The organism is Pontibacter burrus, assembly GCF_010686685.1.
Lineage (GTDB): Bacteria > Bacteroidota > Bacteroidia > Cytophagales > Hymenobacteraceae > Pontibacter > Pontibacter burrus.
The window spans coordinates 1-57,671 of sequence record NZ_JAAGWD010000009.1 but is presented as its reverse complement, the minus strand read 5'-3'; the positions used below and the strand labels follow the sequence as shown (position 1 = coordinate 57,671).

Genomic DNA, 57,671 nt, shown 5'->3' with positions numbered 1-57,671 from the left:
GGTCTGTTATAGTTGCTCAGGTGCATCGGATTTACCTTTTCGTCTGGGTTGGCGTTCACTACTTCTGTGGACGTGCCTCTGTCTTCGCTGCAGGCCGTGAATAAAATGGCAGTTGCCATAGCCAGTGGATATAATATCTTTTTCATAGTTTGATTTCCTGTGTTATGTATAGGCAACTATAGTTTAAGGAAGCTATAGTTGCCTGATTTTTTACGTGCGCTACCCGGTAAGGTTAAAAGCTCAACTATAACACTAAGCGCTAGGTTTGGGACAAAAGAAAAAGCCGGCTCTTATGAACCGGCTTCTAAACTATAGGCTTTAGACTGATGCTTTCTTGAGCTCAAAAACCGTGATTTCAGGCAGGAAGCCTACCCGCCCCGGATAGCCCAGAAAACCAAGCCCAGTATTAACATAAAGATACTGGCGCCCCTTCTGGTACAGGCCTGCCCATTGTTTGTATACATATTGTACCGGACTCCATTTCAGGCCGGGTATATTTACGCCAAACTGCATACCGTGCGTGTGTCCCGATAGGGTTAAGTCGATGTCCGGGTATTGCTGGTTAATTTCGCCATCCCAATGCGACGGGTCGTGCGAGAGGAGTACTTTAAACGGGATATGCTCTGTACCGGCATAGGTCTTTCTGAGGTCGCCGTATTTCGGGAAGTTGGCGCGGTTGCCCCAGTTTTCAACACCCAGTATAGCTATCTGCTGTCCGTTCTTCTCTATAATGCGATGTTCGTTAATCAACAGTTTCCAGCCCATTTTTCCCTGTGCATCAATCAGGTTACTCAGGTTGCTCTTTTTAGCCTCAGGGCTGCTCCAGTTCACATAGTCGCCGTAGTCGTGGTTGCCAAGCACAGAGTATACTCCTGTTTTAGCCTTAATCTGCTTCAGCGTTTCAAGGTGCGGATATAGTTCTGTGGCCACGTTATTTACCAGGTCGCCGGTAAAAAATACAACATCTGCTTCCTGTTTGTTTATCAGGCGAACCGCTTCTTTCAGCGGCTCAGTTGAATGGAAACTGCCGGTGTGCAAATCAGTTATCTGCAACATCTTAAAACCATTAAAAGCCTCTGGTAAATTCGGGAATTTAAGCGTTACGCGCTTCACTCTATAGTCATAAGCGCCCTTCACCATGCCGTAAATAAAGGCAGAAAAAGGGACTGCTGCTACGAGTAAGCCCATTTGGCTCAGGAACTTGCTGCGCGAAGGATTAAACACAACTTTATCATTCACCTGGTTCAAGGCCATTTTTCCGATCCGGATAATGTCATCTATAAACAGGAAAGCAATCACCAGCAGCTTACTGGCATAAAGTATGAAAAAGATGTTAGTGAGGTATATTTTAAGCGGAGACGATGGGTGCCGCGGTGTATTGGCGAAAATGGCAAACACGGCCAGCGCTGCCGCAAATAATACCCAGTAACTGATCATGATGATCCGCTGGGTACCAGGTGCGAGACCTTGAATAACAGTTTTAAGTGCCTGGAAAACATACAGATCGACCAGGAAAAGTATAAAAGCAAGAATTGCAAATGAGAGCATGCGTTGCGTCATATATTGTTGGGCTACCAGCTGATAGAGCTGGTAGAAAGGAATAACAAATTAAAAGTTTTTATAGTGCATCTGAACTAAAATTTAAACTATAAACTTTCAGTTGCACTGCCTTTTTTATTACAAATACTGTACCGACATGAAACACACTGACACGCTGGCTGCTTACAACACTTCGCTAAACATAAAGACTTGGGCGGAAGAGGACAGACCCCGTGAAAAACTGCTCCTGAAGGGCAAGGCCGCGCTTAGCGATGCTGAACTGATTGCCATACTAATTGGCTCCGGCACACCTAAACTAACGGCTGTAGATGTGGCCAAGCTAATACTTTCCGCTGTAGGTAACGACCTGAACGAGCTGGCCCGGCTGTCGGTAAAGGACCTGATGAAGCACAAAGGGATTGGTGAGGCAAAGGCTATAACTATAGTTAGTGCCCTGGAACTGGGCCGCAGGAGAAAAGAAACTGCCGCTGCAGCACGTACGCAGATCACCTGCTCCACCGATATTTACAATTACATAAAGCCGCAACTCCTGGACCTGCCACATGAGGAGTTCTGGGTTATTTTGCTGAACCGGGCAAACGTTGTCATGAAAAAGGAAAGTATCAGTGCAGGCGGTGTTGCCGGCACCGTAGCCGACCCAAAGATCATTTTCAAAAAAGCGCTGGAACAACTGGCAAGTTCGGTTATCTTAGTTCACAACCACCCTAGCGGCAACATCAAGCCCAGCGCCGCCGACATCTCACTCACCAAAAAAATGAAAGAAGCCGGCCAGTTTCTCGATCTCCCTATTCTCGATCATATCATCTTTACTAACAACGACTACTATAGCTTCGCCGATGAAGGGCTGTTGTAAGTTAGAAAGTTTGGAAATTAGAAAGTTAGAAAGGTATGGAAGAGTATAGATTAAGTAATTATGCATTTTCTGAGCAGTTTAAGCTGAGAACAAAGGCTTTTTCAGTTCGGATTATTAAACTGTTTCAGGCGTTGCCTAAAGATGCAGAAGCCTATATTCTAGGTAAGCAACTTCTGCGATCTGCAACATCAGTAGGAGCTAACTACAGAGCAGCTTGTAGGGCAAGATCAAAAGCCGAGTTCGTTGCAAAAGTAGGCGTATCTCTTGAAGAAGCCGACGAAAGCCAGTTTTGGTTGGAATTATTAGTCGAATCTAATATTGTGCGGTCCCACAGGTTGCAGGATATCATGAAGGAAGCTTCCGAAATCATAGCTATACTCACAACTATAAGAAAGAATGCATCAAAGAAGTAGCTCCATTAACTTTCTAACTTCCAAACTCTCTAACTCCCAAACTCAGGAAGTACTTCCTTCACTCTCCCTACTTCGCCGGTTTCGAGTCTTACTTTGATGCCGTGTGGGTGGTTAGGGGAATTGGTGAGGATGTCCTGCACGTAACCTTCGGTGAGGTAGCCGGTGCGCTGGTCTTCCTTCATAACAATGTTTACCCGCATGCCGGGCTTTATGTTTGCGCGTTTTCTTGGGTCCATTGTGTAGCTATAGTTTAGGCAAAGGTACGGTTTATAGTTTAATCGGCAGGTAACTGGCTCATATCTGAGATTTCCAGGCTGCGTAGCATCGATGTTTTCTTGAACTGGTGGTCCTGCATGCGGCGCACAATGTCGTGGAGCATCGTAATGGCATCTATAATATGTGGCCCTTTATTCAGCATAATACAGTCGGCGCGCTGTGCCATGGCGGCATCCGTAATTTCGGCCCGCGACGGTCTGCCTTTTTTTGCCAGTGTTTCAAGCACCTGCGTAGCCCACACAACCGGAATATGCGCGGCTTCGCAGAGCCATAGTATCTCCTCCTGCACTTCGGCCAGTCGTTGCCAGCCACATTCTACAGCCAGGTCGCCGCGTGCAATCATAATGCCTGCCGGGTAGGATTGCATGACAGCGAGCAGCAGGTGTGGCAGGTTCTTGAATCCCTCTTTGGTCTCAATTTTCAGCATAACGGCCAGCTTGTTCGCTTTCAGTTTCCGCATTTCGCTGAACAGGGCATGAACCATAGCCGGGTGATTTGCAAACGACAGGTTTACAATATCTGCATGCTTTGCGATAAACCTCAGGTCTTCTTTGTCCTTCTCTGTCATATCGTGCAGGTGCAGTTTGGTTTCAGGCAGGTTAATGCCTTTATCGGCCCGAAGCAGGCTACCTTTTTCCTTGGCGAAGGTTATTTTTATAAGCAGCTTGTCGTCTTCCACTTCTTCCACAATGCCTTCAATCGCACCATCATTAAACAGGATAGTCTCGCCTTTCTGTACCTGGTCAAATACCTCAGGCAAGGTACAGGAGATGTGTGCCGGTTTCAGAATATGCCCGTTCGGGTCGAATTGTGCAGGCTCACCTGGTACGGGATCACGGTGCAGCACAAGCAAATGGTCCTTTTTAAGCAAGATCGGAATTTCGATTGAAGGCAGGTCGCCGACAGTGGTTTCCTGACTGGTCACAGTCTTGGTTTCTACTGTTAGCTTAGTGCCTGTAGCAATGTAAGAGGTTTTGAGCAGATGCGCTATTACACCTTTTTTTTCCTTTCGAACTACAGAAAGTGAACGCTTGCGTCCGCGTGTGTCGGTAAACTTAATCCGATCACCTTCCTGTAGTTGTGTTACCCAGCTTGTGTCTACAGGTAGGCTGGCATCTACTTTAGTGGGCGGCGGCGTATTGCTGCTTGCAATCCAAACTATAGCCGGAGATGCGACCAATCCCATTTCGTTATTTACCGGGCGGATGGCTAATACTTTAGGTCCGGTTTTAAGTTCGCCGGTTCGTAACTTGGGCCCCATCAGGTCGAACAGCACAGAACAGGGTAGGCCGGTTGCTTTTTCAGCTTTCCGGATGTTATGGATCATAGCCAGCCAGGTTTCAGGGGAATCGTGAGCACAGTTGATGCGGGCGCAATCCATGCCAGCCTTCAGCATACGCTCCACCAGATCATAATCTTTGGCCAGATCTGATGAAAAAGTAACCATGATACGCGTAGTGCGGTGAGGAGGAAGTTCGCCCAATAAGCTTTCGGTATGTTTCGTTAGCAATTTCTGATTTTCGAAATATCGAACAGGCAGGCTTTGTTTGTTTGGTTTGCATTGGGCCAGGTAGCAAAGCTGGTTACGGACAGCCTGCAGGCTTGCCAGAACATGGCCTTCCAGTCTGCCCAACGATGATAGTCCCAATTGTGCGAGCTCACGCTGCAGCTCTCTGATATCATGGTGGCGCAAGGCCAGGTAATGCAGCAGGTTACGCACACTCTTTCTGAAATTAGGGTGTACCTGCTTTATTTCATTCGAGAATCTCTTTTCCAGTGCCAGCGCATCGTTATACAACGCATCCAGCTGTGTTATCAGGGCCTGATAATCTGTTTTTTGTTCCGCCATATCTTCTAATACTGTTTATATGAGGGCAGGTTTTTATAGTTGCTCCTGATTGGAGCGCCACGTTCGGTAGGCTATAGTGACTATATAACTATAAACTAAACGAAATCAAAATCTCCCTTTTGTAGCCAGGTCTGGCCAACCACACCAAAACAAAATCATGGCAAAAATGCATTACGGATGAGTTACGAATGATTTTGGTTATTTTTTTATAGTTTCATTTGCTTTTATATTGGTTTTATTTTTACTTTTAAACGAAATACAAAGAAAAATATAACAATAATTTAATAATGTATTCGAAAGCAGCAGAAGCGGGAGGTAGTATCTTTAACCGGGGTAAGTTTGTAGAGCGCATTCAGCAGGACACAGCCGGCTGGGATGTTATAGTTGTTGGAGGTGGAGCAACCGGTTTAGGTGTGGCGGTAGATGCGGCGGCAAGAGGCTATAAGACGCTGTTGCTGGAGCAGGCTGATTTTGCTAAAGGTACATCAAGCCGCAGTACCAAACTGGTACATGGTGGTGTACGCTACCTTGCACAAGGCGATGTAAGCCTTGTTTATGAAGCATTGCGCGAACGTGGTCTGCTGTTGCAGAATGCTCCGCATCTGGTGCGTGTGCAGCCATTTGTTATCCCAAGCTATAGTTTGTTTAACCAGGGCTTTTATGGCATCGGTTTAAAAGTGTATGACTGGATGGCCGGCAAATACAGGTTTAAAAAGACAGAATTATTAGGCAGAAAAACGATAAATAAGTTGTTGCCAACAGTAGAGCCCAATGGTTTGAAAGGTGGTATCATATACTATGATGGTCAGTTTGATGATGCCCGCCTGGCTATAAACCTGGCACAGACCTGTGCCGAGAAGGGCGGAGTGCTCCTGAACTACTTTAAGGTTAATGGGCTGCTTAAAGGCGAAAATGGTAAGATAAGTGGTGTAAAAGCCAAGGACCTGGAAACAGGCTCTGAGTATGAACTGAGTGCCAAAGTGGTGATAAACGCAACCGGGGTTTTTGTCAACGATCTGCTTCAGATGGATAAACCTGCGCAGGATCCGCTGGTACGACCAAGCCAGGGAGTGCACGTGGTGCTGGATAAGTCTTTCCTGCAGAGCGACGCTGCCCTGATGATACCTAAAACGCCGGACGGGCGTGTGTTATTCGCCGTTCCGTGGCACGACCATGTGCTGGTTGGCACAACCGATACCCCGCTTGAAAGCAGCAGCCTGGAGCCTACTGCACTGGAAGATGAGATTAGTTTTATTTTAAATACCGCTGGGCAGTACCTGGTGCGCAAACCGGTTCGGGAAGATGTATTGAGTGTTTTCGCTGGTTTGCGCCCACTGGCTGCACCAGCCAAAGGCACAAACAGCACCAAAGAAATCTCGCGCAGCCATAAACTGATTGTAGCAGATTCGGGATTGGTAACTATAACAGGTGGTAAGTGGACGACTTACCGCAAAATGGCTGAGGACACGATAGATGAGGCCATTAAAGTTGGACAGCTGCCACTTAAGGCTTGTGCAACCGCCAACCTGCACGTGCATGGTTTTGCTAAGCCGCAGCCGGAGCACTTGAGTGTGTATGGCAGCGATGCGCAGGGTATCCGAAACCTGATGAACCAACGCCCTGAACTGCAGCAGAAACTGCATGCTTTGTTCCCGAATACAGCAGCTGAAGTGGTATGGGCTGTGCAGCACGAAATGGCAAGAACTATAGAAGATGTGCTGGCCCGTAGAATGCGCATTTTGTTCCTGAACGCGAAAGCTGCAATAGATATGGCTCCGGCAGTGGCAAGCATTATGGCGGCTAACCTGGGCTTAAGTGAGGCATGGCAGCAAAACCAGGTAAAAAGCTTCACGGAGCTTGCTAACCAGTACCTGCTAACGCCTTATGCACCAGTTGATAATAAAGATATCAGAGCAAGCAAAGTAGCTTGACTTATAGGATAAATTATATTTTACAAATTGGCTTTAGAAGAAAGCTATAGTTGTGCAGAAGGACAAGGTAAAGTTTTAGGATAGAGAAAAGGAATTAGAACTATAGAACGGTAATATACCTTTTTTACTATACTATAAAACGATTCAGTTGTACTATAATTTTGTGCCAGCTATGGTTGAATTGCATAAAAAAGATGAAATTAGCGTTGTATAACAACAGATATAGCATCTAAATAATTAAATAAATAAATAATTGCACTCACTAAAGAATCCAATTATGGTTTCTGAAATAGAGCTGAGTGTAATCAAACTATAGAATAGTAGCTTAAACTTTTACTAATAACATATGCGTCTTATTTCACCGGCCCCTCATGCTGATCGGTTGCCCTTGGAAAGAATAGATCCGGAATATAAGCGCCTGCGTCTTCAGGTTTTTCTCGGAATATTTATTGGTTACGCCGGGTACTACCTGGTTCGCAAAAACTTTTCGCTGGTAATGCCAGACCTGATCGCTCAGGGCTATTCCAAAGCCGATCTGGGTTTCGCGCTGTCAGGTGTTTCTATTGCTTACGGTTTAAGTAAGTTTTTAATGGGTAACGTTTCCGACAGGAGCAATGCCCGTAACTTCTTAACTATAGGCCTGGTGCTGTCAGCAATCACTATGATCTTTATGGGCCTGTCGCCGTTTGCCACCAGCTCCATCATGATCATGTTTGTGTTGCTGTTCCTGAATGGCTGGTTCCAGGGAATGGGTTGGCCTCCGTGTGGTCGTGTGATGGTGCATTGGTTCTCCACAAAGGAGCGTGGCACTAAAATGTCTATCTGGAACGTGGCGCATAACGTTGGCGGTGGTCTTGTTGGTCCGCTGGCAATTGCGGCTGTCGCTATTTTTGGTACCTGGGAGAGCAAGCTCTACTTCCCGGGTATTATTGCTTTATTATCAGCGCTAATCATCTATATGCTTGTGCGCGATACCCCTCAGTCCTGCGGCCTGCCAACTATAGAAGAGTATAAAAACGACTATCCTAAGAACTATTCCAGCGACCACGAAAAAGAGCTTAGTGCGAAAGAGATCTTCTTTAAATACGTGTTCAACAACCGCCTGCTGTGGTACATCGCTTTTGCCAATGCCTTTGTTTACTTAGTGCGCTATGGCATCCTGGACTGGGCTCCAACCTATCTGGAAGAAGCAAAAGGTTTTTCAGTGAAAGAAACAGGCTGGGCTTACTTTGCTTATGAATATGCCGGTATACCGGGTACCCTACTTTGCGGCTGGATCAGCGACAAGGTCTTTAAAGGACGTCGTGCTCCGGCCACTATTATTTATATGGTACTGGTAATGGTAGCAGTTATAGTTTATTGGAAAAACCCTGCCGGTAATATCTGGGTGGATAACCTTGCATTGGTTGCTATCGGCTTCCTGATCTATGGCCCTGTTATGCTGATTGGTGTGCAGGCGCTGGACCTGGTAGCTAAAAAAGCAGCAGGAACAGCTGCAGGCCTCACCGGATTATTCGGTTACATGGGCGGTGCGCTGTTTGCCAATATTGCCATGGGCTTTGTAGTGGATGCCTGGGGCTGGGATGGTGGTTTTATCGTGATGGTAGCTGCCTGTGTGCTCTCTATATTCTTCACAGCCCTTACCTGGAACAAGGAGAAGGAAAACCTTCAATTATCAAAATCAATCTAATCAATAACACTTTTATAACTCACTCAAGATAAACGCTCAATACCAGTTTTAAACCAAAACAGATGGAAAAACTTTTACTTCCGCCCAAAAAGAGCAGGAAGAGCTTTAAAAAAACGCTCTGGCTTTGCTCGTGCCTGCTGTTAGCAGGAAATGGACTGGCGGCAGATGCGGTCGCGTCTCCCGTGTATGTGCAGACTCCCCAGACACAGAAAGTTACTGTAAAAGGTAAAGTTATTGCCGGCGACGATGGAAGCACGCTGCCAGGTGTAACTATATTAGCGAACCAGCAGCCTGTTGGGGTAACTAATGTAGAAGGTGCTTTTACTGTAAATGTGGAAGTAGGAACAGTGCTTTCTTTCCGCTTTGTAGGCTACCAGCAGCAGAATGTAACTATCACTAAAGCTGAAGAAAACCTGGCGGTAACCCTGTCGTTGGACAGCAAGCAGCTTTCTGAAGTTGTTGTAACAGCACTGGGTATCAAGCGTGAAGAAAAAGCGCTCGGTTACTCGGTTACACAAGTTAAAGGCGAGGAGCTTACCAAAGCCATTTCAAATAACTGGACTGATGCCCTTTCAGGTAAAGTAGCCGGTGTAAACATGGTAAAGTCTGGCGGTGGTCCTGCTGGTTCCAATAAGATCATCCTTCGTGGTGAAAACAGCCTTGGCAGTAGCAGCGAAGCCCTGATTGTGGTGGATGGTGTGATCATGAACAAGCCAGCTGTTAGTACAGGTAGCGGTTCTTACCTATCTAGCGACAACCCGGTTGACTTTGGTAACGGCCTGAACGACATCAACCCGGATGATATTGAGAGTGTATCGGTACTGAAAGGCCCTGGTGCGGCTGCTCTTTACGGTGCACGTGGTGCAAACGGTGCCATCATTATCACTACCAAATCTGGTAAAGCAAACAAAAAAGGAATTGGGGTAACTATAAACTCTAATACCACTGTAAGTACCGTATCACGCTGGCCGGATTATCAGTATGAGTACGGTCAGGGTACAGGCGGTCAGGACCTGTGGTATTCTTACCTGAACACGGAAGATGGGGCAAGTACAAGAAGCACCAGCTCTGCCTGGGGACCGCGCTTTAACGGACAAAGCTACTATCAGTACGACCCTGTAACAGGCACTACCGGCGCAACCCGTACTCCATGGGTACCTTACAAAAACAACCGAAAAGACTACTTTGAGGCGGCATCTACTTTCACAAACAGTGTAAGTATTGAGGGCGGTTCTGATAAGACTTCAACTCGTTTGTCTTACACAAACCTTCAGAACAATTGGATTGTGCCAAATACAGGTTATAGCCGTAACACTGTAGCACTATCAGTGAACCATAAGGTAACCGACAAGCTGGAAATCGCTTCCAAGATTAACTATACAAACAACAAGAGCGACAACCTGCCATCTACCGGTTATAACAACCACACCATCATGTACTTTATCAGGGGGCTTTCCCCTAACCTGGACCTGAATTGGTTTAAACCTTACTGGTTACCAGGACGTGAGGGTGTAGAGCAGAATACACCATTCAGTAGCATTCTGGATAACCCATACCTGCAGGCATATGAAATGCTGAATAAATCCAGCAGAAATGGCCTGGTTGGTAATATTTCAGCTACTTACAACTTTACAAACGACCTTAGCCTGATGGTGAGATCGTCGCTGGATCTTTCGCAGGATTCCCGTTCGCAGCAGCGCCCTTGGGACACGCAGAAGTTCCCGGAAGGTATGTACAGAACACAGAACATCTACGGCCGCGAAGTTACTAATGACTTCCTGGTGCGTTACAACCGCGAGATCAGCAGCAAATTTGAGGCAGGTCTTTCAGTTGGTGGTAGCCGCATGGCAAACATCTACAACAGAGATGAGCTGAGAGCTGACAAACTGACTTACCCAGGTATCTACAGCTTTGCAAACAGCAAGGAAAGCCCGGTTGCTTATCCGCGCCGTATGGAGTATGCGGTAAACAGCTTATACGGTTTAGCACAGCTTAGCTACGACAACGTTTTGTTCTTAGATTTTACGGCCCGTAACGACTGGACCAGTACACTTGCTACACCTGAAACTGCTAAGAACACTTCTTTCTTCTACCCATCTGTTAACGTGAGTGCGGTTATTTCGGACATGTTCCAGATGCCAAACTCAATATCTTTCATCAAGGCGAGAGGTTCATGGTCGCAGGTAGGTAGTGGTGGTACAGACCCTTACCTGACAAGCTACACTTACACCGTGCAGGAAGGATTCCCTTCAGGTTTGGGTAACCCAAGAGCAATTGCCAACTCAGAACTGAAGCCACTTTTAACAACCAGTGTTGAGTTTGGTTTAGATCTGCGCCTGCTTAAAAACAGACTGGGTTTAGACATTGCTGTTTACCAGAACGATACCCGCGACCAGATCCTGAGAGCGCCGGTAGATAAATCTACTGGTTATTCGGAGGTTGTAATTAACGCCGGTAAAGTTCGTAACCAGGGTCTCGAGATACAGGCAAACGCTAAGGTGCTGGAGAACAAGGATGGTCTGAATATTAACCTGTTCGGTACTTACGCTAAAAACAAGAACGAAGTAATCGAGCTTGTTGACAGCCTGAGCACAATGATTCTGGCATCAGGTCCACGCGGAACAATTGAAGCAAGACCAGGTGGTCCGATGGGTGCCCTGTATGGCCTTGGCTATGAGCGTGCTCCTGACGGACAGATCATTTATGATGAAAACGGTTTGCCTCTGCTTGGCAGCGAAATCAAATACATAGGTAATGCTACTCCTGACTGGAGAGGTAGTATTGGTACTAACTTCAGATACAAGAATTTTGGTCTGAATATCCTGTTCGACGGACAGTTTGGTGGCGTAGCTTACTCACTGACACACGCTGTTCTGATGGAAGAAGGTAAACTGACTAAAACGCTGCCTGGTCGTTACAACGGTATCATTGGTGATGGTGTGATTAAAGGTGCAGATGGTACTTTCCGTCCTAACGATGTGCTGGTAACTAACATGCAGACCTACTACAACCGTCACTTCAACCGCGATAACGTGGAAGCGAACACCTTCAGCACAGACTACATTAAACTACGCGAAGTACGTTTTGACTATACAGTTCCTGCTTCAATTCTTGAGAAGCTTAAGTTACAGCGTGCAAGTATAGGTGTGTTTGGCCGTGACCTGTTCATGATCACAGAGTGGCCTGCTTTCGATCCGGAAGTTGGTACGCTGGATGGCACTAGCATAGTAGGTGGCTTTGAAGTAGGCCAGTTCCCGCCAACCAGAACACTTGGTCTGAACCTGACTATAGGCATTTAATTTGAGGATGAATCTATCATGAAAAAGATAAAAATATTCACGCTTACGGCACTGGCAGCATCCTGCCTTGCCACTACATCCTGCACCAAGGATTTTGAGGAGCTAAATACAAACCCTAACGAAACGGCAGCCGCCAGGCCAGCATCTTTGCTGGCACCGGCACTGCACGATGTAGTTACCCGTAACAACAACCGCGCACTACGCCTGAACAATGAGCTGATGCAGGTGCACGTAACCATCCTGGATTCAGATGAGATCCACCGCTATGTGGTAAGACCAGGCGAGTCGGATTACATGTGGAACAACTGGTACCTGCAGCGCACTAACTTTGTAGATATCTATAACAACGCGCTGATAACACAGCAGAAGAGTTTTATGGGTATCGGCCTGATCCTGGATGTGTGGGTAACTTCACAAATCACGGACATGTTTGGCGATGTACCTTATTCACAAGCCAACAAAGGCCGTGAGGGTAACCTGCAGCCTAAGTTTGATTCACAGGAGCTGATCTACAGAGACCTGTTTGCCAAGCTGGAAGAAGCGAATGCTCTTCTGGCTGCAAACGAGGCAATGAAGAATGATGAGAAAGCGCTCGACCCACTTTATGCTGGAGATATTGCCAAGTGGAGAAAGTTTGGTAACTCACTTTACCTACGTTTGCTGATGCGTGTGTCAGGAAAAGCTGAGATGAATGCAGCAGCTAAGATCAAAGAGATTGTAGAGACAAATGCTTCTTTCTACCCGATCTTTGCTAACAACGAGGAGTCAGCGATCCTGAAGTATACAACTACACTTCCGCTGGTATCGGCTTTCACCAACATGCGTGACTATGACTTTAACGGTTCGCATGGCTTGTCTGATTTCTTTGTGAATAACCTGAACAACATGGGTGATCCACGCATTACGCGCTGGGCAACGCTTCATGGTGCCAGTTATCTAGGAATTCCGAGCGGCTATGTACCTGGTAACGTTCCTGAGCGACAGTCTTCTTACCACCTGGATCTGAAAAACGAGCCATTGCTGGGTAACATCATTAACTATGCTGAAGTGCAGTTCATACTTGCTGAAGCAGCATTAAGAGGATACATCTCAGGCACACCATCAACCTACTATAACAGAGGTGTCAACGCAGCCATTACCATGTGGGGACTTGAAGTACCAGCCGGACATTTGGCGAAACCAGAGGTAGCGCTGAATGAAGGGGGCGACTTTGAGGCTCAGCTGGGACAGATCATGCTGCAGAAATATTACACGCTGTTCTTCACCGACTTCCAACAGTGGCATGAATTCAGAAGAACCGGACACCCTGTGCTGCCAATCGGAGCAGGCGTAAGAAACGACGGTAAAATGCCGGCTCGTTTCCGCTACCCAGTTTATGTGCAGTCGCTTAATGGTACAAACTATAGCGCAGCTGTAGCAGCTATGGGCGGCGACGATATCAATACCAAAGTTTGGTGGAATAAATAACGCCGGAGTTTAAAAGAGAAAGATAAAAGACATAGTCATGAAAAATAGATATTTATCATTTCTGGCCATTTGCTTAAGCATTATAGGGTTTACTTCGTGTGTGGAAGAAAACCCGAATCCGGCCGAAGGTACGCCAAACCCGCAGGCTTCTATTTATGTGGTGCGCGAGGCGTATCATGAGAAGGATTTGGATTTAGGACCAGGCCCGCTATTTGGTGCACACCAGATTCAGGGGGTTGTGGTATCGAACACGGGAGGCAACAACTGGCCTGCAGGCCAAGTGGCCATTCAGGATACCTGGAGAGGGATGAAGCGTGGCATTATCCTGGACCTGGGTGAGCAAGCAGCTAACTATGCTGTGGGCGATCAGCTAATGATCGATGTGAGAGGTTCTAAAGTGACCCGTAAAGACGGCGTGTTGCACATTGTAGGCCTTAAGTCACAGAACATTGAGAAGCAGCAAACCGGCTTGCCTGTTGTACCTACAACAGTTGCGATCGGCGAGCTGATAAACAACTTCAGCAAGTACGAGAGCACACTTGTAATGGTAACCGGCGATATGGACCCACTACCAGCTACAGGCGAAACGTATGCAGGCAGCAAGCAAATTGGTGATGGTTCCGGAACTACGGTTACGCTTTTCACTGATGCCAATGCTTCTTTTGCTAGCCGCAGACTACCTGCCAGTGCAAGCTTTATTGGTGTACCAACTATAGTTGATGGAAAACCGGTGCTGAGAATGCGAAATGTTGCTGATGCTGTTAATGCCAGCGGACCTATCTATGCAGGCTTCCCGGAGACTTTTGAACAACCTTACTGGGAAGATAAGAAGAGCTATAACATGGCTGATAACAACCGTAACCTCGCAACAGGTAACTGGACACTGTACCAGTCTATCCTGGAGCAGACCGCCGGTCGTGACGTAATTGTATCAGGCAAGCAGGCAGTGCGATTCCAGCGAAATATCAAAGATTCGGCGCTGCTGCAGATGAACTTCGACTTGCCAAATGGTGCCTCTAAGGTAACAGTATGGTACGGCCGTTACTACACTGACGATCCGAGCAAGTGGGCTCTTGAATATTCACAGGATCAGGGTGCAACCTGGAAACAAATAGGTGATGTGGTAACAGATGCAACCCGTGATCATAAAATGGCTACCTTCCTGATGGATATTTCAGGTCCGGTTCGTTTCAGAATCAATAAGCTTTCTGAAACACAGACTAACGGTCGCCTTGGTATAGATGACTTTGCAGTTTACCAGAACTAAACTATAGAAAGAAAGGCGGCCCTATAACACGGGACGCCTTTCTTTTAAATACCAAAGCAGAGGCTTTAGCTTTTGCTTACCATTGCTCCCAACAGCCATTAAACTATAGTTTATAGTTAAGGCATCTCCAAGTCAATCAGTGCTCTCATACCTCACCTATGATGAACCGCAGAAACATACTAAAATCTATTGGCCTGGGCCTCGGTGCAGCTTTAATAAACACCGAAGCCCTGGCCAAAATTTCTGACAACACCTACGCTTATACATTGCCGGAGAACCCGCTCTATAAACCTATGGAGAAGCCGGTAACTGTTATAACTATAGGCGCTGGGAGCAGAGGCACGGTTTATGGCAATTTTGCCAGTAAGTTTCCGGAGCAGCTAAAGGTAATCGGGGTGGCCGAGCCAAATACATTCCGAAACGAGAAGTACAGCCAACAACACGACATATCCACCGAGAACCGTTTCACAGACTGGAAACAGGTTTTTGAGCGACCAAAGTTTGCGGATGCAGTCATTATTTCCACGCCCGACGACATGCATTACGAACCCTGCATGAAAGCGCTGGCGATGGGCTATGACGTACTGCTCGAAAAACCAATTGCCCCAACCGAGAAAGAGTGTCGTGACATTCTGAAAATGGCCAAAAAAACCGGCCGTATAGTTGCTGTTTGCCATGTACTGCGCTATGCCCCTTACTTCGTGAAAATGAAGGAACTGATAGAGCAGGGCGCGATAGGAGAAGTGATAAGTGTGCAGCATTTTGAGCCGATAGAGCACCTGCACATGGCGCACTCGTACGTGCGTGGCAACTGGCATAATTCCAAACAAACTACACCTATTATTCTGGCCAAGTCCTGCCACGACCTGGACATTATTAAATGGGTGATAAACAAACCAAGTAAACGCATTGCAGCGATGGGCGACCTAAAGTGGTTCCGAAAAGAGAACGCACCCGAAGGTAGTACTACCCGCTGTACCGATGGCTGCAAAGTAGAGCGCGAATGCCCGTACTCTGCCATCAAACATTACCATGATAACCGCAAGCGAACCTTTGTGTTGGACCTGCCTGCCGATAAGAGCAAGCACAGCGAAGTGATCATGGAGCGACTGAAAACGACCAACTATGGCCGTTGTGTGTACCGCATGGAAAACGACCAGCCCGACCACTATGTAACGACCATTCAGTTTGATGACAGCGTTACAGCCAGTTTCTCGATGGAGGCCTTTACATCTTACGCGCGCCGACGCACCCGCATAATGGGCGCTATGGGCGATATGGTAGGCGATATGAACGAGTTGGTGGTAACTGATTTCAGGACCGGAAAAGAGCTGAAGCTGGTGCCAAGAGCCGAAGACGTGGATGGCTACAAAAACAGTGGGCACGGCGGTGGCGACTGGCTGCTGGTACGTGACTTTGTACAGGCTGTGTCGCAACAGAACCCGGCGCTGCTCACCTCAACTATAGACGAATCAATAGAATCGCATATTATGGGCTTTATGGCCGAAGAGAGCCGCAAGCGCAACAAAATGATGGAAATACGAATGTAAGGCACAAGCCCTGCATCTAATTATAAACTATTAAATTTTAAGTCTGATAACACCGGTCAACCGCCGGCTTAAACAGCTGAAGTATTATGCTACACCCAAAGTACCTTTTTATTGCCATCCTGTTTTTGTTTGTAAGCTGCAAAGACGAAAAGACAGAAACACCAAAACCGACACCTGAAGTACCAGAAAAAGAAACTGCTACTCCTGTAAAAGCGACGTTCCCCGATGCCTTGTTTACCGAAGTAAGCAAAGTAAGAACAGGCGCTGTGTCGCTGACTATACTGGACCAGCTGATCGGACTTGTAAACGCAACTCCTGAAGGCGAAACGATCCACCTGAATGTTTTCCTGTTCGACTATAAACCGCTGGTGGAGTCTATCAAAAAGGCCAGCAGCAGAGGTGTAAAGGTACACGTGATGATGGACCTGGGGCGTGAGGAATCTCATGAAATTAACCCACTGATCTACCACGATCTGAAAAGAACGCTTGAAGTTAAAGGCGGAAGTGCCGTGTCTGTGATTAATGATGCCAGCACAACTGCTATCAACCACCACAAATATGTACTTTTCACAAAGGTGGTAACTACAAACGGTACAGTGCCAAACGTGGTGTTCCAGACGTCGCATAACTTCACCGAAGCCGATGCACGCAAATTCCAGGATGCCGTGATGTTCTCGAACGTAGGGTTGTACAATGCCTTTAAAGCCAACTGGGAAGATATGAAAACCAAGGCAACAGCGGGTATGAAGAACTTCTACTACAACGAATACACCGATCAAGCCACTGATATTACCGCATATTTTCTACCAAAGCGCCGCAACGGTTCAGCTTATGGCGATGACAGCATCATTGAATTCCTGAACAGCATTGAAAACCCGGCTACAGCAACTATAAAAATCGGCATGTCTGACTGGACCAACACCCGTCTGAACATTGTGCAGAAGCTGGCAGAGCTACGTGGGCAGGGCGCAACTATAGAAGTTGTAGTTAAAAATAAGATAGACGATAACATTATGACTGGCTTGCGCGAGCTGGAGAAGAACGGTGCCTATCTGAAAGTTTATAACATGTCTGCAGCCAATATCCACTCCAAATTCTTACTGATTGAAGGTAACTGGAAAGGAAGCGGTAACGCCAAAATCCTGATCACAGGCTCGCATAACTTTACGCAGAATGCGCTTCGCAACAATAACGAGGTAATGTTGCTGCTGAAGAACCATGCACTTTTTGCGAAGTACAACACCCATTTTGAGAATCTGAAAACAGTACCGGGCATATAAGCTGGAAAAGTAATATGATGAAGAGAAGATCCTTTTTAGAGCGCATGCTCCTGGTATCGGGGGGGCTTGTTTTAAGTGGAAGTTATGCATCTGTCGTGCTGGCATCACCTGCCGGAACAACTATAAAAGGCACCGTAAAAGCCGGCAAAAAGAAGCTGGCTGGTGTTATAGTTTCCGATGGCTATAGTGTGGTAAAGACCAACCGCAAAGGCAAATACGAGATGCCTGTAAGCGAGAAGTCTAAGTTCGTTTTTGTGTCGGTGCCTGCAGGATATGCCTTCCCGAACGAGAACGGCATTGCCCGCCATTACCAGTTACTGGACAGTAGCAGCAAACAAGACTATAACTTTGAGCTGACTGCCCTGCAAACCGACGATACAAAGCACAACTTCATTATCTGGGCCGACCCGCAGGCACAGACCAGAGAAGATGCCGACCGTATGCTGGCTGAAGCTGTGCCGGATGTTCAGAAATTACTGAAAGGCATGGATAGCAGCATTCCGGTGCATGGTATTACTGTAGGCGATATAGTTTGGGACCGCTTCGAACTATACGAAGACTATAATAAAGGCGTGGCCGCAATGGGTATCCCGTTCTTCCAGGCGCTTGGCAACCACGACATGGACCTGAACAAAGGCGGCGACGATGTGTCTGACGACACATTTGAAGCTACCTATGGCCCGACCTACTACTCTTTTAACAGGGGTAAGGTGCATTATGTGGTGCTGGATGATGTACGCTACTTGGGCAAGGACAAACAATACGACGGCTACATTACAGAAAACCAGCTGGAGTGGCTTGAGAAAGACCTGGCCTTTGTGCCAAAAGACCACCTGGTGATTCTTTGCCTGCACATACCGGTACACCGCCACGTGAAGAACAAAGCTGATCTGTACCCGATCCTGAAAAACCATTCGGTACACATCATGTCGGGGCACACGCACTACAACCGCAATGTAATTGAGGAAGGCATATTTGAGCACAACCACGGTACCGTTTGCGGCGCCCTCTGGACCGGCCCAATTTGCGGCGACGGTACTCCGAATGGCTATGGCGTGTACGAGGTAGATGGTAACCAGCTGAAATGGTACTATAAATCTACCGGCCTTGATGCGGACCACCAGATGAGCGTGTATGTACAGCCACAGGATGGCGAAACGCGCGTGCTGGCCAATGTATGGAACTGGGACCCGGAATGGAAGGTGGAGCTCTACGTAGATGGCAACTATAAAGGCGCATTGCAAAACATCGAATCGCATGACCCGCTGGCTGTGGAGCTATACCAGGGCAGGGAATTACCGCTTGGCCGTGGGTTTGTGAATCCGAAAGAAACCGACCACTTTTTTGAGGCCTATATACCGCGGAGTTCACGTGAGGTACGCATTGTAGCTACCGATCGCTTCGGCACGAAATACGAAAGCAAGAAAACTGTTTCCTAACTATAGTTAAGACTTTAGCATATTAAAATGATCCGTAAAATTGTACCTGTTGCACTGGCCGCTGTTATGTTTATGGCTGGTTGCAAAAGCACAGAAACTATAAGCCAGCAGCAAAGACCAGACTTACCTGCTTTTGATACCGAAGGCCACCGTGGCGCACGCGGCCTGATGCCGGAAAATACCATACTGGCCATGATAACGGCTATAAACCTGGGCGTAACAACTATAGAAATGGACACGCACGTTACCAAAGATGGTAAAGTGGTGGTTACGCATGATCCGCACATAAACCCATTGTATGCACGCACGCCGGATGGGCAGGATATTCCGAAAAAGGATGGGAAAAAATACGCCATCTACCAGATGAACTATGACCAGGTGCGCCAGTTTGATATGGGTACCAGGTATTACGACAAGTATCCGGAGCAGCGCAAAATGGAAGCACATATTCCGTTGCTGGCAGACCTTATCGACTCCGTGCAAACGTACCTGAAAGCAAACAACCTGCCGCAGGTATTCTATAACATCGAAACCAAATCAGTTGCTGATGGCGATAACACCATACACCCGGAGCCAGCTGAGTTTACAATCAAGCTGGTAGAGGTGTTGGAGGCGAAGGGCATTGCACAGTGGACAATTGTACAGTCGTTCGACCCGCGCACACTACAGGTGCTGCACCAGAAATATCCGCACATCCGGGCATCGTTGCTGGTGAGCAACAAGGATAGCTTTGAGCAAAACCTGGAGCGCTTGGGCTTCACGCCGGATGTTTACAGCCCGAGCTATAAGCTGGTAACTCCCGAACTGATTGCAAAGGCACACGCCAAAAACATAAAAGTAATTCCCTGGACGGTTAATGAACTGGAAGATATCGTGCGCCTGAGAGCCATGGGCGTAGACGGCATTATCTCAGATTATCCGAACCTGTTTAAAGAGCTGCAGAATTAAGAGTGGTGTTTTAATTCTAACCTGTCGATCTCTACTCCTTACTTAGGCAAGCTTGTGGTAAGATGTAATTGCCTTTGGAAGGGGTAGGGGGAAGACGCTCTACTAGAAATACTTTTTATAGTTTACAACCTCATGAAACTAAAATTCACCCATTTGATAGCAGCCTCTGCCTGCGCATTGCTGTTCTCGGTAAGTGCAAACGCGCAGGTATCCTCAGAGCCTACCTTTTCGCTGGCTGATACAAAGCCTGAAAAAGTTAAGTACGACAGTACCTACCGCCCGGCAACCTGGCAGGTACAGGTCGATTACTTTAAGAGCCACCCAAATTCTAAAAAAGACATTGTTTTTCTGGGCAACAGCCTTACTGCGCACATGGATTGGGCCGAGCTGCTTGGCAATAAGAACGTGCGCAACCGCGGCATCTCCAGCGATATTACCTTTGGCGTTTTAGAGCGCCTGGATGAAGTAATTGAAGGCAAGCCAGCAAAAGTATTTTTGCTCATCGGTATCAACGATATTTCGCGCAATGTGCCAGAAGATGTGATTCTCGCCAACTATAGCAAGATCGTACGCCGCATTAAAGCCGGATCGCCGAAGACCAAAATTTACGTGCAAACGCTGCTGCCTACCAACAACAGCTTCGATAAGTTTAAAAAGCACTATAACAAAGAGAAGGAAACCGCTACGGTAAACCAGGGCATTAAAGAAATTGCAGCCCGCGAGAAAATCACAGTGATTGACCTAAACCCGCACTTTGCAGATAGCCAGGGTCAGCTAATAACAGCATACACACACGACGGCCTTCACCTGACCATAGAAGGGTATAAAAAGTGGGCTGAAATACTAAAGAAACATTTATAGTTTGAGAAAGGAGAACAAGGGCCCCGCATTTTGCGGGGCTTTTGTTTTATAGTTGGTTTATAGTTTTGTAGGCGTCTTCCTAATCAGAGAGCTTAAACTATAGTTACCTTTATGCCCATTCCTTCCAGGGTTTTTACAGTATATTCTGAAATGCCGCTGTCGGTAATGATCCGGTCGATGTCTTCGAAACCACAGATCTTGCCAAAACCCCGTTTGCCAAACTTGGTAGAGTCGGCCAAAACTATAGTTTTTTGCGATACCTTGATCATCTGGCGGTTCAGGTGGGCTTCCATTACATTGGTTGTAGATAATCCAAAATCCAGGTCGATTCCATCTACACCCAGAAACAGCTTACTGCACGAGAAATCGGCCAGGATGCTTTCGGCGTAAGGCCCAGTTACAGATGATGAACTTTTACGCATTACGCCGCCCAGCTGCATCACTTCAATTTCGGGGTGCCGGTTAAGCTCCAGGGCAACGTTAAGTGAGGGGGTAATAACTGTTAAATTGGTTTTTGCCTGAATGTTACGTGCCAGCGCCAGCACCGTAGTTCCGGAAGCGATAAGAATGGAGTCGTTAGGTTGCAGCAAACTGGCTGCCGCTATGGCAATGCGGTTTTTCTCAGTTGCTTGTATCTTTTCCTTCTCGTTTACTGAGCGGTCTATGGTATAAGGGTTATGTGCCGTTGCGCCCCCATGCGTACGAAACAACAGGCCTTTATCTTCCAGCAGTTTCAAGTCCTTGCGTATCGTTACCGACGACACGCTCAGCTTATCGCAGAGATCCAGCACGTTAACCTGTCCTTCCTGCTTCAGTCTGTTTAAAATATGCTGGTGTCGTTCTGCTAATGTTAACATAGGGGGTTTGGTATAGTATTATACCTGTAAATATAGCGATTTTTATGGATTTAAGGAAGGGGTGGGGTGGTAATAGATTACGGCATACGTACTGGGCTAAACTGTGGGCAAGGGATAACCGAAGCCTAAATTATGCACCTTGTTGAGTTAAGTATTTTAATGGAATGACCTGTAATCGTGTTTAGCAACCGCAATAACCGACATACTTTTTCTCAAGTTTGTCTTTGCCTTTAGTGATTGTAAGCACCCCTTCAACATCCATCGTTTCTTCCATCTCTGTGCTTTCAACCGCTTTAGTATGAACCCTCTTCACTTCTACTGAATCATTAGAATAAGTAGTAATACCATTGCTCTCTCCTTTGTAATCCATTCTATGAATTTTTCCGTTCAGCACTATCATTGCAATATCACCAGCATCTCTGTAGATAAAATTATCTGCTTTCTTATCCTGTTCTGTTAAATATAAACTACAACCACAACCATAATATTCATCTGGAATATTAGTGAATGTTTCCATTCTTATAGCTTGAGAAGTTATAGATCTATCCTTTCCTTTGATACCAACAACTTTCTCTTCTTTAACTACCTTTTTGGCATTCGAAGAAGCAGTTATCGTTGCATCCTGATTGGTATTTTTTTCCATCTCTGAGCATGAGAATAGAGCAAAGACTAAGACAAATAATACCGTATGCTTCATGTATTTTATGACTCTATTTTTTAACACATATTTTACCCAACTATAGTATAAACGCAACTGGATTAACGAATATAACATATATAGTAAATATAATACTATAAGTTGGGTTTTAGAAATATCTAAGTTGCAATCAGAAGCAGTTGCCGCACATCTGCTTCCTTTCCACCCTAAAATTTCCGACCTTTGTGGCGAACTTTAGCTACAGAAATTATGCAACGCCCTGTTAAGCTCCTTCTTTTTGCCGGTATCGCGCTGGTGCTTTTTTATTTTGTAAACGAGACCTTCTTCAGCGACGAGAACTACATCAAACCTCTTTTGAAAGAACGGGAAGATAAAGATCTGTCGTTCAGAAGCCGTGCCAACACTCCGTTTACCGAGGAAGGCCGCCGCAGCTTTACCAACCTGATTTACTATGAGCCTGACTTGAGTTACAGGGTACATGCCAAAATAGAAGAGTTGCCCAAGCAAGACACCTTGCTGATGACACTCACTAATGGCAGTTACGAACCTTACTTGCGCTATGCAGCTGCTACTTTTGAGTTAGAAGGACAGCCACAGCGCCTGACACTTTATAAAAAGCTTTCAGAAAATAAAGAAGAGCTGTTCGTGCCTTTCACTGATAAAACCAACGGTTTCGAAACGTATGGCGGAGGCCGTTACCTGGATGTGCCATTTAAAGAGAATGCCAAAACAATCGTACTGGATTTCAACCGCGCTTATAGTCCATTTTGTGCGTTTAACCCAGAATATGTCTGCCCTGTTCCTCCAAAAGATAACCGCTTGACGGTATCCATACCAGCAGGAGAGAAGACCTATGAGGCACATCATAACCTATAAGTTCGTCTGAACCGCGGATTAAGGGGAATTTGATGGATTGAAGCTATGCGGTATAGTTGCGGCTGCTATAGTTCTGTAGTTGCTGTAATCCAACCACCCCTTTATCCCCTCAAAGCTACGCTCGCTACCTTCGAAATCGCTTCTCGGTAGTCTAAGGCGGGGAGCTTCTTGGCTATTGCTACAGTTGCTGCTATAGTACCATAGTTGGTTTTAACCCACCCCTGCCCCTCCCAAGAGGGGAATTTCTGTTCTTACTATAGTTGCTTATTTAGTTTTATAATTACAACCCACGAACAGGACAGGTTTACCTGGCCCCACGAAACTATAACCACGGAAAGGCGATGTAACTATAGCCATTCAACAAACTATAGTAGTAGCTATCGAAGGGTCACAGTCTTTGGGTTGAGCGCCTTGTAGATTTCTGGTGCCGCCAGGCATGGCGACGCAGGAGCAAAAGAAATGTACACCGCGCGATGCCCGAAGACGGGGCCCCGCGGCCGTGAGCGCACCAAAACCAACTATAAAACGATAGGAAAGTAAAGCTCCCAGGATCAGAAGTAACTATAGCATGAACTGCTTATGGCAACAACGGCAAGCTATAGAAAGATAGCTACAACTATAGTTTGAAATAGATTTCTCACTTTGTTCGAAATGACAAATGAGGCAAGACTACAGTGATTCCAAATTATTACACTTCCAAGCTACAACCAAAGGTCATGAACTATTAAAACAACCCTCTACAGCGTACCATCAACAAATTCATATTTCAGCCGTCAGCAATAAAAAAGTTTAGTTACTTTTGCTATAGAACCCCTTGAGTAAAGAATAAGATCATGGAATTAAAGAAAATAGCCTTAAACGATGTACACGAAGCACTTGGCGCTAAAATGGTGCCTTTTGCCGGTTATAATATGCCTGTTCGTTACTCTTCAGATTTAGAAGAGCATAACACGGTGCGTAATGCTGTTGGTATTTTTGATGTGTCGCACATGGGCGAGTTCCTGGTGCAGGGACCAGGCGCTCTGGACCTGATTCAGCGCATAACTACTAATGACGCCTCTAAACTGACGCCAGGTAAGATTCAGTACTCCTGCTTCCCGAACGAGCAGGGCGGTATTGTGGATGACCTGCTGGTGTACTGCATGGGCGAAGAAGATTACCTGCTGGTAGTTAATGCTTCTAACATCGATAAGGACTGGGAGTGGATCAACAAGTATAACACAGGTGGCGTGAAGCTGACGAATATTTCAGACGAGATGTCGCTGTTTGCAGTTCAGGGTCCTAAAACTGTGGATGCCTTACAGTCGCTTACAAAGCTGGACCTGGGCAGTATGGTATACTATACGTTTGATAAAGGCGAGTTTGCTGGCGTACAGGATGTAATCGTTTCAGCTACAGGTTATACTGGCTCAGGCGGTTTCGAGATCTATGTGAAGAACGAAGATGCGAAACGCGTATTTGATGCCATTATGGAAGCAGGGAAGGAGCATGGCATTAAGCCAATCGGTTTAGGTGCCCGCGACACGCTGCGCCTGGAAATGGGCTTCTGCCTGTACGGTAACGATATAAACGATACTACTTCGCCGTTGGAGGCCGGTCTTGGCTGGATCACGAAGTTCGATAAGGAATTTGTGAACTCTGCTAACCTGAAAGCTCAGAAAGAAGCAGGCGTAGAACGCAAGTTGGTTGGTTTCGAAATGCTGGAAAAAGCAATTCCGAGAGCACATTACGAGATCGTGAACGAAGCTGGTGAGCAGATCGGTGAAGTAACTTCTGGTACAATGTCGCCATCTATGGGTAAAGGCATTGGACTGGGTTATGTTAAGACCGAGCTCAGCAAGCCTGGCACTGAGATCTTTATCCGCGTGCGTAATAAAGATATGAAAGCGCAGATCGTTAAACTGCCTATCCTTAAAAAGTAATTCTTGTGACTTTTTGACAAAGGACTAATTGACAAAAGACAGGGTTTAGCGCCTTCAATATTTTGTCATATAGTCCTTTGTCTTTCAGTCTAAAAATCAAAAATATATGCCAAGTATAGATGTGTGTTTCAGCCCGGAGCTGTTGCACTTGTATGAGCTGAAGGGAAAAGCCGTTGTGGCAGTGGATATACTTCGTGCTACTTCAACTATGGTGGCTGCTTTTGCGCATGGCGCTACGGACATTATTCCGGTAATGAAGTTGGAAGAATGCCAGGCCTATGCGGGCAAGGGCTGCCTGATTGCAGCCGAACGTGACGGTGTAAAGGCAGAAGGTTTTGATCTGGGTAACTCGCCGTTTGCGTACATGAATGGCAATGTGCAGGGCAGAACCATTGCCATTACCACTACCAACGGTACGCGCGCTATCCATTTATCTATGGATGCCGACGAGATTATAGTTGGTTCTTTTCTGAACCTGCAGGCTGTAGCCGATCATCTGAAGGAGCTGCAACTGGATGTGCTGGTAGTTTGCGCTGGCTGGAAAGGCAAGTTTAACCTGGAAGACACACTGTATGCCGGTGCGTTAACCGAGCGACTTCAGGGAGACTTTACTTTTGAAAATGACGCTACCCTTGCTTCGCTGTATCTGTACCAGACTGCAAAAAATGACTTGGCAGGTTTCTTGAGACAGTCATCACATGTGCGCCGCTTGGAAAACCTGGAAATCCATAAAGATGTGGAATTCTGCTTGCTGCACGATCAATATAACGTGTTGCCAGTTTGGAAGAATGACAGGCTGGTAGATCTTGGGGTCGGGCAGTTAAAGAGTTAGAAAGTTTGGAAGTTAGAAAGTTAAAAGGGAAGTGTAGCCGTGGTTGCACTTCCCTTTTTTGTTTGTCTTGAACTATAGCTATAGATTAGAGCTTCTCCCTCGCGCGCGTGAGCTACGAGCAGACTCTGGCCGTGCTTAACTATAGGTTATAGTTTACAGCTATAGTTATTAATAGAGCTATAGTTCAAAACCGGATGATAACGTGGCGGGACGCCATAAGATAGCGCACACTCGCGGGACGCGAGCGAGTGCATTGGATATTATAAACTTTCTAACTTCTAAACTTCTCAACTTTCTAACTTACTTCAGCTTGGGGTTTTGCTTATGGCGCTGGCTATCGCGTTGTGTTTTTTTAGCCAGGTTCTTTTCCATGGCTTCGGTCAGGTTTACGCCGGTTTGGTTAGCCAGGCAGATAAGTACAAACAGCACATCGGCCAGTTCATCGCCTAAGTCTTTGCCGGTATCGCTTTGTTTGAATGATTGCTCGCCGTATTGCCTGGAAATAATCCGGGCTACCTCGCCAACTTCTTCGGTAAGAATTGCCATGTTGGTGAGCTCACTAAAGTAACGCACACCATTTTCTTTTATCCAGTTATCTACTACCTGTTGTGCTTCCTGTATGGTCATGTTCGGAATTTATTTCCCGAATTTAATCACAAAATCAACATAGGGCACACCAATGGTTACACTTTCAGCAATATCGGGGTTGTTCAGAAAAGCCAGGTCTACCGTAATGCGCTCGCCCATAAACCGTATGCCATAGGAATAAATAGCGCCGCTTATGTCTTCGCTGGGTACAAACCAATTCTCCGATACCAGGCCAATTCTGCGGCTAAGCCTGGTCATACCACTCAGGGTAATAATCGGTTTTTCAGAGAAACTGCCATCCACAAATCCATAGCCTAGTCCTACTGTAGCGTTGTTGTCGGTGTTGCCATAGGTTACAATGCCGTAGCCAATTCCCAAACCCGAAAAACCGTCATCGGCAAGGGTAGAAGTAAGGTAGAGTACACCACCTCCAGCGCGCCATTTGTTAGCAATGTGAAACGTGTATTTGGGTGTAAAGAAAAAAGTAGGCTCCCCTGAAAAGGTAGAAATCAGTTCAAAACCGCCGCCTATTGTAAAGTTATCCGTAACGCCATAGTTAAACGAGTTGAGCACCAGGTATGTGTTCTGGTAATAGGCCTCGCCACGACGCAAACTGTAAGCCGAAGGGCTAAACAGGTATCGGCTTGCGTTGGGGTTCTCGTACCAATATTGCCCATTCCTATAGTTGCGCTCATCTAAAATACGGTAACTTTTAACCTTGTTGTGAGGAATAATGATGGTGCCTGCGCTTTCGGTTTGCAGCCTGATACCGTTTTCATCCTGCCCCAGAAAGATACCCTGATAAACAGAGCCATCTTTGGTCTCTACTATCCAGCGTTGTGGTTGTATAGTTTGAGTGATAGTAGTATCTGTTTGCGCTTGGGCTGGGAGGCAAACTATAGCTGACAGCAGGAGACAGCAGATAAGCAGAAAATGGCGGATGAAAAGAGCAGGAGCAGCCATAAAATATTCAGCTAAGAGTATAACTATAGCTAAATATACGGATCGTTTGATATTTTACAATATCATCTCATTATTTTACTCTTTATTCTGCGAGTCTATCGTTATCGTAACAGGGCCGTCGTTCAACAGCGCAACTTTCATGTCGGCACCAAACTCACCGGTCTGCACTTTTTTGCTCAAAGCAGCTTCCAGGTAAGCGATAAATTTCTCGTAGAGCGGGATAGCTATAGTTGGCGGGGCAGCATTGATGTAGGAGGGGCGGTTGCCTTTTTTAGTGCTGGCAAATAAAGTAAACTGGCTGATAACCAGTATGTCCCCGTTCACATCCTGCACACTCAGGTTCATCTTGTCGTCGGTATCGCTGAAGATGCGCAACTGAGCAATTTTACTGGCCGTCCACTTCAGGTCTTCTTCCGTATCGGTCGGGCAGAAGCCAGCCAGCACCAGCAATCCTAGGCCTATTTCACCTTTTACCTGCCCATCTATCGTCACCGAAGCCTGTGTTACCCGTTGTATGACTACTCGCATTTTGATTATTAGTGGTTAATTGATAATTGTTGGCAAAGATAGATGTTAAATTTTCAAAAGGTGTAAGGTTTGTCTGAGTCAGGATTTACAGGGTTAAGGGATTTTGCTATAGCATGAGCTATAGTTTTATAGTTGAGCTCTCACTTCTAGCGCGGGTTTGTAACCTGAGTCTTACAATGGGGTTGAGCTTGCAACCCAACTGGCTTGAAAGGATGTCTGAACCGGGATTAGGCGGATTTAATGGATTTTCATGATTGAGGTGTTTGCTTTAGTTTGACTCTATCGTTCTATAGTTGTTGTTTGTCCAACTACCTTTGTTTTGTTTACCTCACCCCAGCCCTCTCCTTTTATCGAGGGCCCCTACCCCCAAAACAGGAGAGGGAGTTTTTAACCGTTTCTAGTTAGGGCTATAGTTCTATAGTTGGCCATTAACCCACCCCTGCCCCTCCCAAGAGGGGAATTGCGGCTATAGTTATAGTTGAGACTATAGTTTTATAGTTACAAATCATAAACAGGGCAGGTTTACTTGGCCCCACGGAACTACAACCCCGGAAAGGCGATGCAACTATAGCTATTGAAATAACTATAGCTTAACTATCGAGTAATTTCAGTCTTTGGGTTGAGCGCCTCGAGAGGTTCCGGTGCCGATAGGCATGGCGACGAAGGAGCCAAGGAAGCGAAAGCAGCGCGATGCCCGAAGACGAGGCCCCGCGGCCGTGAGCGCACCAAAGCCAACTATAGCACTATAGATCAGTAGAGCTCCTAGGATAAGAGGAAGCTATGAAAGAAACTGCTTGTGTCCAGTGGCAACTATAGTTAGCTATAGGACATATAAGATGTCTCGGCTGCGCTCGACATGACAGTATTAGAAAGGAAATAGAAGATCCCTGGGTTAACACTCAGAATGGCAAGATGGAATATCTGAGCTTGTTAAGCAGAATTCTAAACCTTAATCCACATACCCCTCATAAAAAATACGCGAAACCTTGCCGTTTTTCAGGAAGAAATAGAGCGAGATAGGGGCACCTTCTGAGGTAGACGCTACAATTTTGTCAGGGCTTTGCTGAATGCGGATGTTTTGACCTTTCAGGCGGGCGGTGAGTTCTTCCTGCGGCATGCCTACACGCAGGTTGTTACGCAGTGTTATGGAGCTGTTCCGGATATCAGCTACCTGTAGTAGCAACTTGCCGGATCGGGTAGGGGCGTATAGCTCCAGCATGGAGTTACCAAAACGAATGGTATAGATCGTGTCGGTAACGTCGGGGCGATGGAGGTTTTCTACCGGATCGGCCTCTACCCAAAAATCGTCCTGAATTTTATCAAAGTAAGCGCTGAGCGAATTGCTTTTTGCAGGACTGGCAACAAACGGATTACCCAAGAGCGTTAAAGAGGCAGGAGCTCTACGGTTAGAACGGACAGAAGTGGTATCGCCGGAAGCGCGGTTTAAAGGCGATTCAAATTCTTCCTGCGGCTGTTCTGTAGTACATGCCGAAGCCACATGTTGTACCAGCAACAGCAAAACCAGCAGCCGTATAGTCAGCGCATACCGGGGGGGGAAAGTTTTGCAAAGCAGGCAGAGCATGGTATCAGTGGAAAAGGGTAAAGCTTATACCTCACATACGAGAACCACGCACTTTAATGTTTTGTTTAAAAGTGCCTTCGGCTATAGTTTCTGCGCTGCCCAAAGTATAATTTCGCAGCAAAGATGATACAAAAATGCAAATACAACAAATCGCGCTGATAACCTGCCAGAGCCTGGGCAACTACACCGCAAATGCCGACTCGGAAGATGAACGTTTATACCAGTTTTTGAAGGCAAAAGAGCTGCCTGTAACGTGGCAGGTGTGGGACGATCCGAACGTGAACTGGGAGAATTTTGACGCCATTATTATTAAATCTCCCTGGGACTATTTTGACAAGATAGATGCCTTTTACGCCTGGCTGAACGAACTGGAAAGCAAAAAATGCAAGGTGCTGAACCCTGTAAAAACGCTTCGCTGGAATGCCGATAAGTTATACTTTAAAGACCTGGAAGCACAGGATATTAAAGTAGTGCCAACCGTTTGGCTGGAACAAGGCCAGACTTTCGATGCGACCTGTATTTTTGAAAAGTTAAAAGCAGAGAAAATTATTGTGAAGCCTCGCGTAAGTGGAGGTGCTAAAAATACTTTTGCCTTAACCAAAGAAGAAGCCGTAGCTAAAACCCAAACTATAAACCAGTTGCTGCAGCAGGAACCATTTCTGGCGCAGCCATTCCTGGAAGAGATTAAAACGCAGGGTGAATGGTCGTTTATTTTCTTTAACAGCAACTATAGCCACACCGTGCTTAAAACTGCCAAACCCGGCGATTTTAGGGTGCAGCACTTCTTTGGCGGAACTATACATACCCCTGAGCCGCCGGCAGCTTTACTGCAAACCGCTGAGCAGGTAGTAAATAAATTTGCAGCCGACTGCCTGTATGCCCGTGTGGATGGCGTTGCCCTGCAGAACGAACTAGTGCTGATGGAACTGGAACTGATAGAACCGTTCCTGTTTTTGAGCACAGCAGAGGGTAGCCTGGACCGCTATTATGAGGCCCTTATGAAACTGCTGGAGCAGTAAACTATAGTTCTCAGCTGTTGGCATGTAATATCAGCAGCGGTACCTGCGACTCCAGCACCATGCGTTTGGCAAGGCTGGGGTTCAGCAGCGAGCCCAACAGCGTGCGCGAATGTGTGGTAAGCGCTACCAGGTCTATTGCCTGTTCTGATACAAATTTCTGCAGTGCCTGGGCCACGTCTTCGCCATCCAGTAAGGTATAGGTGATATTAGCTGCTGCATGTTGCTGTAGTTTCTGGCGGAGCTTTTCTAGTTTCTCATGGTCTTCTGTGTCCGGATCATCGGTTACGTGCACACATTCTATAGCGGCTCCGAAAGGTTGTACCAGTTGCTGCAGGGTATTAAGTGCGGTTGTGTCGGCCTTGTCGAAATCCGTGGCGTACAGAATGCGGTTTATAGTTGCGCCCTCGTAAGTGGCAGGCACAGTAAGCACCGGTACCTCTACGTGCTGTATAATGCTGGTTGATACAGTGCCAAAGAAAGTACGCGCAATATTCGATTCTCCTTTGGTAAGCATCACCATCAGGTCAGGTTTAAAGCGTTGCACTTCCTCTTGTATGCAATCTTCCGGCATTCCGTACATAAGCACGCGCTCTACCTGCAGATTCCTGTTTACCTTTCTTACAGTATGGTATAGTTTGTCTAGCTTTTCTTCGGTTTCCTGCTGGTTACGGTGCAGCACATTATCTGTAACCAGTTCAGAAGCAGAGGTCTCATCTGTAAACGCCTTGCCTGATGCTGTTTCGTCCAGGTAGTCCTGGTAGCAGTGCAGCAGTACAAGCTGGGTATTGGCAAAATGCTGGCCAAAGGCAAGAGCAAATTCGCAGGCTTTGTTAGTGCCTTCCGTAAGATCAACAGGAACCAGTATTCTGAACATAGCAGGTATTGTTAAGTTTGGATAAAGTATACGTAGGTGTTCCTGTTTATAGTTGTTGCCCGAAACCGGTACCGAAAGCAGTTAAAAACTGTGGTTCAAAAATTTAATATATTTTTGTGTTCAGATATAGTACTTCATGCTGAAACGCCTATTCTTTTACTTTATCGGATTTGTGGTGCTGGCTTCGCTGGCTTACTATGGTTTTAGCCGGTGGCAAGCCTCTCGCGAGAAGGTAAATCTATGGGCAATTGTGCCGGAGAGTGCAGCTATAGTTGTAGAAACTAATAACCACGAAGCTCTGGCAGTACACCTTTCTAAAACCGGGCTCTGGCAAAGCTTGGAGGCGCTGCCTGTGGTGCAGGATTTTCAGGAAGGTATTTCGCTGCTCGATACGATTGCGCCTGGCAAACAACGTCTTGCACGGTTCCTGGATAAGAAAAACATACTCACATCGGCCCATGTAACGGCAGAGAAGGAGCTTGGCTTTGTGTTTTATGTACCGGTAAATTCGGTTGGCGAGCACCGCTTTTTACGCACGCTAACTGAAAATCTGGTAAAGCATCCCGATTTTGAGCAGACATCCCGGAACTATAATAATGTGCTGGTAACGGATGTAACGTACAAACCGCTCGACCTGCACTACACCTATTTCACGTATCATAACAACATCATCCTGAGTACATCAGCCGGGCTGATAAAAGAAGTGATTGACAAAGCTTCACAGGATAACCCCGTATCTATTGCCGGCGACTATAAAAGCGCGAATTACCTGAACCAGGCAGATGTTTATGCCAATGTGTTTGTAAATAACAGTGAGGTGCCAGCAGTGCTCAACCTTTTTCTGAACGATGATATAATGCCGCAGGTGCGTTACCTGAGCAGCCTGTGCCGCAACGGTATGCTTCAACTCAAGCTACAGGAAGACAAAATATTCCTGAACGGCTTCTCTAACCCAGACCTGGCAAAAACATCTTTACATACTAACCTATCGGCGGTAAAACCTAAAGCGATACGGGTAAAAGATTACCTGCCGGTGCGAACTGCCGTGCTTTTCCATTTTGGCGTGCAGCAGGTAACGCGTATAAAACAGTATCAGTCCTCGGTTAAATTTCCGCCGACACCTTACGATGCCACCATCGACAGCCTGGCGACTACAATCAGGCAGGAGCTGGCACTGGCTTACCTGGAATCGGCCAGCATCCGGACCAGCCCCGAAAAGGTGGTTTACGCCCGCACGGCTAATAAGGCGAGCGCCAGCATGCTGCTTAGTCAGTTAATAGCGCAGGCCAAAGTTTCAAGTAATAGTACGCCATATTCAGGTACGTATGGTGGTTTCACTATTCAGCAATTACCAGTTCCGGAATTGCCGGGGCGCATGTTTGGCGGCTTATTTACCGGTTTTGAAGAAAGCTATGTGGTAATGCTTGATGATTACCTGTTATTTACAGATGAACTGAGCACTGCCCGCTCGCTGATTGATGATATACTGGCCGAGAAGGTTTGGAGCAAATCAGCAACGCAACAGGCCTTTCAGGAGCAAACCCTGCAGGAGGCTAACTTCAGCTTCTTCCTGAATACTGTAAACGCCTGGAACATCCTGAGCCGTTATACTTCAGAAGATGAGCGGGAAAGCCTGCTGCAGTCTTCCTCGTTTATCCGGAGATTTAACCATGTGAGCCTGCAATATGCCCGTGTAGAAGGCCAATACTATACCAGCCTGGTGCTCTGGAAGCCGGAACGGAACAGCAAAACATCACAGCGTAATTTTACTGTGGCGTATTCGGTGCCTTTTGGCAGCAGGCTAATCTCTAAACCCTTTGCTGTGCGCAACATTGTGGATCGTAGCCGTGAAATTATTGTTCAGGATTCGGTATTTGCACTGCATAATATCACGTCTGATGGACGCCGTACCTGGTCTGATACACTGAGCAGCGCTGTGCGCGGCGACATAGTACAGCTCCCGCTTGGCCCCGATAGCAGGCTTCGTTACCTTTTTGCCACAGCCAACCGCATACACGCGCTCGATGGCCAGGGACGCTCTATTGAAAACTTCCCTTTTAACCTGACGGATACCGTAGCATTGCAGCGCCTGACCATAATAGACTACGAACGGAGCGGCAACTATAACCTGCTGGCCGACGACGAACTGGGTAACTTGCATATGTATGATATCCGGGGGAATGGCATACAGGGGTGGGAACCGCGCCGCATGGATTACAAGCTGGCCGCTGCGCCACAATACCTGCATGTAGGTAACCGCGATGTGATTCTGGTATTGCTGGAAAACGGGTACGTGTATGCCCTCAACCGGAATGGAGATGCTTACCAGGGTTTTCCGTTTAGCCTGAAGTCGCCGGTTACGGCCGGGGCAGTGGCAATTAAAGTAGGAGCAGACCTGCGGCGCACCGAGCTAGCTACCGTTACCCGATACGGCGAAGTGGTTACTTTTAATTTGCAGGGCCGGGTACTACGCAGGCAAAAATTACCCCGCCCAAGCAAAAATGCCATGTTTGAGCTGGTACAGGATGAATATAACTCGGCTGGCAGCTACGTGTTTGTAAGGCAGGAATTAGGAAAAGTAGCCATATTTGATCCGGAACGGAAGCTATTGTTCGAGAAGCGATTTGTAACATCGGCTCCTAAGCTGGTACAGTTCTTCAACTTTGGCGGCGGTCAGCTGATCTACGCTATTACTGAAACCGGTCCGCAGGAAACTTACCTTTATGATGCTGGTGGAAAACTTATAGGAGGTGCTCCTTTAGAGAGTAGTCAGCCTGTAACCATTTATCATAACGAGGCAGAGAATACCTACTCGCTTTACAAAGTGTATCGTAAAGAACTGCAGAAAGTAAATTTCAGATTGCAGCGTTAAGTAATACAGCAGATAAACTATAGTTTGCTATAGTTGTTCAGTCAGCTATAGTTGCTTTAACCAGCTCTAACTATAGTTGTTGCTGTCTGATCAAGATTAACACGGTATAAACAAAAGAGCCGGCTGTTAGCAGCCGGCTCTTTTGTTTATAGTTCAGGTTTATTAAGATTTGATGTCTTTCACAATCACATCAACTGCTTCTTCCAGGTAAATATCCTTTCTCAGGCTTTTCAGGAACTCATTGTTGCGGGCAACTTTGGCTGTATCTGTGCCTAAGGCTTTCAGGTCTTCCGGAAGTCTGCTCACGGTAAGTACCGGAACCTCTTTCTGTGCTTCTTCATAGCGTTTAGCTTCTTCCTCTGCACGTTTTTCTTCTTCCAGGTATTTCTCCAGCGACAGAGATCGAACTGTGTTATCAGCCTGCTTTTTCAATCGCTGTGCGCCTTCCTCAATCAGGTTAAAGCTTTTGTTTGAGCTGATACGTGCCTGGCTGTTCGATTTTATTTGGGCCAGGTTCATTTTTGTGTTGTTCCACGGCGTATACTTAGCCGGCTTTATCTCATCAAACGGAAGCGGGAAATCCTGCTCTTTTTCGCCGAACTCCAGGTAGGTGTAAGCATCCGGTAGTATGATATCCGGTGTAACACCACGCAGCTGTGTAGTACCGCCATTTACGCGATAAAACTTCTGCGTCGTAAGCTTAAGCGCTCCAAATGGTTTGTACGCATCAAACTGCGATGGCAGTGCCTCATCCAGCTCAAAGAACTGCTGAACAGTACCTTTGCCATAGGTCGGGCTACCTACAATTACAGCACGCTTATAGTCCTGCATGGCAGCAGCCAGAATTTCTGAAGCAGACGCACTGTTTGCATTAACCAGTATTACCAGCGGACCGGCATATTGTACCTGCGGATCGCGGTCGTCAAGCACAATAGCGCGGCCACCTGCTGTTTTAACCTGTACAATAGGTCCCTGCTCTATAAACAGGCCAGCCATTTTAACGGCATCCCCTAAAGAACCACCACCGTTGTTGCGCAGGTCCAGAACAAGACCCTGCATACCGGCAGCTTTCAGTTTTTCTACCTCACGCTTTACATCATCGGCGCTGTTAGGGCCACCTTTTCCTTCAAAGTCGGCATAGAAGCCAGGCAGTTTAATATAACCTATCTTCTTGTCGCCATCAATCATAGCAGATTGTGCATAGGTCTCTTCAAACACGATCACATCACGTACGATCGGGATTACTTTGATTGATCCGTCCGGCTTTTTAACGGTCAGGCGAACTTCAGTACCCTTTTTACCACGTATCAGCTGAATGGCATCATCCAGGCGCATGCCCTCTACAATAACAGGGTCTTTATCGCCCTGCGCTACTTTTTGGATAGCGTCGCCTGGTTTAAGGTCTCCCTGCAGGTAAGATGGGCTACCCGGTACAATTTCAGCTACTTTTATCTGGCCATCTTTTTCCTGTAACGATGCTCCGATACCTTCCAGGCGGCCTGTAAATTCGATATCAAAATCAGACTTGGCCTTTGGCGGGAAATAACCGGTGTGCGGATCGTATACGTTGGCAACAGCATTGATATAAGTCGAGCGTCTGTCGTCGCGGCTTATGCGCGCCATACGCTTATACAGGTCGTCGTATAGTTCCTTTACTTTGGTGCGGGCTTCTTCTTCCATCTGAGCCAGCGACTTGTTTTCTTTCTTTTCGCCTTTGGCTTCGTTCTGCGCTTTCTGCATGTCCGCCAGGCGAACCAGTGTCTGGTACTTCAGCTGCTTGCGCCATGCTTCTTTCAGCTCGTTCTTGTCTTTGGCAAAGGTCAGTTTATCGCCGTCCAGTTCTATCGTTTCATTTTTAGTGAAGTCGAATGGTTTGGCCAGTATTTCTTTATAGTATGCTTCCGACTCTTTTACACGCTGCTCAATCAAATCTGCTGAAATATCGAAGAAGTCAAAAGTACCGGCACGCAGCTGGTCGTCAATAAGGGTTTCGTACTGGCGCAGCTTTTCTACGTCAGAGGCCAGCAAAAATTTCTTGTTGTAATCGAGCCGCTCCAGATATAGTTTAAACGCTTTTTTAGAGAAGTTATCGTCTACTTTTTCAGGCTGAAAGTGGCCCTGGTTAAGGCCCTGCATCAGCACTTTCAGCAGTATCTCATTTTTACCCTCCGGAGTGGAGTTGGACCGGTAAAAAATAAAAGAAGCTGTTAGCAGTATTACCGCCAGTACCGATAAAATTATTTTAAATCTGGTTGTCAAGGATAGCATTTAGTTTAGTTTGTGGTACGCTAAATATATATACAAAAGTAATGCCGCAAGTACGGGTAAACAGTAGTAGGTGTAATGTAATATAAAAAGTTATCTTTTCACAAAACAGTTCCGGGTAGCCTCTAAAGTTAAATTATTATAATAGATAACATACGTACTTTGTTCTTGTTTCTTATAACTGTTGCTGATTTATTTTCGTTTTGATGTATGAAACAAACTTAATGTATGATGCAAAACATGAATAACAGAACTGCCGAAGTACTGAATGAGCTTACGCAGTTCGTAAACGACAGAATAGAAGGCTATAAAACAGCAGCCCGCGACACCAGGGATCCCGCTCATAAGGCGTATTACAACGAGCTTGTAAACCAGAGTCAGCAATTCTCGAACGAGCTGAACAGCACACTACGCAGCGTTGGTGGCGACTCGCAGCGGAGCACAACTATAAAAGGTAAGATCTTCCGTGGCTGGATGGATGTGAAATCCGGCATTACAGGAAAAGATGAAAAAGCCATTATAGAATCTAACCTGTATGGCGAGGAATGGGCACAGAAAGCTTATAACGATGCCCTGGAAAACCGTACTGAATTACCAAATGAGGTAGTACAGATGGTTGAAAAACAGAAGCAGGCCTCTATCGCCACCTGCGAGCATCTGAAGCAAATGAAGAATACAGTTGATTAACCTGCCTGCAGGCAGGCACTACAGCAAAGGGTTGCCTTAACTGGTAGCCCTTTGTTGTTTTTATAGTAGTAAGCATGAACCCTGGTTTTCTATGAAAAATATACTCTTTTTTGGTGACAGCTTAACAGCAGGCTATGGTTTGTCTCAGTCACAGGCGTATCCGGCGCTGGTACAGAAAATGCTGGAAGAGAATGGCTACACAAACTATAAAGTAGTCAACGCCGGCCTCAGCGGCGATACCACAGCCAGTGGTGTGTACCGCCTCGATAAATGGCTGCACCTGGATGTGAGCATATTTGTGCTGGTCCTTGGCGCAAACGACGGGCTACGCGGCATACCTACCCGCGAAACAACGATAAACCTGCAGGAAATGCTGGACAAGGCCAAACGCACCTGGCCAGATGTGAAAATCATACTCTCCGGCATGGAAATTCCGGACATTGTCCCTGGCCGCTATGCTGCAGAGTTCAGGATGCTTTTCAGGGAGCTGGCAATAAAGAACAACGTGCACTTTGTGCCGTTTTTGCTGGAGGGAGTGGCTGGTATGCGCCACCTGAACCTGCCAGATGGCGTGCACCCTAACGCCGAAGGGCAGAAGCTACTGGCAAAGCATACCTGGGCTGTACTGAAAGATATTCTGTAAACTCCCGAAACTATAGGTTATGTTCTGTTCTTAAGTTCCAGCTGGTGTGCGAGCGCCTGCTCGTAACGTGCACGCAGCTCCTTCTCTGATGTGCGTGCCCAGATACCAAATGCTGTTCCGTCGGCTTCCGTAACGTCTTTCAGCTGCTTTTCATAGGCATTCAGCGCCTTTTTCTGAGCGTCGGTTACGTTTTTCCAGTATTCCTTATCAAATTCAACGCCTTGTTTCTTGCCCAGGTCTTCGGCGTATTTGCGGTAGGTGTCTTCCAGGGTAACGTTCAGGTCTACTTTATAGCCCCGTGCAATTTCCTGCAACTCGTTCAGCTGTTTGGTGTAGTTATCTATCGCTTGCTGGCCGTATTGTTTTACGTTATCGGTGCTGCCTTTGGCTACTGCCAGCTTACCCAGCTCTATCTCCAGTAAGGTGTGCTGTGCTATAGTTTGCATCAGCTCCTTTTTATCCTCAGTAAGGGTCGTGTCTGAGGCTGCTGATGTCGTTTGTTCTTCGGGGTTGGTTGTGGCTGCATCCTGCTGGTTATTGTTGCTGTCTGAGGTGCAGGATGCCAGTGTGGCTGCTGTAATGGCAAAAGCGGCAAGTAATATGCGTTTCATAGTTTATGTGTTAGGTAGTATATCAGGTTTACCTAATCACATACGAAACTATAGTTAATTGTTTACCGGTGGTGTAAAATGATGGGCGAGCAAAGTGTTGAGCGTAGCCATGGATAATGGCTTTGGAATGAATCCAATAACAGAACTATAGTTCTTTATTCGTTCCATGTGATCTGGGTCCTGAGAAGAGCTGAACATGGAAATTAATGTTTGTTGGGTATGGCTGTAGCCCAAATGATGATACTGCTCCAGAAAATCGAAACCATCTAGCTCAGGCATGTTTATATCCAGTAGAATAAGGTCAGGGAAATGAGCATCCGGTGTGCCTGCCAAACTGCGTAACAGCTCAAGGGCTTCTATAGTGCTCTGGCAAACCGAAACGGCCTGACAAGCATTGGCATCTTCCAGGATAATCTGAGAAAACAAACTATTGATCTGGTCATCGTCAATTATAAGAATGTGCTTAAGCTTATACATAAGGTAGGGTAGGGCGCTGACTAAAACTGAACTTATATTGCAATATAAAGTAGAATTCTATAACTGACAAGTTAAGTTTTACATATTCCGGCACAATTGCCTAGCACAAAATGCAGCTGGAATGCTATAGTTTAAATCATAGTTTAAAACAAAATAGCACCCGGCAAACCGGGTGCTATTTTGTAAATGCCTATTTATCAATGTGTTAATAATAAATGTGCTCGCCACGATGTTTCTGGAAGTGCTCTTCAAAATAGCGGGCATCTTCTGGTGAATGTGGTCTGAAACCAAGTACAATATTTCCTTCTTTAATACCTGTTTCATATACTTTGGCGCGTTCCTCAGGAATACCGGCACCTACAAGTGCACCAATAAGGCCACCTGTTAAACCACCTGCACCTGCACCAGCCAAACCAGCAGCCAGCGGACCAGCTACTATCAGGCCAAGACCAGGAATGGCTACGGATGTACCAATGGCAGCGATTGCACCAACTATAGCACCCAGTGTACCACCAATGGCAGAACCTGCTCCGGCGCCCTCCAGCGATTTGTTACCTAGCTCTGTTGTATCGTCGGCATCCTCATTTCTGAAATGGCGCTTTCTGGCCTCATCCGACATCACTACATTTATATCGTCTTTGTCATAACCGCGGGCACGTAGTTCGTTGAACGCGCGCTCTGCGCTGTCTCTGTCACGGAACATGGCTGTCATCATGCCCTTGTTATCTGTTGTTCTGTTCATCATAGCTTTTTTATAGTTGTAAAATAGGTTAATACTATTAAATAAGTGGTTTTAATAACGGGCAACACTGTATTATAGTTGCGAAATGATCCGCAGCAATTAATGGATCTGATATGATTTTAAAACAAAAGCTCCCCGTTTGCAGGGGAGCTTTACTGATTTTAAACTATAGTTACAGCTTATCGGGGGCCTCCACCGTCTACTGCATTTTCAGTAGGTTTGATCACGTTATCAACTACATGAACGACACCGTTTGATGCCTCCACGTTACGTACCACAATATTGGCCCCACCGACTGTAATCTGCGTGCCGGTACCTGTAGTAGTGATCGGGATGTAACTGTTCTCACCTAATCTGATGCGCTGATTGCTGCTCATGGTAGCGGTATTTACCTCTGATGGGAGTACATGCGCCATCAGCACGCTTGAAAGCTTGGCTTTGTTCTCTGGTCTGAGCAGTGATTCCAGTTCTGTTCTGTCCATTTTAGAAAAGGCCTCGTTGGTTGGCGCAAATATGGTATATGTGCCGTCTTCTGTCAGTTGATCAGCAACACCTGAGCTCTCCATTAGTTGTACAAACGTAGACAGGTTCGGGCTTTGTCTTGCTAGCTCCAGCACGGTATAGCTCTTAGTATTGGCAATAGTACCAAACATCTCGCCTACATCTTCGGTGTTCTCCATAGAAAGCGCATCCACAGATAAGGCGGTTGCTGGTGCTTCCATTTCTGTAGTTACATCGGTTCCAGTTGTAACATCAGCAGCTTCTGTTTCATCAGTGGTACCTGTCATAGTTTGCGTTTCGCTCATGGTTACGGTATCGTCCATAGCGGTGGTGCGGTCGTTAGAGCTGGCGCAGCCAAACATGGTAAACGTTGCAACTGCTATTGCTGCCAGAGATTTTAATTCTGTTGTTTTCATAGAGTATTTAATTTAAGTTGAACATAGTTCAGTGTTTGCGCTGCTTTCACTAAATGTTCGGTGCTTCAGGCTAACACTGTAAAAAGTATTATAAGATGGCATTGGTCTCACCCTTCTTTGTTACCAGGTAGTTTAAGTACTGTGCTTATTACGTGTAGCACACCATTCGAGACTTCTACATCAGGTTTTACAATTTGTGCTCCACCAATTGTTACAATCTGGTTCTCATTTACAAGTACAGGCAAATCGGCACCTCCTGAGCTTTTTAAACGTTTTTGATGCTTCAGGTCTGAGGTGTATATTTTATCCGGAACTATATGAGCCTGCAAAATTTTAGTAAGCTCTGCTTTGTTTTCAGGAGCTATTAGCAGGGCAAACTGTTCAGGGGTGAGCGCGTTAAACGCATCGTTTACTGGCAGAAAAACTGTTGTTGGTCCTCCTGATGTAAGTGCTGCGGTCATGTTGGCCTGCTCAAGCAACTGTACAAAAGTTGTAAAATGGTCGTTGGACCTGGCAAGTGCCAGCAGGTCAAATTTACGGGTGTTGTTCAGTTCGGTGAAGAGGGCGTGGTAAGGTGTTTCGGGTATAGTTCCAGCGCTGCCCTGCATGGTTTGTGTCTGGCTCAGAATGATTGGTTCTGTGGAAGTTGTAGTGGGAGCAGAACTGCAAAAGGCAAGCGGAACGGTAAATAAAATATAAGCTGATCTCAAAACTCGTTTCTTCATCACACAACTATAACTTATCTGGCTGGATTTGCCAATACGAGTACTATTTAACTGCTTCTGTGTGAAAATGTTAGTTTTAGCAAAGTAAAAGGCCCATACAACTTGCGCTGCATGGGCCTTTTACTTTGCTATAGTTGCCGCTTACAGTTTAATTGTAGACTTTAACCACGAAAACAAAATCTTTCAGTTTTTTGAGTTGCTGCGGTCTGCTGTTGCCTGCCAGCACGTTATACTTAGGTAATGTAACCGGCGAAAGGGTTGTAGCCTGAGGTAGTTCACTGATGATCTGCAGCAGATAAGCCGACTTAATAGCAAACGCTGCTCCTTCCTGACCGGCCTGTTTTCCACTGATCACACCAATCAGGTTGCCTTTGTCATCCAGCAGCGGGCCACCACTGTTGCCCGGGTTAAGCGGAATAGAGATCTGGTAAGCTGTTGTATCGCCTTCGAAACCCGAGGTTGAGCTAAGTGATCCTTCACCAAATACCACATCCTCGCGCGGGTAGCCTAATGTGTAAACTTTTTCGCCCAGGTCAGATTCCGCAGTTTTAAAGGTATAAGGAAGCTTTCCGAAACCTGCAAAAGCCGGGTCTTCTATTTTAAGTATGGAAAGGTCGTGAGACTGGTCGCGGTAAACTTCGTGTACTTTATATTTTACTCCCGATGTATTCTCAATCATAATTGAATCCGCGCCTTCCACCACGTGTGAGCTGGTTACCAAGTAGCCGCTGGCGCTGAGTGCAAAGCCGGTGCCACTAAAGCGGGCTGGACGCGGAGCTGGCTTGGCCGTGTTGTTTATGTCTTTGATGATGGCAGTCTGCGCGCGCTTCAGCTTATCTACTTCGCGGCGAAGTTCAACGTAACGGGCTGTCTGCTGCTGCACAGGTGCTTTCATCTGCTGCACGCTCCAGAGCGTTCCGAATACTGATAGCAACGATACACTGGCGGCTACAGCTATAGTTTGTGCATGGCGTTTCCAGAATACGCGCCACATTGGGGTAACCTGCTGCCCGGTTTGCTCCGTCTCCATTTGGTTATGGATTTTATTGAGCTTGCTGCGCAGATGCTCGCGCTGTCCGTATTGCTGCATTGCCTGCAGTAGCGTACGATGCTCTTTTACCTGTTCTGCCAACCGGCGGTCAGTTTGTAACAGTGCCTCAAAAGCTGCTTTTTCTTCAGCAACCATTCTACCTGCCAGGTAACGCTCGATCTGTTCGTACATCAGATATTCCATGGTATTCTATCTTTTTGCCCTGTAGAGCTAAATTACTTTTTGAGTTAGGCCGGAGCCTGATATGTTGCAAAAAACAACTTCTTCAGTCGTTGCAGGCATTTATACTTCTGGTTCTTAGCCGTGTCGGTGTTGGTATAGCCAAACCGGTCGGTTATATCCTGCATGTTCTGCATCCGGATGTAATAATCCTCTAGCAGCGTTTTGCAGGGTTCACCCAGTTGGTTCATCGCTTCTTCCATCACGCCAAAGCGCCTTTCATTTTCTTCCTGCTGCGGCACGTCATCTTCCAACATCAGGTAGTTCTCGGCATCGTCTACGTTAACAGCAAACCTGCCTTTTTCAGCCAGTCTTTTCAGCCAAAGCCTGCGGCATACTGAATACAGGTAAGTTTTGATCTGGCAGCTCAATTCCAGGCTTCCGGACTTCACTTTTTCGTAAAAAACAATTACGCCTTCCTGGTAAACATCTTTCGCCTCGTCGTCGGTGCCGCTGTTACTCAAAATAAGATGCGAGATCATCGGGAAGTGAAGCTTGTACAGATAAGCCAATGCCCGGTCATCATCTGACCGGATGCCCTCTATTATTGCCTCGTCCGTCTCATACAAACCTTTCTTCATTCCGCTCAGGTTTTAATACAGTTTTGTGGTTTTAGTAACCCTCTGAAAAAAATATTTTAAATTTTTTCTCTGAAGTGGGTTACCTATTCGTGTTTCTGGTATGAAGTTCAAAATCGAAACCAAAACACTTAATTTACAAACACAAAATGAAAAATCTATTCAAATTCGCCGTTGTAGCTTTCGCACTTGTTTCTTTCACTGCTTGCAACACTGAGCCAGCTGCTACTGAAACTGAAACTACAATCGAAGAAACTACTGTTGAGGAAGCTCCAATCGAAGATACTACAGTAGATACAACTGCTGTTGAAGCAACTGAAACTGACACTACTGCAGTTCTATAATAAAAACCAGAACTCTAGGTTTACATTTATAGTTCTAAAAACACATAAGAAGTCCCCCGCGCTACGGCACGGGGGACTTCTTATTTTTGTAGCAACTATAGTAAAGGCCCGTTTTAGTTCGGGCCTTTATTATTTATTTCTGGGTGCGTTTGCGGCGCTGCATTTCTTTGCTGATAAGCGTAAACTCGCGGCTGCTCTGGCCGGCAATGGCAGTGTTCTCGTTAGCACGGCGCAACAGGTACGGCATCACTTCTCTTACCGGGCCATAAGGCACATACTTCGCTACATTATAGCCTGCGTTAGCCAGATTGTAAGATAGGTTATCACTCATGCCAAACAGCTGGGCAAAATAAACACGCTCGTCGTTGCGGGCAATGTTATGCTGGTCCATCAGTTCCATCAGCAGGTAAGAGCTACGCTCGTTATGCGTGCCAGCGCAGATAGCTATTCTGTCGATGTGCTCGATGCAGAAGCGAAGTGCGTTATCGAACAACTCATCCGATGCTTTTTTGGTCGGGTTTATCGGGCTCTGGTAACCGGCTTCTGCTGCACGCTTGCGCTCCTTTTCCATGTAAGCACCGCGTACCAGTTTGCCGCCCAGATAATAGTTTTTAGCAACCGCATTCTCATAATCGCGCTTCAGCGCATCCAGGCGGTCGTGGCGGTATAGTTGGTAGGTATTGTAAACAATGGCTTTCTCTTTGTTGTAGAGTTCCATCATTTCGTAGGTCAGGTTATCTATAGTTTCCTGTATCCAGCTTTCTTCGGCATCTACAAACACACGCACATCAGCATAGTAGCATCTTTTGCAAATAGTGTTTACACGCTCGCGGCCACGTTCAAAAGCAGTTTTCTCGGCAGTAGTTAGTTGCGTACCAGCCTGAACTTTGGCAAGCAATTTTGTATCCAGCAGCCCCGTAACTTTAAACACTGAAAACGGAATGGCCTTGTTACCACGCGCTTTTTCAACTGTTCTGAGCAACTCATCCATAGTGGCGTCAAAACTTTTCTCGTCGCCTTCGCCTTCTACCGAGTAATCCAGTATAGTTCCGATGTTAAAGGCGCTCAGTTCTTTAATGGCACGTTCAGATTCCTCTATCGTTTCGCCGCCGCAAAAGTGGCTGAAAACAGTAGGCTTAACTATAAACTTAACCGGCAAGTGCAGGTTAAGCGCAGTATTCAGCAGCGAGCCACCAACTTTTACAAAAGTGTTGCTGTTCATGGCTTTGAACAACAGGTACATTTTATAAAGCTCAGCGTCTGATTTGGATGAAAACGCGACTGCGGTGTCGTCGAATGATACGTTTGAAACAGGGTTCATTAGGTTAGATTGTAATGCGATGCAAAGATAGTGTATCAACAACAGTTATCAACCTGTTTTTAGTAAGATTTAAGGGTATAGCGCGCACAGCAGCTGGGTTTTAAACCTGGAGTTATACTTTGCTGTTGTATTTGCACTACCTTTGCTAACGAGTAGTACAACAGATGGAAATTAAAGAACATAACTTTTTTAGTAACCTTGCCGGCGGACATTCCCGCCCGTTTATTATTGCCGGCCCGTGCAGCGCCGAGAGCGAGACACAGGTAATGCAAACAGCCGAAGCCCTGCGTGAGCAGCAGGTTGATATGTTCAGGGCAGGTATCTGGAAGCCCCGTTCACGACCAAATACGTTTGAGGGAATTGGACTGGAAGGTTTACAGTGGCTGGGCCGTGTGAAGCGGGAGCTTGGTTTGCGCGTGAGTACAGAAGTTGCCAATGCACGCCACGTTGAAGAAGCGCTGAAACAGGAAATTGATGTGCTCTGGATTGGCGCCCGCACCACTGTGAACCCGTTTGCAGTGCAGGAAATTGCCAATGCCTTGAACGGTGCCAACGTGCCTGTAATGGTAAAGAACCCGGTAAACCCTGACCTGGCGCTTTGGATCGGAGCCCTGGAGCGGGTATATAATGCCGGCATAACCGATGTGGCTGCCATCCACCGCGGCTTCTCAAGTTACGAGCCCTCAAAATACAGAAATGTGCCGCTGTGGCAGATACCGATCGAGCTTAAATCAAGGTTTAAGAAATTGCCGGTTATAGTTGATCCGAGCCATATTGCCGGTAACCGCGAGCTACTTTTGCCGGTTTCTCAGAAAGCCCTCGATCTTGGGTTTGATGGTCTCATGATCGAAACCCATCCTGATCCGGCCAACGCGTTGAGCGACCCGGAACAGCAAGTAACGCCAGCAGGTTTGCAGGAGATACTCTCGAAGCTACAGGTGCGTAAAACTAACTACGATGATCAGGAGCTGATAAACCGGGCCGAAAAATTGCGCCTTCAGATTGACGAGGCAGACCAGCAGATACTCCGTGCCCTGGCGCGGCGCATGCAATTGGTAGAGCAGATCGGGCACTATAAAAAGCAGAATAACGTACAGGTGCTGCAGATCAGCCGCTGGAAAGAGATTTTCAGAAGCAGGCCGGACTGGGCAAAGGAACTGGGTATGAACCCCGCGTTCGTAGCAGAACTATACCGCCTGATCCACGTGGAATCTATCCGGATGCAGACGGATATAATGAACAAAGAAGAGGAATAGATTTAGAGTTAGAAAGTTAGAAGAGGGTAAGTTAGAAAGTTAATTTTTGCCTTTTAGTATAATCTGCGATGGTTGAGCTTATAGTTTAACTATAAAACTCCCAACCTCTTAAACTCACTAACTCTCAAACTATAAATCACTTTCTAACTTTTTAACTTCCAAACTTTCTAACTTTCTAACTTTCTGGCGTGACTGAAACTATAACGATAGGTGCCGATGCATTGCTGCGGTTAAAAGAATTGCTGCAGAACCGTGCATTCAGCAAAGTAGCAGTGCTGGTTGATGAAAATACTGCTATACATTGCTACCCGCAGGTTAAACCCTACCTGCCTGAGCACCACCTGATACAGATCAAAAGCGGCGAGACGCACAAAACGCTGCAAACCTGCGAGTATATCTGGCAGCGCATGACTGAACTGAACCTGGACCGCTGGTCGGTGCTGGTGAATTTAGGTGGTGGCGTGATAGGGGATATGGGTGGCTTTTGTGCCGCACTTTTTAAGCGTGGGCTTTACTTTGTGCAGGTGCCTACTACTTTGCTTGCCCAGGTAGATGCCAGCGTTGGTGGTAAAACTGGTATCGATTTTCATGGACTTAAGAACCACCTTGGCGTGTACAAAGAACCGGTAGCCGTATTTATTCACCCAGGTTTTCTGCAGACTTTGCCGCAGCGCGAGATAAAATCCGGTTATGCCGAAATAATAAAGCATTGGCTTATTGCCGATGGTGATATGTTTGAGCAGCAGCGAACTATAGGTTTACTTACAGAAGATTGGGAAGAACTGATACGTCATTCCGTGGAAATTAAATCGGCTGTGGTAGAAGCGGATCCGCTGGAGGGCGGTTACAGAAAGGTTCTGAACTTTGGCCACACAGTTGGGCATGCAGTAGAAAGCTATTTAATAGAGAAGCCGGACCGAGCACTATTACATGGCGAAGCAATTGCTATCGGGATGCTCTGCGAAACGTACTTATCTGTAAAGAAAGGGCTGCTGAGCCAGGATGCGCTGGATAAAATTGAAACCTTTCTGGTATCAGTATATGAAAAAGTGCCGCTTACCGAAGACGACATCCAAACTATAAGCCGCCTTTCACTGCAGGACAAAAAGAATACAGGCGCAACTATAAACTGCACGCTGCTCGAAAAGATTGGCCACGCAGTTTATGATCAGCCCATTACCTTACAGGAGATTCAGGAAAGTTTACGCTATTACCAACTACTATGATTAAAACAGTTACACTCTCGCACCCAACAGGTGTACTTTCCGGAACTATAAACCTGCCTGCCTCTAAAAGCGAAGCAAACCGCGCCCTTATTATAGCAGCCCTGGCTGGAGGCAACTCAACTATAGAAAACCTTTCTGAAGCTAACGATACACAGCTACTAAATCGCCTGCTGCAGAGAAACGACCAAACTATAGATGCGGAAGATGCAGGTACCGTGATGCGCTTTCTAACGGCTTACTATGCTGTAACAAATCAGCAAAAAGTACTGACTGGTACCGACCGTATGTGCCAGCGCCCTATAAAGGTGTTGGTGGATGCCCTGCGTGATTTAGGCGCAACTATAGATTACTTACAGGAAGAAGGCTATCCACCACTGCAGATTAAAGGCTTTGCCTATTCCGGTAAAAACCACTTAAAAGTGCGTGGCGATATCAGTAGCCAGTATATTTCTGCTCTTTTAATGATCGCGCCTTTGCTGCCTGATGGTTTGGAACTGGAACTGGAAGGCAAAATAGGAAGCCGGCCTTACATCGAGATGACGTTGGCACTAATGCAGCACTTCGGAGCTACGGCTACTTTTGAAGATACTACTATTGTTGTACCTAATCAGAACTATAAGCCAGCTACTTTCCTGGTAGAGCCAGATTGGTCGGCTGCAAGCTACTGGTATAGTTTGGTAGCGCTTGCCAAAGAGGCGGAGATCACCTTGCCAGGCTTGAGAAAAGAATCTCACCAGGGCGACCGGGCTATAGTTGAGATAATGTATCGGCTGGGGGTATACACCGAATTTACGCCCGAAGGCATCAGGCTAACCAAGAAACACTGCGAAAAAAAAGTGGCTTTTGACTTTACCAACTGCCCGGATCTTGCCCAAACTATAGTTGCCTTATGTGCTGCTTTAGGCGTAACCCTGGAGATGACCGGCGTAGAAAGCCTGCGCATAAAGGAAACAGACCGCATACAGGCCCTTCAGATAGAAGTGCTGGGCATGGAAACTTCCCTTAATGAAATGTCTCCGGGTGTTTTCAGGATGGAACCTGCTATCATCACCAAACGCGAACTGACTTTCAGAACCTACAAAGACCACCGCATGGCCATGGCCTTTGCGCCTGTCGCTTTGCTGGAGCCTGTACAAATTCAGGATCCCGACGTGGTACGTAAATCGTATCCAAGGTTTTGGGAAGATCTGGAGAAGGTGGGGTTTGAGGTAGTGAATAATGAGTAATGAATAATTAATTCTGCTGATTAATCAGGTTTACGATCACCTTTACCATAGTGTCTTTTTCCAGCGGGTTACTTTCGGCAATAAGCAGGGTTAGTGCAACGAGTGCATTATCAGCAATACGTTTATGGCCAAAAGTATCGTAAAGCAGATTATTTTCTTCCATAAACCAGACAAAAAGAAAAGCAGCTATTCGTTTGTTGCCATCTGAAAATGAATGGTTTTTGACTACAAAGTATAGCAGGTTGGCTGCTTTTTCTTCTAAAGAAGGATATAGTTCTTCACCCGCAAATGTTTGGTAGATCGTGTTGAGGGAGCTCTGAAAACTTTCATCTTTTTCTCTTCCAAACAACTCGGAGCTACCAAACTTTTCTTTCAATGTTTGTATGGCGTCCTTGGCACTTTCATAAGTGATTCTGAAAAGCTCCTTTTTGTGCGTTCCTTTTATGGTTAATCTTTGGTGGTCATAGTCATCTAAAATATCCAACGCATAGGTATAGTCGCTGATTACCTGTAACAGGCCAGTGCTTTCATCATTGTTTAGCTCTTTTCGTTGGATTACATTTTGCAATAGCTTAACTGTTTGCTTCAGGTCGTTATACTTTTGAGCCTGCTCTTTTAGCCGCTTCTCATTTATGGTATAACCCTCCACCAAATGCTGACGCAGTACGTTTGTAGCCCAAATTCTGAATTGTGTGCCGCGTTTCGAATTGACCCTATAGCCAACAGAGATTATTACATCGAGATTATAGAATGCTACAGGTTTATCTGAATTTGGAATGTGCATTTTTTGCACATTGCTTTCTTCATCTAATTCTCCGCTTACGAAGATGTTCTTTAAGTGCTTTGTAATTACAGACCTTTCTCTTCCAAATAAATCAGAAAGCTGTTGCTGTGTCAGCCACACTGTTTCCTGCTGTAGCTTTACATCTATAGTTGTCTGACCTGCTTCTGTTTCGTAGATGAAGATTTCCCCGATACCGCTTTCTTCCTGCATAAAACCGATGTGAAAATGAAAATCTAAATTACTGATTTTTCACTTCAAATATAACCCGCTGCAGATACTCAGGAGCCAAAGTTAGCCTGCTGCCGTACCAGCTAAACATTTCGCCATCTACTACTTTTATAGTTGCCTGCGGGCACAGCGCCTGAAACTCAGCCACGTGTTTTTCTTTGAAAGGATAGGGCTCGGATGACAGTAGAATTAACTGTGGATTAGCCTCCTGTAGTTGCTCGGCTGTAATCTCAGGGTAACGCTTCAGGTCAGCGAAAACATTACTAAAACCACAGTGCTGCAACATAGCATCTATAAAGTTAATGCCACCTACGGCCATGTATGGGCCGCGCCAGATAAAATAGGCTGTTGCTATAGTTGGTTGCGCAAGTTGCAGCTTCTCAAATCCTGATTTTATAGTTTGAATTAGCGCTTCAGCTATAGTTTCAGTGCCCGTAATGCTACCGAGCTGTTGCATCATTTCCAGTGAATCTTCCAGGGTAAAGATGTCGCTCATCCAAACCGGGTACTTTGCCTGCAATTGCTCTATGCCTTCCTTATAATTCTCTTCCTTATTCCCGATGATCAGGTCTGGCTGTAGTTGATCAATCACATCAAACTTAAAATTCTTGGTGCCGCCAACTATAGTTTTTTGCTTTACCAGTTCTTTAGGGTGGATGCAGAATTTGGTAACGCCAACTATACGGTCAGCCAGGCCCAAATCGAAAAGCAGCTCGGTTTGGGAAGGCACCAACGAAACGATGCGCTGTGGCAAAGCAGGCAGCGCAACCTGGTGGCCCATCTGGTCTATGAGAATCAAGGATTAATGCGTAATGATGAATGCGTAATTAGTAAACTATAGTTTAAGGCTTTGCAAAATATAGTTTGCGCCACTCGTGGTAACCTATGCCTGGAATCATTGCTTTTATAGTTGATGTCAGGTTCATGCCCAGCTGCCTGCGACGAATGTTGATAGCAGTCAGGTTAAGGACAAGGGTATTAATGGCGAATACCCACGGAAAGGGAGCATCTTTGCGAACCAGAACAGTAATCATAAGGGCCAGCCACGGGAGCCAGATCAGGAACCAGAATTGATAGCGTTTCATGGGCAGAGGATTTTGCTACCCTTAAGGTACAGCATTCTATTAAAAAACAAAACCCCAGCGCGTTATAGTTGCGTTGGGGTTTTGCAATCGCTAAAAGTAGGAATGTTACTTTAGATAACGGAAGTCCTGCTTATCTTCAATCTTTAATATTGTTTCGTAGATCAGTTTGATCACGTTTTCTACGTCGTCTTTGTGCACTGTTTCTACCGTTGTGTGCATGTACTTCAATGGTAGCGAGATCAGCGCAGAAGCTACACCAGCATTAGAGTAAGCAAAAGCATCAGTGTCGGTGCCGGTTGCACGTGAAACAGCCGAGCGCTGGAACGGAATCTCTTTCTCCTGAGCTGTATTGATAATCAGGTCACGCACGTTGTTCTGTACGGCCGGGCCATACGCAATTACAGGTCCTTTACCGCAATGGATGTCTCCGCTCGTCTTCTTCTCATACATAGGCGACTGCGTGTCGTGCGTTACGTCGGTTATGATAGCTACATCCGGGTTAATGCGGTGCGCAATCATTTCGGCGCCACGCAGGCCAATCTCTTCCTGCACAGCATTAACAACGTACAACCCGAACGGTAAATTGTGTTTGCGCTCACGAATCAGGCGGGCAACCTCGGCAATCATAAAGCCACCAATGCGGTTATCCAGTGCTCGACCTACATAAAACTTGTCGTTCATCACCGAGAATTCATCCTCGAACGTAGCCACGCAGCCAACATGGATGCCCATCTTTTCAACTTCCTCGCGCGAGCTGGCACCGCAATCTAAAAACACGGTTTCTATAGTTGGTGCTTTGTCCTGCTCCACCTTGCGCACGTGTATGGCAGGCCACCCGAAAACAGCTTTTACGATACCTTTAGCAGTGTAAATATTCACGCGTTTTGAAGGCGCGATCAAGGCATCGGAGCCGCCGTTGCGTTTCAGGTAAATATAGCCTTCCGGAGTAATGTAGTTCACAAACCAGCTGATTTCGTCGGCGTGTGCTTCAATTACTACTTTATATTCAGCCTCAGGGTTAATAACACCCACTACAGTGCCATAGGTATCTACAAAATAATCGTCGATGTACGGTTTAATGTATTCCAGCCACAGTTTTTGCCCTTCCACTTCAAATCCGGTAGGAGATGAGTTGTTCAGGTATTTCTGCAGGAAGTCGAAAGATTCTTGTCTCATGCTTGGTTAATGGAAATTATGAATTATAAATTATGAGTTATGAACTATGCGAAGTAAGAATAAAGTATACATACGTATTATTCATAATTCTTAATTCAGCATTCATAATTATTACAGTGGAATATTCCCGTGTTTTTTACGTGGCAGCGTTACCGCTTTGTTTTCCAGCATCTTAAATGCCTTTATCAGCTTGGCGCGTGTCTCAGACGGAAGAATAACTTCATCTATAAAGCCACGGTGTGCGGCACGGTAAGGTGTTGCAAACTTCTCTTTGTACTCCTGTACCTTCTCGGCAAGCTTAGCAGCAGGGTCTTCGGCTTCGGCAATCTCGCGTTTAAAGATGATCTCGGCAGCGCCCTGAGCACCCATCACGGCAATCTCGGCAGTTGGCCAGGCATAGTTCATGTCAGCGCCAATGTGCTTAGAGTTCATTACGTCGTAAGCACCACCATACGCCTTACGGGTAATAACCGTGATACGCGGAACAGTGGCCTCGCAGAACGCATAAAGTAACTTAGCTCCGTTGGTGATGATACCACGCCACTCCTGGTCGGTACCTGGCAGGAAGCCCGGAACGTCTTCCAGCACTAAAAGCGGAACGTTAAAGCAATCGCAGAAACGAACGAAGCGGGCTGCTTTGGTGCTGGCGTTAATATCCAATACGCCGGCAAGCACAGCAGGCTGGTTACCAACTATACCAATGCTACGGCCACCAAGTCGGGCAAAACCAACCACGATGTTCTCACCAAAGTTTTTGTGTACTTCAAAGAATGAATCCGTATCAATAATGCCTTCAATTACTTCGCGGATATCATATGGCTGGTTCGGGTTCTCCGGAACGATGGTATCAAGTACAGAACGGGTTTCGTCCTGGCCGTCTTCGTATGGCAGGGCAGGAGGCAGATCTTCGCAGTTCTGTGGAATGTAGCTAAGCAGCTTCTTGATGTGGTTGATACACTCCACTTCGTTAGCACAAGAGAAGTGTGTAACACCGCTCTTCGTGCTGTGCGTGCTGGCGCCACCAAGTTCTTCTGAAGTTACGTTTTCGTGCGTTACTGTTTTTACCACGTTAGGGCCGGTCACGAACATATACGAAGTGTCTTCCACCATCATGATAAAGTCCGTAATAGCAGGGGAATAAACGGCGCCACCCGCGCATGGCCCCATAATAGCAGAAATCTGAGGGATAACGCCAGAGGCCAGTGTATTGCGGTAGAAAATATCGGCATAACCACCAAGCGATACCACACCTTCCTGAATACGGGCACCACCTGAGTCATTCAGGCCGATAACCGGAGCGCCGTTTTTCATAGCCAGCTCCATGATCTTCACGATCTTCTCGGCATGTGTTTCAGAAAGCGAGCCGCCCAGTACGGTAAAATCCTGCGAGAAAACGTACACCAAACGACCCTGCACAGTACCATAACCGGTAACTACACCATCGCCCAGGTAATATTGCTTGTCCAGGCCAAAGTCTTTGGAACGGTGCATTACAAACTTGCCAATCTCTTCAAAAGAGCCTTCGTCCATCAGTAAATGGATACGTTCGCGTGCAGTTAATTTCCCTTTTTTATGTTGCGCATCTATTCTGTCTTGTCCGCCACCCAGCAAAGCTTCGGCATTTTTGCGCTCCAGCGTCGCTAATTGGGCCGCTCTTATTTCTCCAGCCATGTAAATTGTAGTATAACTAATTTATAATGTACAGTCTATATATTTCCCAAATTTAAAAACTATAGTTCGATTTCGGCTATAGTTCTATACTTTTTTGGATATATAGGGTGAGGATATACTATTATCTGAGGTGAAAATTTACAATACGTAATATGAGACTATCCCCTTGAGGGGATTATAGGGGTGTTAACTTTTGGTGAGTTGTTTTGAAGGCTTACAATTTCCTGCTCTAAATACCTCAATACATTTGGCATGCCCTTCTTTACTTCTAAATCGTCGAATCTGATGAAATGAATGCCGTACTTCTCTATTTCCGACTGCCTGAACGTATCATAGTTATAATTGTAATGATGACTGCTGCCATCAATCTCAATTGCCAATTTAAGCTCATGACAATAAAAGTCAACTATAAAATCCAAAATCGGGACTTGCCTGTGAAATTAGAAGCCGAGTAATTTTCTTTCTTTGATTTCCTGCCAAAGCAATATTTCAGAAAGGGTACTATTTTTTCTGAGCTCTCTGGCCTTTGCTTTTAGATCCTCTCTGTAAGGTATGATTCTGTTTTTGTTCACTTTGACTGGTCGCTCAACAATGTAAAACACCCCTGTAGTCTCCTCCAGGGGACAGTTTTTATAGTACGTTTTGTTTGAACTGATCGCTAAAATGAAATTTCTTAAAAACAAAAAGCCACCCGAATCGGGTGGCTTTTTGCTATAGTTTATCGTTGACTATTATTCTTTTGATTTATCTCCGTCAGTAGATTTGGTTGGCTCTTTTTCTTCTTCGCCATCAGACGGAGCAGCCTTCCCTTTTTTACCGTTGCTCTTTTTCGATGAAAAGGTCAGCTTCTCATCGCCTTCCTTATAATCTACCAGCATGGTATCGCCTTGTGCTACTTCAGCTTTCAGAATCTCTTCCGCAATCGGATCTTCAATATACTTCTGAATAGCGCGGTTCAGCGGACGGGCACCGTATTTCGGATCATATCCTTTATCAGCAACATAGTCTTTTGCTTTATCGGTAAGATCGATCTTATAACCAAGAGTTTCGATGCGCTTAAACAGTTTGGCAAGCGAGATATCGATGATCTTGTGCATGTCCTCACGGCTAAGCGAGTTGAACACGATCACGTCATCCAGACGGTTCAGGAACTCAGGCGAGAAGGTTTTCTTCAGGGCACTGGCTATAGTTCCTTTCATAATATCGTCTACGTTCTCGGCACGTGTCTTCGACATAAAACCGATACCGGCACCAAAGTCTTGTAAGTCACGGGCACCAATGTTCGATGTCATGATGATGATCGTGTTACGGAAGTCAACCTTACGGCCTAATCCATCTGTCAGGATACCATCATCCAGCACCTGCAGCAACAGGTTGTATACATCCGGGTGCGCTTTCTCGATCTCATCCAGCAACACTACAGAGTATGGCTTACGACGGATTTTTTCAGTCAGCTGGCCACCTTCTTCGTAACCAACGTAGCCCGGAGGCGCTCCCACTAAGCGAGATACACTGAATTTCTCCATGTACTCACTCATATCTATTCTAACCAGCGCATCTTCTTTATCGAACAGGTACGTAGCCAGCACTTTGGCAAGCTCGGTTTTACCAACACCAGTCGGGCCAAGGAATACGAACGAACCAATTGGCTTTTTCGGATCTTTCAGACCAACGCGGGTACGCTGGATAGCTTTTACCAACTGCTTGATGGCTTTTTCCTGACCAATTACTTTACCGCTCAGCTCATCGGCCATGTTCAACAGCTTCTGACCTTCGTTCTGGGCGATACGCTTTACAGGAATACCTGTCATCATGGCAATAACCTCTGCCACATTTTCCTCTTTTACTGTGTAGCGCTTCTTCTTGGTCTCTTCTTCCCAGTTCTTTTTCGCAGATTCAAGCTGGTCGATGAGTTTTTTCTCTTTATCGCGTAGCTGTGCAGCCTCTTCGTACTTCTGGCTCTTCACCACGCGGTTTTTCTCCACCTTGATGTTCTCGATCTGCTCTTCCAGCTTCAGAATGTCCTCAGGTACAATGATATTGTTGATATGCACACGAGCACCAGCCTCATCCAACACGTCAATTGCCTTATCCGGAAGGAAGCGGTCGCTCATGTAGCGGTCCGATAACTTCACGCAGGCCTCAATTGCCTTATCGGTATAGTTTACGTGGTGGTGATCCTGATACTTGTCCTTGATATTGTTCAATATCTCAATAGTCTCTTCCGGCGTAGTCGGGTCTACCATTACGATCTGGAAACGACGGGCCAACGCGCCATCTTTCTCAATGTACTGGCGATATTCATCCAAGGTAGTAGCACCGATGCATTGGATCTCGCCACGGGCAAGCGCAGGCTTGAACATGTTGGAAGCATCAAGCGAGCCTGAAGCGCCACCGGCACCAACTATGGTATGCAGCTCATCAATGAACAGGATCACATCCGGAGATTTTTCCAGCTCGTTCATTACGGCTTTCATACGTTCTTCAAACTGACCACGGTATTTTGTACCGGCAACCAGAGAAGCCAAGTCCAGGGTAACCACACGCTTGTTGAAAAGCACACGGCTTACCTTTTTCTGGATAATGCGCAATGCAAGACCTTCAGCTATAGCTGTTTTACCAACACCCGGCTCACCAATCAGGATCGGGTTGTTCTTTTTACGGCGGCTCAGTACCTGGGCCACACGCTCGATCTCTTTCTCACGGCCAACTATAGGGTCCAGCTTGTCGTCTTCAGCCAGCTTTGTTAAGTCACGGCCAAAGTTGTCTAGTACCGGTGTGCGCGATTTTTCGCCCGGTTTTTTGCTGGTGCTGCCTGCACGCGAAGAGGATGAGCTGCCAAATAATTTGTCAGAATCATCCGAATCGTCTGTGTCAGACGAGGCCAGCGGATTATTGCTATGATAATCCAGAGAGTCTCTTATTGCTTCGTAGTTCACGTTAAATTTCGCTAAGATTTGTGAAGAAATGTTGTCCTCGTCCCGCAGGATGGACAATAGGAGGTGCTCCGTTCCTATGATATCACTCTTGAAGATCTTGGCCTCCAGGTAAGTGATCTTGAGTACCTTCTCAGTTTGTTTTGTAAGCGGGATGCTGCCCGTAATGTTACTGTTCTGCGAAGCAGTATTTCGTGTAGCCTGTTCTAAGGCATACTTCAGCTCATCTATCGAAACGCCTAGTTTTTTAAGCAGGGCGATGGCAGTTCCTTCTCCTTCCCGGATCATACCCAGCACCAGGTGTTCAGTGCCGATGTAGTCGTGTCCGAGACGGATAGCTTCCTCACGGCTGAGTGAGATAACCTCTTTCACTCGGTTTGAGAATTTAGCTTCCATGTATAATTGTTAATCTTAAAAAAGTCTAAAACAGATAATTGATTTGAGGCCACAAGAAGAGCCCTGATAATAAACAACCACAGCAGGTATTATGTTCAGCGGAGCAACTAAACCTTATCTCAGGTAAGAAAGTGCTGCCGGGCCCTGTGTAAACAACAAGTCAATTATACTTAAGTCTGGTGCAAATTGTTTGCCAAATACTTGTGTATAGGGTTTTACGTGCAAATTGTCAGGAATGATTTTAGGATGTATCCTGTTTCGCAGATCAAGCACATTTTGCGATACTTCTGACTGATACGAATCTGTGTAAAGGAGTGGCGTGTTTGCCTTCAGTAATTTAAAATAAAGTTGTAACAGTTCAACGTTCAAGTCAAATAAATATTTTGGCTGCCGCTCATAAACTGCTTTCAGGTAGTCACTGTAAAATTCAAAATACGGAGCCCGCCCGTAAGCTGCCTGTATGGTGCGCCAATGTACATTGTACCACTTTTGGCTGTAATCTATCTCAATATTAGTGATTAAGGTTTTTTGCAGGCTGTTGCCCCTGAGCACAGGAATGCTGAGCGGCACAACACCTTGCGCCGTAAGCACGTGGCAGCGGTTCCGGTAACTCTGCTTTACATAGTTCTCGTGCTGCTCGATTAAGATGCTATCAGACCGGAGCGCGTGCCAGAAGTACTGCACCGGCGGGTTGTACATAAGTTCGGTAAGTAATATCAAATTATGAATTATGAATTATGAATTATGAATTATGAATTATGAATTATGAATTATGAATTATGAATTATGAATTATGAATTATGAATTATGAATTATGAATTATGAATTATGAATTATGAATTATGAATTATGA

The 57,671-nt window shown here is 46.2% G+C and carries 51 protein-coding genes and 1 pseudogene (1 of these 52 running past the window's edge); 24 read left to right on the top strand and 28 right to left on the bottom strand.

From position 1 onward, the window contains the following. Together GXP69_RS16930 and GXP69_RS16925 are read right to left on the bottom strand one after the other, a co-directional pair. Window positions 1-146 carry the 5' portion of a hypothetical protein gene (locus GXP69_RS16930; RefSeq protein WP_163916505.1) on the bottom strand. Its footprint begins 421 nt before the window's first position, so 146 of the gene's 567 nt are visible here — the first part of the coding sequence; it begins with the start codon at window positions 144-146; its stop codon lies beyond the left edge, outside the window. Window positions 147-318: 172 nt separating this feature from the next. Next, a complete protein-coding gene (locus GXP69_RS16925) occupies window positions 319-1,560 on the bottom strand; it encodes a metallophosphoesterase (protein ID WP_235925802.1) in 1,242 nt (413 codons plus the stop codon). 136 nt (window positions 1,561-1,696) lie between these two features. On the opposite strand from GXP69_RS16925, the gene radC reads away from it, so the two are divergent. After that, a complete protein-coding gene (radC, locus tag GXP69_RS16920; protein ID WP_163916503.1) occupies window positions 1,697-2,413 on the top strand; it encodes a RadC family protein in 717 nt (238 codons plus the stop codon). Between the two features lie 35 nt (window positions 2,414-2,448). Beyond that, window positions 2,449-2,826: a four helix bundle protein gene (locus tag GXP69_RS16915; RefSeq protein ID WP_163916501.1), complete on the top strand. Its 378-nt coding sequence runs from the start codon at window positions 2,449-2,451 to the stop codon at window positions 2,824-2,826. Window positions 2,827-2,855: 29 nt separating this feature from the next. Here the strand turns inward: GXP69_RS16915 and GXP69_RS16910 are convergent, their stop codons facing one another. Together GXP69_RS16910 and GXP69_RS16905 are read right to left on the bottom strand one after the other, a co-directional pair. Then, the gene (locus GXP69_RS16910) at window positions 2,856-3,062 is read right to left on the bottom strand and encodes a YwbE family protein (protein WP_163916499.1); all 207 of its coding nucleotides are present in this window, start codon (window positions 3,060-3,062) and stop codon (window positions 2,856-2,858) included. A gap of 38 nt (window positions 3,063-3,100) precedes the next feature. Beyond that, window positions 3,101-4,951: a pyruvate kinase gene (locus GXP69_RS16905; protein WP_163916497.1), complete on the bottom strand. Its 1,851-nt coding sequence runs from the start codon at window positions 4,949-4,951 to the stop codon at window positions 3,101-3,103. Between the two features lie 287 nt (window positions 4,952-5,238). Between GXP69_RS16905 and GXP69_RS16900 the strand changes: the two genes are divergently transcribed. The 10 genes from GXP69_RS16900 (at window position 5,239) to GXP69_RS16855 (ending at window position 20,683) form a co-directional block, all read left to right on the top strand. Next, entirely contained in the window at window positions 5,239-6,882 is a 1,644-nt protein-coding gene (locus GXP69_RS16900) for a glycerol-3-phosphate dehydrogenase/oxidase (protein ID WP_163916495.1), read from the top strand. A gap of 346 nt (window positions 6,883-7,228) precedes the next feature. Next, window positions 7,229-8,572: a glycerol-3-phosphate transporter gene (gene glpT / locus GXP69_RS16895; RefSeq protein WP_163916493.1), complete on the top strand. Its 1,344-nt coding sequence runs from the start codon at window positions 7,229-7,231 to the stop codon at window positions 8,570-8,572. A gap of 62 nt (window positions 8,573-8,634) precedes the next feature. Next, window positions 8,635-11,871, top strand: coding sequence for a SusC/RagA family TonB-linked outer membrane protein (locus tag GXP69_RS16890; RefSeq protein WP_163916491.1), 3,237 nt, complete (start codon window positions 8,635-8,637; stop codon window positions 11,869-11,871). Window positions 11,872-11,889: 18 nt separating this feature from the next. Beyond that, on the top strand, window positions 11,890-13,338 hold the full coding sequence (locus tag GXP69_RS16885; RefSeq protein WP_163916489.1) for a SusD/RagB family nutrient-binding outer membrane lipoprotein: 1,449 nt from the start codon (window positions 11,890-11,892) through the stop codon (window positions 13,336-13,338). 37 nt (window positions 13,339-13,375) lie between these two features. Further along, window positions 13,376-14,605, top strand: coding sequence for a DUF5689 domain-containing protein (locus GXP69_RS16880; RefSeq protein ID WP_163916486.1), 1,230 nt, complete (start codon window positions 13,376-13,378; stop codon window positions 14,603-14,605). A 158-nt stretch (window positions 14,606-14,763) separates the two neighbouring features. Further along, the gene (locus GXP69_RS16875; protein ID WP_204282073.1) at window positions 14,764-16,155 is read left to right on the top strand and encodes a Gfo/Idh/MocA family protein; all 1,392 of its coding nucleotides are present in this window, start codon (window positions 14,764-14,766) and stop codon (window positions 16,153-16,155) included. Between the two features lie 86 nt (window positions 16,156-16,241). Further along, the gene (locus tag GXP69_RS16870; protein WP_163916485.1) at window positions 16,242-17,435 is read left to right on the top strand and encodes a phospholipase D-like domain-containing protein; all 1,194 of its coding nucleotides are present in this window, start codon (window positions 16,242-16,244) and stop codon (window positions 17,433-17,435) included. Between the two features lie 14 nt (window positions 17,436-17,449). After that, on the top strand, window positions 17,450-18,874 hold the full coding sequence (locus tag GXP69_RS16865; RefSeq protein WP_204282072.1) for a calcineurin-like phosphoesterase C-terminal domain-containing protein: 1,425 nt from the start codon (window positions 17,450-17,452) through the stop codon (window positions 18,872-18,874). A 27-nt stretch (window positions 18,875-18,901) separates the two neighbouring features. Beyond that, on the top strand, window positions 18,902-19,822 hold the full coding sequence (locus GXP69_RS16860) for a glycerophosphodiester phosphodiesterase family protein (protein ID WP_163916483.1): 921 nt from the start codon (window positions 18,902-18,904) through the stop codon (window positions 19,820-19,822). Window positions 19,823-19,954: 132 nt separating this feature from the next. Beyond that, entirely contained in the window at window positions 19,955-20,683 is a 729-nt protein-coding gene (locus tag GXP69_RS16855) for a GDSL-type esterase/lipase family protein (protein WP_163916481.1), read from the top strand. A 92-nt stretch (window positions 20,684-20,775) separates the two neighbouring features. On the opposite strand, the gene GXP69_RS16850 is transcribed toward GXP69_RS16855, so the two are convergent. Together GXP69_RS16850 and GXP69_RS16845 are read right to left on the bottom strand one after the other, a co-directional pair. Beyond that, window positions 20,776-21,540 carry a DeoR/GlpR family DNA-binding transcription regulator gene (locus tag GXP69_RS16850; protein WP_163916479.1) on the bottom strand — a complete coding sequence of 255 codons (765 nt, stop codon included), beginning with the start codon at window positions 21,538-21,540 and terminating at the stop codon, window positions 20,776-20,778. Window positions 21,541-21,721: 181 nt separating this feature from the next. Beyond that, window positions 21,722-22,237 carry a hypothetical protein gene (locus tag GXP69_RS16845; RefSeq protein WP_163916477.1) on the bottom strand — a complete coding sequence of 172 codons (516 nt, stop codon included), beginning with the start codon at window positions 22,235-22,237 and terminating at the stop codon, window positions 21,722-21,724. Window positions 22,238-22,447: 210 nt separating this feature from the next. Here GXP69_RS16845 and GXP69_RS16840 point away from each other — a divergent pair, with 210 nt between their 5' ends. From GXP69_RS16840 to GXP69_RS16830, 3 genes are all read left to right on the top strand, one after another. Then, a complete protein-coding gene (locus GXP69_RS16840; protein ID WP_163916476.1) occupies window positions 22,448-23,074 on the top strand; it encodes a DUF1684 domain-containing protein in 627 nt (208 codons plus the stop codon). An 833-nt stretch (window positions 23,075-23,907) separates the two neighbouring features. After that, the gene (gene gcvT / locus GXP69_RS16835) at window positions 23,908-24,996 is read left to right on the top strand and encodes a glycine cleavage system aminomethyltransferase GcvT (protein WP_163916474.1); all 1,089 of its coding nucleotides are present in this window, start codon (window positions 23,908-23,910) and stop codon (window positions 24,994-24,996) included. Between the two features lie 106 nt (window positions 24,997-25,102). Next, window positions 25,103-25,828, top strand: coding sequence for a 2-phosphosulfolactate phosphatase (locus tag GXP69_RS16830; RefSeq protein WP_163916472.1), 726 nt, complete (start codon window positions 25,103-25,105; stop codon window positions 25,826-25,828). Between the two features lie 300 nt (window positions 25,829-26,128). Here the strand turns inward: GXP69_RS16830 and GXP69_RS16825 are convergent, their stop codons facing one another. From GXP69_RS16825 to dtd, 3 genes are all read right to left on the bottom strand, one after another. Beyond that, window positions 26,129-26,455, bottom strand: a complete 327-nt coding sequence (locus tag GXP69_RS16825; RefSeq protein ID WP_163916470.1) for a nucleotide pyrophosphohydrolase — start codon at window positions 26,453-26,455, stop codon at window positions 26,129-26,131. Between the two features lie 9 nt (window positions 26,456-26,464). After that, on the bottom strand, window positions 26,465-27,379 hold the full coding sequence (locus GXP69_RS16820) for a hypothetical protein (RefSeq protein ID WP_163916468.1): 915 nt from the start codon (window positions 27,377-27,379) through the stop codon (window positions 26,465-26,467). Between the two features lie 75 nt (window positions 27,380-27,454). Next, window positions 27,455-27,907, bottom strand: a complete 453-nt coding sequence (gene dtd / locus GXP69_RS16815; RefSeq protein WP_163916467.1) for a D-aminoacyl-tRNA deacylase — start codon at window positions 27,905-27,907, stop codon at window positions 27,455-27,457. Window positions 27,908-28,526: 619 nt separating this feature from the next. Between dtd and GXP69_RS16810 the strand changes: the two genes are divergently transcribed. Further along, window positions 28,527-28,664, top strand: coding sequence for a hypothetical protein (locus GXP69_RS16810; protein ID WP_163916465.1), 138 nt, complete (start codon window positions 28,527-28,529; stop codon window positions 28,662-28,664). Between the two features lie 192 nt (window positions 28,665-28,856). On the opposite strand, the gene GXP69_RS16805 is transcribed toward GXP69_RS16810, so the two are convergent. Then, entirely contained in the window at window positions 28,857-29,420 is a 564-nt protein-coding gene (locus tag GXP69_RS16805; protein WP_235925800.1) for a hypothetical protein, read from the bottom strand. Window positions 29,421-29,623: 203 nt separating this feature from the next. On the opposite strand from GXP69_RS16805, the gene GXP69_RS16800 reads away from it, so the two are divergent. Continuing rightward, window positions 29,624-30,508: an ATP-grasp domain-containing protein gene (locus tag GXP69_RS16800; RefSeq protein WP_235925798.1), complete on the top strand. Its 885-nt coding sequence runs from the start codon at window positions 29,624-29,626 to the stop codon at window positions 30,506-30,508. Window positions 30,509-30,518: 10 nt separating this feature from the next. Here GXP69_RS16800 and GXP69_RS16795 read toward each other — a convergent pair whose 3' ends face one another. After that, window positions 30,519-31,382, bottom strand: a complete 864-nt coding sequence (locus GXP69_RS16795) for a universal stress protein (RefSeq protein WP_163916461.1) — start codon at window positions 31,380-31,382, stop codon at window positions 30,519-30,521. 136 nt (window positions 31,383-31,518) lie between these two features. On the opposite strand from GXP69_RS16795, the gene GXP69_RS16790 reads away from it, so the two are divergent. Further along, window positions 31,519-34,254 (top strand): hypothetical protein, encoded by a 2,736-nt coding sequence (locus GXP69_RS16790; protein ID WP_163916460.1) that lies wholly within the window; start codon window positions 31,519-31,521, stop codon window positions 34,252-34,254. Window positions 34,255-34,416: 162 nt separating this feature from the next. Here the strand turns inward: GXP69_RS16790 and GXP69_RS16785 are convergent, their stop codons facing one another. Beyond that, a complete protein-coding gene (locus tag GXP69_RS16785; RefSeq protein ID WP_163916458.1) occupies window positions 34,417-36,522 on the bottom strand; it encodes a carboxy terminal-processing peptidase in 2,106 nt (701 codons plus the stop codon). Window positions 36,523-36,759: 237 nt separating this feature from the next. On the opposite strand from GXP69_RS16785, the gene GXP69_RS16780 reads away from it, so the two are divergent. Together GXP69_RS16780 and GXP69_RS16775 are read left to right on the top strand one after the other, a co-directional pair. Beyond that, window positions 36,760-37,206, top strand: a complete 447-nt coding sequence (locus tag GXP69_RS16780; protein ID WP_163916456.1) for a ferritin-like domain-containing protein — start codon at window positions 36,760-36,762, stop codon at window positions 37,204-37,206. Between the two features lie 91 nt (window positions 37,207-37,297). Further along, the gene (locus tag GXP69_RS16775; RefSeq protein ID WP_163916454.1) at window positions 37,298-37,849 is read left to right on the top strand and encodes an arylesterase; all 552 of its coding nucleotides are present in this window, start codon (window positions 37,298-37,300) and stop codon (window positions 37,847-37,849) included. Between the two features lie 17 nt (window positions 37,850-37,866). Here the strand turns inward: GXP69_RS16775 and GXP69_RS16770 are convergent, their stop codons facing one another. The 7 genes from GXP69_RS16770 to GXP69_RS16740 form a co-directional block, all read right to left on the bottom strand. Next, complete coding sequence (locus tag GXP69_RS16770) at window positions 37,867-38,460, bottom strand: DUF4142 domain-containing protein (RefSeq protein WP_163916453.1); 594 nt, start codon at window positions 38,458-38,460, stop codon at window positions 37,867-37,869. Window positions 38,461-38,514: 54 nt separating this feature from the next. Further along, window positions 38,515-38,937, bottom strand: coding sequence for a response regulator (locus tag GXP69_RS16765; RefSeq protein ID WP_163916451.1), 423 nt, complete (start codon window positions 38,935-38,937; stop codon window positions 38,515-38,517). Window positions 38,938-39,142: 205 nt separating this feature from the next. Further along, the gene (locus tag GXP69_RS16760) at window positions 39,143-39,679 is read right to left on the bottom strand and encodes a general stress protein (protein ID WP_163916640.1); all 537 of its coding nucleotides are present in this window, start codon (window positions 39,677-39,679) and stop codon (window positions 39,143-39,145) included. A 179-nt stretch (window positions 39,680-39,858) separates the two neighbouring features. Next, window positions 39,859-40,596 (bottom strand): fasciclin domain-containing protein, encoded by a 738-nt coding sequence (locus GXP69_RS16755; RefSeq protein WP_163916449.1) that lies wholly within the window; start codon window positions 40,594-40,596, stop codon window positions 39,859-39,861. 107 nt (window positions 40,597-40,703) lie between these two features. Further along, window positions 40,704-41,321 (bottom strand): fasciclin domain-containing protein, encoded by a 618-nt coding sequence (locus GXP69_RS16750; RefSeq protein WP_163916447.1) that lies wholly within the window; start codon window positions 41,319-41,321, stop codon window positions 40,704-40,706. Between the two features lie 148 nt (window positions 41,322-41,469). Then, window positions 41,470-42,555: a S1 family peptidase gene (locus GXP69_RS16745; protein WP_163916445.1), complete on the bottom strand. Its 1,086-nt coding sequence runs from the start codon at window positions 42,553-42,555 to the stop codon at window positions 41,470-41,472. A gap of 44 nt (window positions 42,556-42,599) precedes the next feature. Beyond that, entirely contained in the window at window positions 42,600-43,172 is a 573-nt protein-coding gene (locus GXP69_RS16740; RefSeq protein ID WP_163916443.1) for an RNA polymerase sigma factor, read from the bottom strand. A gap of 146 nt (window positions 43,173-43,318) precedes the next feature. Between GXP69_RS16740 and GXP69_RS16735 the strand changes: the two genes are divergently transcribed. Then, window positions 43,319-43,513, top strand: coding sequence for a hypothetical protein (locus tag GXP69_RS16735; protein WP_163916441.1), 195 nt, complete (start codon window positions 43,319-43,321; stop codon window positions 43,511-43,513). A gap of 133 nt (window positions 43,514-43,646) precedes the next feature. Here the strand turns inward: GXP69_RS16735 and GXP69_RS16730 are convergent, their stop codons facing one another. Next, entirely contained in the window at window positions 43,647-44,834 is a 1,188-nt protein-coding gene (locus tag GXP69_RS16730; protein ID WP_163916439.1) for a proline dehydrogenase family protein, read from the bottom strand. 164 nt (window positions 44,835-44,998) lie between these two features. On the opposite strand from GXP69_RS16730, the gene GXP69_RS16725 reads away from it, so the two are divergent. The 3 genes from GXP69_RS16725 to GXP69_RS16715 all read left to right on the top strand — a co-directional run bounded on the left by GXP69_RS16725 (window position 44,999) and on the right by GXP69_RS16715 (window position 48,542). Continuing rightward, window positions 44,999-46,090 (top strand): bifunctional 3-deoxy-7-phosphoheptulonate synthase/chorismate mutase type II, encoded by a 1,092-nt coding sequence (locus tag GXP69_RS16725; RefSeq protein ID WP_163916437.1) that lies wholly within the window; start codon window positions 44,999-45,001, stop codon window positions 46,088-46,090. 188 nt (window positions 46,091-46,278) lie between these two features. Then, window positions 46,279-47,316 (top strand): 3-dehydroquinate synthase, encoded by a 1,038-nt coding sequence (gene aroB, locus GXP69_RS16720; RefSeq protein WP_163916435.1) that lies wholly within the window; start codon window positions 46,279-46,281, stop codon window positions 47,314-47,316. Beyond that, window positions 47,313-48,542: a 3-phosphoshikimate 1-carboxyvinyltransferase gene (locus tag GXP69_RS16715; RefSeq protein ID WP_163916433.1), complete on the top strand. Its 1,230-nt coding sequence runs from the start codon at window positions 47,313-47,315 to the stop codon at window positions 48,540-48,542. The genes aroB and GXP69_RS16715 overlap by 4 nt, the downstream gene beginning before the upstream one ends. 7 nt (window positions 48,543-48,549) lie before the next feature. Here GXP69_RS16715 and rhuM read toward each other — a convergent pair whose 3' ends face one another. The 8 genes and pseudogenes from rhuM to GXP69_RS16675 form a co-directional block, all read right to left on the bottom strand. Continuing rightward, window positions 48,550-49,536, bottom strand: a complete 987-nt coding sequence (gene rhuM, locus GXP69_RS16710) for a Fic family protein (RefSeq protein ID WP_163916431.1) — start codon at window positions 49,534-49,536, stop codon at window positions 48,550-48,552. 28 nt (window positions 49,537-49,564) lie between these two features. After that, complete coding sequence (locus GXP69_RS16705) at window positions 49,565-50,335, bottom strand: ABC transporter substrate-binding protein (protein WP_163916638.1); 771 nt, start codon at window positions 50,333-50,335, stop codon at window positions 49,565-49,567. Between the two features lie 61 nt (window positions 50,336-50,396). Continuing rightward, window positions 50,397-50,639: a hypothetical protein gene (locus GXP69_RS16700; protein WP_163916429.1), complete on the bottom strand. Its 243-nt coding sequence runs from the start codon at window positions 50,637-50,639 to the stop codon at window positions 50,397-50,399. Between the two features lie 105 nt (window positions 50,640-50,744). After that, entirely contained in the window at window positions 50,745-51,815 is a 1,071-nt protein-coding gene (locus tag GXP69_RS16695; RefSeq protein ID WP_163916427.1) for a M42 family metallopeptidase, read from the bottom strand. Between the two features lie 111 nt (window positions 51,816-51,926). Then, window positions 51,927-53,486: an acyl-CoA carboxylase subunit beta gene (locus GXP69_RS16690; protein WP_163916426.1), complete on the bottom strand. Its 1,560-nt coding sequence runs from the start codon at window positions 53,484-53,486 to the stop codon at window positions 51,927-51,929. A gap of 158 nt (window positions 53,487-53,644) precedes the next feature. Further along, window positions 53,645-54,058, bottom strand: a pseudogene (locus GXP69_RS19250) (endonuclease domain-containing protein). Window positions 54,059-54,217: 159 nt separating this feature from the next. Continuing rightward, complete coding sequence (locus GXP69_RS16680) at window positions 54,218-56,818, bottom strand: ATP-dependent Clp protease ATP-binding subunit (protein ID WP_163916424.1); 2,601 nt, start codon at window positions 56,816-56,818, stop codon at window positions 54,218-54,220. A 114-nt stretch (window positions 56,819-56,932) separates the two neighbouring features. After that, complete coding sequence (locus GXP69_RS16675; protein ID WP_163916422.1) at window positions 56,933-57,517, bottom strand: WbqC family protein; 585 nt, start codon at window positions 57,515-57,517, stop codon at window positions 56,933-56,935. Window positions 57,518-57,671: the final 154 nt, after the last annotated feature.

Excerpts from the sequence above, each read along its gene's own strand:
- GXP69_RS16840 (WP_163916476.1), top strand. The coding sequence starts at position 22,448 with ATGCAACGCCCTGTTAAGCTCCTTCTTTTTGCCGGTATCGCGCTGGTG.
- GXP69_RS16830 (WP_163916472.1), top strand. The coding sequence starts at position 25,103 with ATGCCAAGTATAGATGTGTGTTTCAGCCCGGAGCTGTTGCACTTGTAT.
- GXP69_RS16900 (WP_163916495.1), top strand. The coding sequence starts at position 5,239 with ATGTATTCGAAAGCAGCAGAAGCGGGAGGTAGTATCTTTAACCGGGGT.
- GXP69_RS16850 (WP_163916479.1), bottom strand. The coding sequence starts at position 21,540 with ATGTTAACATTAGCAGAACGACACCAGCATATTTTAAACAGACTGAAG.
- GXP69_RS16825 (WP_163916470.1), bottom strand. The coding sequence starts at position 26,455 with ATGACCATACAGGAAGCACAACAGGTAGTAGATAACTGGATAAAAGAA.
- dtd (WP_163916467.1), bottom strand. The coding sequence starts at position 27,907 with ATGCGAGTAGTCATACAACGGGTAACACAGGCTTCGGTGACGATAGAT.
- GXP69_RS16880 (WP_163916486.1), top strand. The coding sequence starts at position 13,376 with ATGAAAAATAGATATTTATCATTTCTGGCCATTTGCTTAAGCATTATA.
- GXP69_RS16755 (WP_163916449.1), bottom strand. The coding sequence starts at position 40,596 with ATGAAAACAACAGAATTAAAATCTCTGGCAGCAATAGCAGTTGCAACG.
- radC (WP_163916503.1), top strand. The coding sequence starts at position 1,697 with ATGAAACACACTGACACGCTGGCTGCTTACAACACTTCGCTAAACATA.
- GXP69_RS16695 (WP_163916427.1), bottom strand. The coding sequence starts at position 51,815 with ATGAGACAAGAATCTTTCGACTTCCTGCAGAAATACCTGAACAACTCA.
- rhuM (WP_163916431.1), bottom strand. The coding sequence starts at position 49,536 with ATGCAGGAAGAAAGCGGTATCGGGGAAATCTTCATCTACGAAACAGAA.
- GXP69_RS16715 (WP_163916433.1), top strand. The coding sequence starts at position 47,313 with ATGATTAAAACAGTTACACTCTCGCACCCAACAGGTGTACTTTCCGGA.
- GXP69_RS16760 (WP_163916640.1), bottom strand. The coding sequence starts at position 39,679 with ATGAACAGAACAACAGATAACAAGGGCATGATGACAGCCATGTTCCGT.
- GXP69_RS16875 (WP_204282073.1), top strand. The coding sequence starts at position 14,764 with ATGATGAACCGCAGAAACATACTAAAATCTATTGGCCTGGGCCTCGGT.
- GXP69_RS16775 (WP_163916454.1), top strand. The coding sequence starts at position 37,298 with ATGAAAAATATACTCTTTTTTGGTGACAGCTTAACAGCAGGCTATGGT.
- GXP69_RS16780 (WP_163916456.1), top strand. The coding sequence starts at position 36,760 with ATGAATAACAGAACTGCCGAAGTACTGAATGAGCTTACGCAGTTCGTA.
- GXP69_RS16845 (WP_163916477.1), bottom strand. The coding sequence starts at position 22,237 with ATGAAGCATACGGTATTATTTGTCTTAGTCTTTGCTCTATTCTCATGC.
- GXP69_RS16820 (WP_163916468.1), bottom strand. The coding sequence starts at position 27,379 with ATGGCTGCTCCTGCTCTTTTCATCCGCCATTTTCTGCTTATCTGCTGT.
- GXP69_RS16680 (WP_163916424.1), bottom strand. The coding sequence starts at position 56,818 with ATGGAAGCTAAATTCTCAAACCGAGTGAAAGAGGTTATCTCACTCAGC.
- GXP69_RS16765 (WP_163916451.1), bottom strand. The coding sequence starts at position 38,937 with ATGTATAAGCTTAAGCACATTCTTATAATTGACGATGACCAGATCAAT.
- GXP69_RS16690 (WP_163916426.1), bottom strand. The coding sequence starts at position 53,486 with ATGGCTGGAGAAATAAGAGCGGCCCAATTAGCGACGCTGGAGCGCAAA.
- GXP69_RS16860 (WP_163916483.1), top strand. The coding sequence starts at position 18,902 with ATGATCCGTAAAATTGTACCTGTTGCACTGGCCGCTGTTATGTTTATG.
- GXP69_RS16910 (WP_163916499.1), bottom strand. The coding sequence starts at position 3,062 with ATGGACCCAAGAAAACGCGCAAACATAAAGCCCGGCATGCGGGTAAAC.
- GXP69_RS16675 (WP_163916422.1), bottom strand. The coding sequence starts at position 57,517 with ATGTACAACCCGCCGGTGCAGTACTTCTGGCACGCGCTCCGGTCTGAT.
- GXP69_RS16855 (WP_163916481.1), top strand. The coding sequence starts at position 19,955 with ATGAAACTAAAATTCACCCATTTGATAGCAGCCTCTGCCTGCGCATTG.
- GXP69_RS16750 (WP_163916447.1), bottom strand. The coding sequence starts at position 41,321 with ATGAAGAAACGAGTTTTGAGATCAGCTTATATTTTATTTACCGTTCCG.
- GXP69_RS16735 (WP_163916441.1), top strand. The coding sequence starts at position 43,319 with ATGAAAAATCTATTCAAATTCGCCGTTGTAGCTTTCGCACTTGTTTCT.
- GXP69_RS16890 (WP_163916491.1), top strand. The coding sequence starts at position 8,635 with ATGGAAAAACTTTTACTTCCGCCCAAAAAGAGCAGGAAGAGCTTTAAA.
- GXP69_RS16885 (WP_163916489.1), top strand. The coding sequence starts at position 11,890 with ATGAAAAAGATAAAAATATTCACGCTTACGGCACTGGCAGCATCCTGC.
- GXP69_RS16725 (WP_163916437.1), top strand. The coding sequence starts at position 44,999 with ATGGAAATTAAAGAACATAACTTTTTTAGTAACCTTGCCGGCGGACAT.
- GXP69_RS16925 (WP_235925802.1), bottom strand. The coding sequence starts at position 1,560 with ATGACGCAACGCATGCTCTCATTTGCAATTCTTGCTTTTATACTTTTC.
- GXP69_RS16745 (WP_163916445.1), bottom strand. The coding sequence starts at position 42,555 with ATGGAATATCTGATGTACGAACAGATCGAGCGTTACCTGGCAGGTAGA.
- GXP69_RS16785 (WP_163916458.1), bottom strand. The coding sequence starts at position 36,522 with ATGCTATCCTTGACAACCAGATTTAAAATAATTTTATCGGTACTGGCG.
- GXP69_RS16795 (WP_163916461.1), bottom strand. The coding sequence starts at position 31,382 with ATGTTCAGAATACTGGTTCCTGTTGATCTTACGGAAGGCACTAACAAA.
- GXP69_RS16915 (WP_163916501.1), top strand. The coding sequence starts at position 2,449 with ATGGAAGAGTATAGATTAAGTAATTATGCATTTTCTGAGCAGTTTAAG.
- GXP69_RS16905 (WP_163916497.1), bottom strand. The coding sequence starts at position 4,951 with ATGGCGGAACAAAAAACAGATTATCAGGCCCTGATAACACAGCTGGAT.
- gcvT (WP_163916474.1), top strand. The coding sequence starts at position 23,908 with ATGGAATTAAAGAAAATAGCCTTAAACGATGTACACGAAGCACTTGGC.
- GXP69_RS16730 (WP_163916439.1), bottom strand. The coding sequence starts at position 44,834 with ATGAACCCTGTTTCAAACGTATCATTCGACGACACCGCAGTCGCGTTT.
- GXP69_RS16705 (WP_163916638.1), bottom strand. The coding sequence starts at position 50,335 with ATGGGCCACCAGGTTGCGCTGCCTGCTTTGCCACAGCGCATCGTTTCG.
- GXP69_RS16865 (WP_204282072.1), top strand. The coding sequence starts at position 17,450 with ATGATGAAGAGAAGATCCTTTTTAGAGCGCATGCTCCTGGTATCGGGG.
- GXP69_RS16700 (WP_163916429.1), bottom strand. The coding sequence starts at position 50,639 with ATGAAACGCTATCAATTCTGGTTCCTGATCTGGCTCCCGTGGCTGGCC.
- GXP69_RS16770 (WP_163916453.1), bottom strand. The coding sequence starts at position 38,460 with ATGAAACGCATATTACTTGCCGCTTTTGCCATTACAGCAGCCACACTG.
- GXP69_RS16870 (WP_163916485.1), top strand. The coding sequence starts at position 16,242 with ATGCTACACCCAAAGTACCTTTTTATTGCCATCCTGTTTTTGTTTGTA.
- glpT (WP_163916493.1), top strand. The coding sequence starts at position 7,229 with ATGCGTCTTATTTCACCGGCCCCTCATGCTGATCGGTTGCCCTTGGAA.
- GXP69_RS16800 (WP_235925798.1), top strand. The coding sequence starts at position 29,624 with ATGCAAATACAACAAATCGCGCTGATAACCTGCCAGAGCCTGGGCAAC.
- GXP69_RS16790 (WP_163916460.1), top strand. The coding sequence starts at position 31,519 with ATGCTGAAACGCCTATTCTTTTACTTTATCGGATTTGTGGTGCTGGCT.
- GXP69_RS16740 (WP_163916443.1), bottom strand. The coding sequence starts at position 43,172 with ATGAAGAAAGGTTTGTATGAGACGGACGAGGCAATAATAGAGGGCATC.